The sequence below is a fragment of the Algimonas porphyrae genome (assembly GCF_041429795.1).
GTDB classification, from domain to species: Bacteria; Pseudomonadota; Alphaproteobacteria; order Caulobacterales; family Maricaulaceae; genus Litorimonas; species Litorimonas porphyrae.
This window is the reverse complement of the sequence record NZ_CP163424.1, coordinates 2,589,121-2,646,791: the sequence shown is the minus strand read 5'-3', so window position 1 is coordinate 2,646,791 and position 57,671 is coordinate 2,589,121. Positions and strand designations below refer to the sequence as shown.

The following is a 57,671-nucleotide window of genomic DNA, read 5'->3' as shown; positions in this document are numbered from 1 at the left end:
GAGATCAGCTGCAGCCCGCGACGCGCTAATGCTTGCGACTGACTGTCGCCATTGGTAACGGGCCGTTCCTTAGACAATGGGAGGGCCGCGTGGCCGAACCTCACACGAATGATTCCGGGGCTGTCAGCAGCGACGATGTCAGGAAAATCGCCCGTCTGGCGCGTCTGCATGTGGAAGATGCGCAGTGCGGCGGCATCGCCGATGATCTGAACGGCATTCTGTCCTGGATCGAACAGCTGAGCGAGGTCGATTGCGACGGGGTTGAGCCGATGACCTCCGCCGTCGCCATGAAAGCGCCGATGCGTGCGGACGAAGTCACGGCAGGTGGCATCCGTGATCAGGTCCTCGCCAACGCACCCAAGTCCGAAGACGGCTTTTTCGTCGTTCCGCGGTCCGTGGAGTAGATCATGTCGGACCTTACCAAACTCACGCTTGCGGGCGCGCTGGACGGCATGGCGTCCGGAGAGTTCTCGTCTGTCGAGCTGACGGATGCCCATATCGACGCTTGCGAAGCGGCCTCGGGTCTGAACGCTTTCATCACGCCGACCTTCGATCTGGCCCGCGATCAGGCGAAAGCGTCTGACGCTCGCCGGGCGTCCGGCACGGTCGGCAAACTGGAAGGTGCGCCGCTCGGCGTGAAGGACCTGTTCTGCACCGAAGGCGTCAGGACGACTGCAGCCTCGAAAATTCTTGGCGACTTCACCCCAACCTATGAAAGCACTGTCTCCGCCAATATGCAGGCGGACGGGATGGTGATGCTGGGCAAGCTGAACCTCGATCAGTTCGCCATGGGCTCGGCGAATGAGACCTCCTGTTTCGGACCGGTCATCAATCCATGGAGAAACGGAGAGGACCTCGTACCCGGCGGCTCATCCGGCGGCTCGGCGGCTGCCGTGGCCGCCGACCTCTGTCTCGGCGCGACGGCGACCGATACGGGCGGCTCCATCCGCCAGCCGGCAGGCTTTACGGGCACGGTCGGTATCAAGCCGACCTATGGCCGCTGCTCGCGTTATGGCATCGTCGCCTTTGCCAGCTCGCTGGATCAGGCCGGACCGATTGCCAAGACCGTCGAAGACGCGGCGATCCTGCTGGAGTCCATGGCAGGCTATGACCCCAAGGACAGCACCTCGATCAACGCGGATGTGCCGGACTGGCGTGCCTGCGTCGGGCAGTCCGTCAAAGGCCTGCGCGTCGGCGTACCGCGCGAATATACGATGGACGGTATTCCGAAGGAGATCGACGAGGTCTGGGCGCAGGGCGTGGAATGGATGCGCGACGCGGGCGCGGAGATCGTGGATGTTTCCCTGCCGCACACCAAATATGCGCTGCCCGTCTATTACGTCGTCGCACCGGCGGAGGCCTCCTCCAACCTCGCGCGTTACGATGGGATGCGCTACGGCCTGCGGGTCGAGGGTGAAGACCTCGCCGACACCTATGAGCGGACGCGCATGGAAGGTTTTGGCGATGAAGTCCGCCGCCGCATCATGATCGGCACTTATGTGCTGTCTGCTGGCTATTACGATGCCTATTATCTGCGCGCGCAGAAGGTCCGCACCAAGATCGCGGATGATTTCCGCCAGGCGTGGGAAAGCTGCGACGTGCTGCTGACCCCGACGGCGCCGAGTGCGGCTTTTCCTGTCGGTCGCAAAATCAACGATCCGATCCAGATGTATCTCAATGACGTGTTCACAGTGACCGCAAACCTGGCGGGCCTGCCAGGGATCAGCGTTCCAGCGGCGCTCGATGGCAACGGCTTGCCACTAGGCCTGCAGGTGATCGGTCGCGCGCTGGATGAAAGCACGGTATTCAAGGCAGCCGGGGCGCTGGAGCAGGCGGCTGGGTTTACTGCGAAGCCGGAGACGTGGTGGAAAAAGTAATGTGGGGACAATTTAGCTGGCCGGAATTTGTTCAAATTCTACCAAATTATCTAGTCGTTGGGATGACTGCCCTTCTTATTTATATGACAGTCTTTCAAATCAAAGCTGCACGTGGTGATGCTAACAGGCGTGCTGCATTTGATTATTTCATCAGAGAAACCAACAATGACGAATTCAGAGAACTACGCGAAAAAGTTTTTCGCGTAGTTAATTCAAACAAGAATTCAGGCGATATGCTGAAACAACTCCCAAATGATAATCCCGACATGGTTGCGGTTAGAAAGTATCTCAACCGACAGGAAGCTTTTGCGGCAGGAGTGTTAAATGGGGGCTTGTGCGAAGAATACTCAAAAAATCTAATTGGTTCCAGATTTGTGCAGGATTGGAAGTTCTTCGAGCCATATGTTTGTGAAGCTCGAAGTATATCTGGGAATGATAATACGTACGGATATTTCTGCGAGCTTGCTCGAAAATGGAGTAAGGAAGGAGTAAGTTGATGTTCATTGCCCCCCGCGTTGCAGACGAAAAAGACTGGCTCGAAGGCGAGACTGGCCCTTGGGAGCTGATCATCGGGCTGGAAGTCCATGCTCAGGTTGCATCGAACGCCAAGCTATTCTCCGGTGCGCCGACGGCGTTCGGGGCGGAGCCGAATACGCAGGTTTCGCTCGTGGATGCGGGCCTGCCGGGCATGCTGCCGGTCGTGAATGAATTTTGCGTGGAACAGGCCGTCCGCACCGGGCTGGGGCTGAATGCCAAGATCAACAAATTCTCCCGCTTCGACCGCAAGAACTATTTCTACGTCGACCTGCCGCAGGGCTACCAGATCAGCCAGTTCGAGCATCCGGTCGTCGGCGAGGGAGAGATCGAGATCACGCCCGAAGGCGGCGAGCCGGTCACGGTCGGGATCGAGCGGCTGCACCTCGAGCAGGATGCGGGGAAATCCATTCATGACCTGTCGCCTGACGAAACCTATGTGGACCTTAACCGTTCCGGCGTGGCGCTGATGGAAATCGTGTCCAAACCAGACATGCGCTCCGCCGCCGAAGCCTCGGCTTACGTCGATGCGCTGCGTCAGATCGTGCGGGCGCTCGGCACATGCGACGGCGACATGGAGAAGGGCAATCTGCGCGCCGATGTGAACGTGTCGGTCCGCAAGCCGGGCGGCGAACTCGGCACGCGCTGCGAGATCAAGAACGTCAACTCATTGCGGTTCATTCGTCAGGCGATCGGCTATGAAGCCCGACGCCACATCGAAATTCTCGAAGCGGGCGGCGAGATCGATCAGGAAACGCGTCTGTTCGACCCGAACAAGGGCGAGACGCGGACCATGCGCTCCAAGGAGGACGCGCACGACTACCGCTACTTCCCCGATCCGGACCTGCTGCCGCTGGAACTCAGCGATGATTTCATCGCACGGATCAAGGCCGATTTGCCCGAACTGCCGGCCGCGCGTAAAGCCCGCTTTATGGAGCAGTACGGCCTGCCGGATTACGACGCCGGCGTGCTGACAGCGGACAAAGCGACGGGCGACTATTTCGAGGCCTTGGCATCAGGCCGAGACGCCAAGATCGCGTCCAACTGGATGATGGGCGAACTGTTCGGGCGCTTGAATAATGATGAACTCGGTATCGACGATAGTCCTGTCTCTGCGGACACGTTGGGAGGTCTGATCGACCGGATCGCAGACAAGACCATTTCCGGCAAGATCGCCAAGGATGTGTTCGCCAAAATGTTTGCGGGCGAGGGCACGGCAGACGCGATTATCGAACGCGATGGCCTCAAACAGGTCACCGATATGGGCGCGATCGAAGCCATGGTCGACAAGGTTCTGGCCGACAACCCGGATCAGGCCGAAAAAGCCAAGGAAAACCCGAAACTACTCGGCTTCTTCGTCGGTCAGGTGATGAAGCAGAGCCAGGGCAAAGCCAACCCTCAAGCCGTCAACACATTACTGCGGGGCAAGTTGGGACTCTGAGGCTGCCTCAGGTGCTGCATTTCGTCGTCTTCTGTTAATCCTTGCATTCGACAGGTCTCGCCAACGTCTATTGGGGCGGGTATGTTACACCTTGAGATTGTTGTTGCGCTAACACTCTTCCTGCTGAGTTTGTTTGGGAGAACATAGCTGCGCGGACTGCATCCTGCGATCTGGACAGGCTGGGTCCCGTGACTCTGGCTGCTTTCGAGGATGCTGGGGACGTCCGGACGAAATAGAGCCAATGTCGCGACAGGTTCGAAGGCGATCTGTCACGGTAATGAAAGATACCGAAGAAATGGTCATGGCGATGTTTGCGACGCTGACGGCTTATCAGTCCCGTCCCTATGGAGAGTTGATAGCGTTGGATGTCCCTCGCTTATGGAGAGCGATATTCTGGATTGTGACAATCACAATGCGCGAGCCAGTCACATCTTCCAAGCGTTGGAGCGGGGGGCGTAGCGCTTGGCAGTCATTCCGTCGGGATATTCGAAGACGGCCTCGGCCTTATGCTGGATCCGACGATCGGTGTCATGGCGCTCGGGGGGGTTCGACGATCTGCCAAGCGGGCAACCGATGACCGCGATGATTCCGGGCCGCTTGCGGGACGATATCGACGATTATGCTGACACTTTGGTGCAGTCGCTATGCGACGGTGCGACTGAACCGCGTGATTTGCTCTACTGATTTTCCGCACATTGACGCCTAGATTTGCAATGTCATGTCGTCCGACTGGACCAAAAGGCCTGCATCCAAGGACTTGCGTGATGTTCTGTCGGCGGAATAGGCTGCCATATCGATCACGGGGTATGAGCGGGGCCAACAGGATGAGATTTCGCGAAGGCCCGGCCATCGGCGCCATGATCATCGGCGTCGGTCTCGCATTTCTGATGAACAGGGCGGACTTTCCGCTGTGGCAGTCGCTGGGTGCCGGCATTGCCGTGGGCTTGGCCGATTACTTTTTCATTGTCCTGATCCAGGAGCGGTTCAGAAAATGAACGGTCTGTTGATCTTTCGCATGGCGACGGCATGGGTGACGCTGGCGCTGGTTGTCTTCGTGCTCTGGATTTCGGGCGGAGCGGTGATTGGGCGCTTCATCGCGGTCGGAGTCCTGTTGTTCGGATTGCTGCAATGGTGGTTTCTGCGAAAGCTCAGCCATCAGATGGCGGCTGAAGCCGTTCTTGATCTGGAACCCGACAACGCAAGCCGCTAACGGGTCCTTATGACCCTGACCACTGACCCAAGTCCGACCGTCACCGAAGCGCTGAACAGCCGCATAACCGTCCGGAGATTTCTCGACACACCCGTGCCCGAGGATACGCTTAAGACGCTGCTGAGTACGGCATTGCGCAGCCCGTCCGGCGGCAATCTGCAACCCTGGAACATTCACGTCATGCGGGGCGATACGCTGGCCGCCTTTACCCGTCGGGCGACGGAACGCACCCTGTCGGGCCAGACGGAAGAGCCGACCTACCGGGCCTATCCGTCGCCCTTGTGGGAGCCGCAGCGCAGTTGGCGCTACAAGCTGGGGGAGGACATGTATGCGCTGCTGGATATTCCGCGCGAAGACAAGATGAGCCGCCTGCGCTGGCTCGCCGAAAATGCGCGTTTCTTCGGGGCCCCGGTCGGCCTGATCATCACAGGGGACAAACGTCTGGAAATGCCGCAGCACATGGATATCGGTATCCTGCTGCAATCCATCATGCTGCTGGCGCGCGAACAGGGGCTGCATACAGCGCCGCAGGGCTGGTGGCGGAACTGGACCTCGGTCAGCCAAGAATTACTCGATATTCCCGAAGAACAGCATGTGCTGGTTGGCATGGCGATCGGCTATGCGGACCCGGATGCGCCTGTCAATGCGCTCTATGCCGACCGCGCAGGCCTGTCCGATGTGGCAAAATTCTACGATTAAGCAGAAATTTCGATCTTTTTCGTGACTCAAACATGAACTGGCATACTTCGATTAGGCTTATGCAGTGTGAAGTATAAGTTCATAAACTTGCATTTATTCAATATCTATACTTCATTGTAACGCCTCTATAACGACTGGTAACAAGAATAAACCGCCCTTAACGCTGTTTCTGTTTACGGCTTGTTAGCTCCACTTTCGCAAAAGTTGTCTCATGGCGGGTATGCTGGGACACACTGGCGGCCCGTTACCGATCCGAAGGATTGGGTGAATGTGGTAATTAGTGGAGGGGCGCATGGCCTACACAATGATGGAAGTGAAAGAGGCCGCCGACGCCGTTGTCGATACGGCCAGTCAGGACGATCTGTTCAAGCTGGGTCTGATCTATTCGACCGATGTCGAGGATCGTGGTCCCGACTATGTCGAAGCGCATAAATGGTTCAGTCTGGCGGCAATGATGGGATCACTCCCGGCCAAAGCCTATCGTGATGAGATCAAGCTGGAAATGAGTGCCGAAGACCTGACGCTGGCACAAAAGGCCGCGCGCGGCTGGCTGGCAGAAAATCGCGAAAATCTGGCGGCGTAGTCGTCCTGCGAGGCCTGTCAGCGGCCTGGCGCAAGAGATAGTCCAGCGAGAAGGTTTCTTTCGTGAAGGACTTATGGTGTCAGCACCGTCGTGCCGCCGCCGCCATTGGCGCCGAACTGATAGCTGATATTGAAATCGACCGGAAGCGCATTGCGGACATTCTGCATGAACGTTCCGACTTCGGCGAGCGTCGTTGCGGGCACGAAGACGATATCTCCGCGGCGCAATTGCACCGTGTCATTATATTCGCGGATATTCAGCAGTCCGCCGCGTATATTAACCGTCCGCAGCATCATGCCGCCATTGGGAGCGCGCCTTAATATGGCAACTTCGCGCCCTTGCGCCGTCGATGTCATGCCGCCCGCCATCAGAATCGCTTCCAGAGCACCGACCCGGGCCGGTAATGTGTAGGTCCCGGGCTGGCCGACCTGACCCCCGACATAGATCTGTTCCGGCGCATAGGCGCGCGGCGTGACCGAAATGCGCGGGTCACGCAGCTGCTGACCCAGCTCGGCCATCAATGCGGTCTGAACCTCTCCAAATGTTCGCCCCGCCGCCATGACAGGCTGGCTCATGGGCATGACCACCCGACCGTCCGGGCCGACGGTTAATGTCCGGGACAGTTCCGGGGCGGAGCCGACGACAATGTCGAGCTGATCGCCTGGGACGAGCCTGTATTCGGGTTCCCAGTCGATCCAGTGGTGGAACTGACCAAGCGGCGTATGCGACACTTGATAGGCGGGATGCTTTTGTCCGCGCAGACGATGAAAGATGGATTTGTACTTTTGCGGTGCCTGGGGCGATTGATAATAGCGTCCATTAGGGGCGGGCTGATTATGCGTCGTCGGCTGCGGGGCATAGCGCGACTGGGCCGTGGCGTCTGTCGTACCGAGAGCGGTCAGTGCCAGAGCCACGAATCCTGCGGCTATGACAGCCATGACGGCCCGGTAGGGGCCTTTTCGTCCAGTCGCAATCCGCGCAGCCATGTGACATCCGTTCCTACGGTGATTTCGACCCTGTTTCTTAACAAGAATGGATAAGGAATTGTTAAGTCCCACACGCCATTAACCATGAACGCGCACCAGGATGGCTGCGCAGGATGAAGGCGTGTCGATGGCATTGTTCAGACGTGGCAAGGAAAAGAGCCGGACGCCGGATGCTGCGTCTGCCTATTCGCCTGCACCGGTTCGTGCGGCCGATCTGACCGTCGGCGACTACGCCAACGGCCTGCCCAATATCCGCATTGGCGAAATGATCGCATCTTTCTTCCGGCAAATGGTCTGGGTCTTTCCACTGGCGCTGATAGGCGCAGTCGGAGCCTTCCATCTGACCAAGGACATGAAGCGGACCTATACGGGCGAAGGCACTGTCATGGTCCAACTGGGTGATGAATATGTCTATCAGCCCGTTGCGGGGACCAACGCTCAGTCCAGCCTGATGCAGACGCCGGACACAATTACCTTAAACGAAGTCGCGCTGATGAAGAATGACCGGGTGATCGACGATGTCATCGCCCAGATCAAGGACTCACCGGGCGGCCTCCGGGCCTTTGCCCCAAAGATCGCCACGGATATGGCGCGCCATAGCGAAGGCACGACGGCCTATCGCCAGGAATATATGAAGCTCCGCCGTATGATGAACATGTCCTACCATGTTTCGACGCGGCCCAAGTCATCCGTTGTCGACATGTCTTTCAAGCATGAGGATCCGGATCTGGCCGTGTCCACGCTGAACCGGCTGATGGATAGCTACATGACCTATCGCCGCACGATTTTCGTGGACGGTACGGGCGACGTCATTGCGGAACGCCGGGCAGATACGGAACAGCGTCTACGTCAGGTCGATCGCGAAATCGCCGCCTTTCTTGACAAGAACCAGATTTCCGACTTCACATCGGAACAGGCTGGCGCGCGGACGCGAACCGAGGACCTGCGCGCGGCGCTGAATGGGCTGCGTGCGCAAATCGTCGAATTGGAGCGCTCCCTGGCCAGTGTCGAGGATCAGCTGCGGGCTACGCCGGATACGATTAATCTCTACATTGATGACCGGGCATCCAACCGAATCGCCCAGGCCGAACTCGAGCTGAAGCAGCTGCTTGCCAAATATCTGCCCAATTCCGACCCTGTCCGCCAGAAGCAGCTGGAAATCGATGAGTTGCGTAGCCTGACGGCAGGCCAGGGGGACCGTATTACGGGCGGTCGGCGCGTCGGGCCCAATCCGGTTTATCAGGCCCTGCTGACGCAGCGCAACACGGTGCAGGCGACAGCGAACAGTCTGCGCGAAAAAGAGATCACCATGCAGCAACAGCTGAACTCTGCCGATGGTAAGTTGCGGCGGATGGCCGGTATCGAACCGCGCCTGAATGCGCTGCTGCGTGAGCGCGAAACGCTGACGCTGCGCCTGACGACCTATCTGGGCAAGGAACAGGAAGCGCTGCTCAACCAGCAGCAGGCCGAAGCCGCTTCGGAAAACGTCAAAGTCATTTCCAAGTCGACCTTCCCGATCAAGGGCCGCAATATGAGCGCGCTCGGCTTTGTCGGTGCAACGGCGGCGTGGGTCTTTACCTTGCTGATGTTCGCCCTGTTCCGCGTCTTTGCCGATCCGCGCCTCTATGCCGTTCCGGCGACGACGACGCGCAATCCGCAAACCGGGCCTTACGCCTCACGCAATCTGGCCAATGAAGGGTTTTCCCCCATGAGTGCCAATTATCACAGTGCCGATTATCACAATGCTGGCTACGCCGTCCCGCAGTCAGGACATCCGACATCAGGGCAGCCGGAAGCCTGGCAACCGCCCGCGCAACCTTACGCGCCGGATCCGTATGCCTATGATGCGGGTCAACCGATGCCAGCTGCACCCTATCCGGCAAGCGCGCAGCTTTATGAAGGGCAGTTCCATCAGCCTGCACCGGTTCAGCAGGCTTATGTCGATCCGGCCTACGCCTATCCCGATCCGAACGCTTATGCGGGCCAAGACCCATATGCAGGCCAAGACACGTACACAGCTACGGACCCCTATGCCGCGCATGGTCCGGATGGCACTATTCCAGCGAACCCCTATCTGACGGGAACCCGGGGCTAGACCCCAAGGTTAAAGCGCTGACCTAGCGTGCATTCACGCCGTAGAAGCGCGGGCTCAGTCCGTCCCACCAGAAAATCTTCCCCACACCCTGGGCCAGACGACCCAGCTGTCCGATGGACGCGGTACGACCCAGAGCCTTCATGGCGATAAACGCGGTGCCGTGAATCAGCGTCTGGATGCTGCCGACAGCCATCCATTTGGCAATGTCCATCATCCCCGACAGGCCCCGATCCGCCGCTTCGCGCGCGGGCGTCTGGCCAAAGGCGAAATGTCGTCGCCACATATAGGCTAGGGTCGCGCGGTGCGGTGGAACATGCTCCAATGCTGTAGCTTCGGCGCACCAGCCCGCTCTCGCGCCCTGAGCCAGCAGCGCATTGAAGAACGCGTCATCCTCTCCGCCCACTTCATTGAGTGTCGGGTCGAAGACCGGTGAGGGCAGGGCCATATTTTGCAGATCGATCAGGCAACCGCCGGTCCCGTGTGTCTCGTCCAGCAAGCGCGTCGGACCGTCGAGATTGCGCGAGAAAAGCGGTGCCAGCCAAGGCTGCCAGCTATCTCGACCGTCTGGCAATACGGCCATGACGGGCGAGAATGTAATGGTTGTTCCAAGCTTTGCCTGGGCTGCCAGCAGCGGTTCGAGATAGGGCGCGACGACTTCCATATCGTCATCGATAAACAGAACGTAGCGGCTCATCACCTGCGCCATGCCTGCATTGCGTGCGTTCGATACGCCCGGCTCTGGTGCGACTGTATAATGGACGGGATGCTGCGTGGCGGCTCGGAAGGCCTCGACCGTCTCGCGGGCCGTTTCATTCACATCATTATCGGCGACGATGATCATCACATCGTCACGGCCATGCACATCCTGGTCGATACTCTGCAGCAGGCGCGACAGATCGTCTGGTCGTTTGAAGGTCGGGATGACGATCGAAATCTGGGTCATGGCTGAAGACGCTCCAATGCGCTTGCGACGGGCAGGACGTCGAGATCATGTGACGCGATATGATCGATGACGCGAGCAAGCTCGCCCGGCGTGCATCCATACTCGGACGGATCATTACGGACGTCATGTCCGAACAGAATCAGCCACTGATGATGGACTGCTGCATGCGTAATCTGTTCGCACACATGATTGATCGTCGAGGAATAGAGCCGCGCCGATGCCGCCAGATTGAGGTCAATCGACGCATCGCTGGGATCATGGATGCCGCGTGACAGGGCGAACTCGCGGCTGATCCGTTTTTTTACAGACGGCGTCACTTCGCCGTAAGGGTAGGCGAATGTCCGGGCTTTCGGCAGGTTCAGTCTGGCAAATCCAGCCTGATTTTTCCGGATGTCGTCCAGAAAGGCTGCCGGTCCAGCCTGCATGGCGTCCATATGCGAAAAGCTGTGATCGCCGATTTCGTGGCCGGCGTCATGGGCCGTTTTCAGGTCGGCTTCCGACATGTGCAAGCCAAGGTGGTTGGTCGTGTCGCACAGGCCGAGCGAGGCGTAGATGGTGGCGCGCCAGCCCTTGGCTTCGATCAGGGGCAGGGCATTTTCGACGACGGAGCGCGGGCAATCGTCGAAAGACAGGCTGATCACCCCCTTGGACAGAGACGGGGTGATCGTCTCGCACGCCATATGGCGGGCCATGCGACGGCGGACTTTCGCCACGAATTGCGATTGCGGCTGATAGATGTTGGCGTTCATTTCATGGCCTCGGCATAATGGGATGCACGCCACAATTTCAGCGCCAGAACGCGCAGCCGCGTCGGCAAAGCGTGCATCCTGACCAGGCTTCGGAGCGGCAGCCGGGCGAGCGCATGTCCGGGAACATGGCGTAAGCGGGTGACGATCTTGAACAAGGGTAGCGTCTCAGCGAGCGTCGGATGGGCTTGTACATATCGACGGTAGTTCGGTCCCGAACTGGCAAATCGCGAGAGCAATGTCTCCGTCGTTTCAAGACCCAGATGGACGGCGGGATTGTCGATATGGCGGAGCCGATGCGTGCTGGACACGCGGGCGGCCCATTCGCTGTCTTCCCAGCCCCAGCCCTGAAAGGCTGGATCGAAAGGCTGGGCTTCCAGAACAGACCGCCGGACACAGAGATTGGACGAGGCGACATGCTGGGCCCCGTTACGGGCGCGATGTTCGGCGCTGAGGCAATCCGAACTGTGCGACAGAACACGGTGCAGATCCGTATCTCTGTCATCGGCGTGGTCTTCGACATCGAAGCCGCCAAAGACGATGTCGCAATCATTGGCGTCGATCCGGTCGAGATAGCGGCTCAGGAAATCCGGATGGTCGATGCGCATATCGGCATCAAGAAAGAGAACCCAGTCAGCGCGCGCATTCTGCTGCAAGGCGTTGCGGGTGGCGGAGCGGCCGCGATTGGTCTCGGCTGAATGCAAATGGGTCGGCAGGCGCATCTGCGCGACCGTCGCGGCGACACGTTCGGTCAAGCTCGGATCGCCGGTCCCGTCATCCATGATGCGGATTTCGATCCGGCCAGTGTCGACGTCCTGCGTGTCGAGTGAGCGCAGAAGCGGGGACGGATCGTCGCGATAGAATGGAACCAGTATGGAGAGTTGCGGACTCATGATGCGGCCTCGACGGCGCGTCTGCGCGCAGCCAGCGTCTCCAGACCCTGTCTGACCAAGGTCCGGCAATCCGCAGCATTGATGATCCAGCAGGTCGCCAGATAGGCCGCTCCACCTGTGCCAGCTTTGATGATCAGGGTCACCAGACCTGGTTCGTAACGCTGCAGCGGCAGAAGTTGCACACAGATCGCCATAACGGCGCAGGCCAGCGCGATCTGCGCGGCGGCCTTGATGGGCAGGGGCAGCGGATAATGCCGCCGGGCGGCGATGACGGTCAGGATCAGAGCCGCGCCATAGCCTGCCAGTGTCGCCGCGACGGCGCCCATTAGGCCGAAACGCGGAATGAGCAGGAAATTCAGGCCGATATTCAGCAGGACAGGCGGGATCATAAGCCAGACGATGTCCTGCGTGCGTCCGGAAAACATGAAGGCGCGCTGGACATAGTAGGTCACGATCCCGTTCATCAGACCGGCAAAGGCGATTAGAGGCATGACCTGAACGGCTTCGGTGCGCACGCTTTCGCCCAGGATGAAGCCAGCGTCATTGGAAACGAGTGCAATGCCGACAGCCGCCGGCATGACGATCCAGAGCAGGCTGGCCCCGTAACTGCGCATCACATCGCGCGAGGCCTCCGTGCCGACCTTTTCGAAGGCGGCGATAGCCGTTGGCGTCATCGCCATGGAGACCCAGACAAATAGGATTTCCAGCGACCGGTTGGCCAGATTGTAGCCCGCATTATACTGCCCGGCGGAAGCTTCGCCCATCAGGGCTGCGATGATATAGACGTCCGAGGAATTGAGCGTGTAGCCCAGCAGCAGGCTAAGGCAGAGCGGCAGCCCGTAGGCTGCGTAACGCCTGGCGCGACCGGCTTCGATGCGACCGCCCGACTGACGGGACAGCATGCGTGGCAAATCGACCATCAGCCCGACCAGCAGACCGATGATGATACCAAGAAACGGTCCGCTTTCACGCAGGGGCGTCAGCATGACCAGCGCGATGCCGATTGTGAAGGATAGCAGGGTCTGGCCCGAATAGGTCAGGCTGTAGCGAATGATCCGGTGTGAGGCCCGATGCGCCTCCATGCCGAGATTGAACACGGCCTGCAGTCCGGCTGATCCCAGCGCGAAGGCCAGAACGGTCTGCATCTCACGCGACAGCGGCAGCAGATAGACGATCGCCAGGAACATAAATGTCAGAAATAATCCGAGCCCTGCGCCCAGTGCATAAAGCGTGTGCAGATGCGACGCCTCGTCATTGTCGCGTTCGGCCCGGGCCTGAAAGCGCGCCATCGCGGCTTCGAGCCAAGTAAAGGCCCCCATATGCGCGAATTGCAGCGTGATCATCGCCAGCGCATAGCGCCCGAATTCCTCGGCGCTCAGCAGGCGCGTCAGGACAACGATCAGCCCAAAGCTGACCAGCACATTGGCCAGATTGACGGGCAAATAAGCGAGGAGCGTCCGTCCCAGCGTATTCCGGTTCGATGTCAACGGATTGCCTCGCGGTCGCCCAGCATGACGGGCAGGGTCTTGGCCATGATAACCAGATCCCAGATGACGTTGGAGCGTTCGATATATTCCACGTCGAGCTGGACGCGACGCTGTACATCGTCCCCATTATGGAGGGGGCCGCGCGACCCATTGATCTGCGCCCAGCCGGTCATGCCGGGCTTGACCTTGTGACGATGGGCATATTCCTCGACCAGTTCGATCGAACTGCGGCCTTCCGTTTTCATCCCGACAGCGTGCGGGCGTGGTCCGACCAGACTCATATCGCCGCGAATGACATTGATCAGCTGCGGAAGCTCGTCGATGGAGGTCTTGCGGATGAAACGACCGATCTTGGTGATCCGCGGATCGTCCGCTTCGGTTTGACGTTCGGCTTTCACATCGCACATGTCCGTCCGCATGGTGCGGAACTTCAGCACATTGAAAACCCGGTTATTGAAGCCGTGTCGCGGCTGACGGAACAGGACCGGACCGGGGCTATCCATCCGGATCAGCAAAGCGATAATCGCCAGCGGAATAGCCAGAAGGGCAAGCGCGACCGAACCGATGGCAATATCCATCGCCCGTTTAAGCGCCGTGTGGCTGCCGGATTTCGGGTTGCCGGTAATGTCGTTGACGGAGATTTCCGCGATTTCTGACAGACGCTGTTTGACATGATCAAGATTTTCGAACGCGTCGGCCACATAGGCGATGCGGTTGGGCAGCAGTCGAACCTTCTCCACAAAGTCGCGCTTACGTGCCGCCGCCGCGCTCGGTAGCGTCACGACGATGCGATTCACGTAAGGAAGGCCCTCCCATTGCAGCAGGTCACCAATCTTGCCCACGACGGGAACGCCGTGAATTTCGAGCGGAGCCCGGGTCAGCCTTTCATCGAAAATGGCGACGATATTCAATTCACGCGTCTTGGCATTTTCTTCGATGATCCGCCGCGCACTATGTGTCGCGCCCAGCATGACGACCGTCGGGGCCAAACGTCCGGATGCGTGCAGTTTGCGCAGATAGGTCGCATATAGCGTATGCAGTCCGAGCAGCAGGACGAGCCCGCCCAGACCCGCCATCGCCAGCGCGTCCGGCAGGAATGTTTCGGGACGCAAAATCAGTGCTGTTGACAGCCAGACGCCAAGCGCAGCCAGGCCGGCCATCAGCACGGTCTTCAAATGCTCACCGAGCGTTTCGGTCGGACGGAACCGGTAAGCCTTGGCAAAGAACATCATGAAAATGAAAATGCCCGAGCCCAGGGCGGAAATGACGATCGGCGCCAGAATGGTCTGACCGTTATTGCCGACATAATGCTGCCAGATGCCCAGAGCGATCACGCTTGTGATCGCGGCAATGTCGAAACATTTCATACCGAAACGCAGCGCATTGAGATTGCGCTGATGCGTTGGAACAGTCAGATCATCAATGCTCTGACGTTTGCGCCGCCGGTCCACGACCGGGACTGTCGAGCCATCGCCCGGGCGCGCGACGCGTCGCTCATATTCGCTTCGCGGACGTGCCACGGCGTGCGGTCCGGCCTCTGTCTGTACCGGGCTTGTATCAGCCAGTTCGAGCTTATTCGCCATTTTTCCCACCAGTTTGTTGCGGGTCCGATACAGGATGATGAAAAACATCCCGTAAACGCGACCGGCTGAAAGCAGCCTTTGTCGACGAAACAGGCCGGAAAAACGTGCCGATATCCTCCAATGCCCGCGAAACAGGGTTAAGGGTCGGTCAACATGTAATTGCCGGGGGCAGATTGCCGACAAAAGCTTGCGGGGTCAGACAAGCATCGCTAGACGCGCCGACGGAGACGTGGCCGAGTGGTCGAAGGCGCTCCCCTGCTAAGGGAGTATGGGTCAAAAGCCCATCGAGGGTTCGAATCCCTTCGTCTCCGCCACTTTCTTGTGTGCAGATTGCCGCTGACCCGCTTCACGGGTTCGGCGTTCGCAATGAATTGCGAAATCTCCTGCGATTTCCATCGTGATGTTACAGACCTCTCAGAGCCAGTCTGTCGCCTGCCGCAATGCCGATCGCCTACGCAGACCGGCTTCGGGACGTCGTGCGCCTCTCATCGTTCTAGGCTCATGCGGGAGAGCGCCGAAAATGGACCAATAATGCATAGCGGGTTGATACTAAAGTGGGTGACCATGGCTTTGAGCGTGTGCGTCATCCCTTCCGGATTCCTTTCTCATGCGCGCGAGAACGGGTCATTGCCTGACAGATCGCTTGTTACAGCGGCGGCACAGCAAGCTCCTGACATCAGAGCGCAATGTCGGCGTCCACCTAAAGCGGTTGCAATCTCGCAGCGAGCTTGATTATTGAGATGGGAGAGCTTCGATTGCGGGGCTGGGGAGAGGCGCGATGGCAACCACGAATTTTGATCCCTCGAACGAAGTGGGCACGGTGCTCACCGCATTTGCAGCCAGTTTTCTCAGTCGTATCGGACAGGAAGGCGAAGGGCACGACAGCGCGTGGAGCGACCTGCGCAATCCCGATGTGGAGGAGGGTAACTCCATTCTCGACTCGGAGATCCTTCTGACATTCCTTCTGCCGGAGGAAGAGCTGGAAACCGTCCGGATGGAGTCGTCGGCCTCCGAAAAAGGTGGGCCGAACATACTCTATAGCTCGTTCCGGAATGTCGCAGATTATAATCTGCCCAAATGGAATCGTCTGCTGCAGAAAGCCTTTTTCGAATATTTCGCACGCAATTCCGATGAAGATGGCGAGCCGCTCTATTCGTCCAACTCCTATCTGACGGAAGTCGAGGACGGCTTTCTCGAGGGCAAGAAGATCGAAACCGTCGACGGTTATTCCTTCTCGCTATCGGCCAGTATCAGGATCAAGATCATAGCCGTGCGGATGGTCAAGGAGTTTGAGGGCGATATCGAGCAGAAGGACTGGCAGACAGTATCCGATCTCGCCACCCGCCGCATCACGGGGGCTTTGAAAGGGCTGACGGACAGTTTCTGCGTCGCCGCCTGGCCCGCCCAGGACTGGCAAGACGGGCTTGATGAAGACGCCACTTCCGGAACGGGATGGAAGTGGCCGAAGACACGCGAGATCCGTGCCTTGGAAGAGGAAGTGAAGTCGCTGGGCTATACGTTCAAATCCGGCAAGGCTTTTGAAATCGGGTGGAGTTGGGGGCCGGTCGACAAGGATCGTTTCATTGATACGCAGAAATCTTCGGGTCGCTATTATGGCCTCGCAGAGACTTATCGCTCGACGGATATGGAGCTTCTGGCAGAGCCTTCACCCTATCTCTATTTCACTATCAACGCCCTTGACGGCATCTCGGATCTTTCGCTGGAAAAGGTCGAGAGTGGCGGTTTGCTCGACCGGGAACAGTTGCAGCTGGCCTCGACATTGAAGAGTCTGGCCAATCTGACCGCAAATTACTGGATGCTGATCGGTAAGACCCCGACACCGGATGATGAAATCCACCCGGGAGAATGGATGATTGAGACCATGCCATGGAAAACGTCGGACGGGCAGGCCAGTCTATACTGGAATGTACATCTTGCGCGTCTGATCCTGTCCTCCAATCCGCTCACGACAGCGCAGTATGAACGGTTCTTTTCTCTTAGCCAGCGAATGGCGGAGGCGGCGCGGATTTCGACCCCGCCCTATCCGCTAAAGACGGATCCTGTGGTCCCAGCTATTCATGCGCCAGGCCTTAAGATGTCGCTCATGGCTAAGAAGCGCGGAATTGACGAAGACTGCGTCAAGGTTTTCGAGTGGACGACGGCTGACTTTGCACCGCAACTTCTCAAAATGGTCGGACAGATCTCATCGGCTGTGAACGATTCCACATTGAAGCAGAAAACCCATCGCCTGATGAGTACGATCTGGGCGCATCTGGACTCCCGTACGTCAGGTATTCAGGGACAGGGCTGGGACAAGTTCTGGGCGGCGTGGGGTGGAAAATACGCTTTCTTCCCCACCCCAGAGGAGAAGAAAGCTGCGTTGAACACTTATGGCTTCGAGCACCCGCTGGACGGTCAGATCGTCAATTCATGGTATATTACGGAACGCGTGGCCGAAGCGCTGGTCGTTTCCGCGTCAGCCTGGCGTAAACGACCATCGCCATCGCCGCAGCTTCGTGCCATTGCGGAAGCCATGATACAGGAAATCCAGTGGTCTTTGACGATGTCGAGTGCGCCGGATGACTTTATCCAGGAAAAGCGCATATTGCTTGAAAGCTGCCGGACCCGCATTGTCGACCAACCGGGTCTTGCATTGTCGAAGCTCATGGACCTTCAGGCCGAACTCGGAGAGAGAGACATCTGATGAATTCAGCAGTCATTGCAGGTATTTCCCATAAGGGCGGTACAGGGCGCAGCGTTACGCTGGCTAACCTGGCCTTTCATTTGCACCGGAATCATTTCGCCAATGTCTGCATTGTGGATCTGGACCTCGCCTCGCCGACCATGGGTGCGATTTTCAAGGTCGAGGAGCTTCGCAAAGGTATCGAAACGCCGGCAACACGGGGTAATCCGAAAAGCACGCATGATATTCTGCTCCAGAGACCTGCCAGCATCGATCAGGCTTTCTTCGATCTTCGCAGCAAGATCGACAAGGGTGTGTCACCCTATATCAACAAGGCCAAGAAGTTCAGCATTATTCCGGGGCGGGCCGGGACCGGGGACTGGAAAGACAAGCATGAACACCTGATGTCGCGTCTGACGACGTTTCTCAGAAAACTGCGCGCCTCGAATTACGACTTCATACTGCTGGATGTGCGCTCCGGCATTTCGGATGTCTTCGAAGCGCTCGACGATGAGGCCACAGCTCTGATCGACATGTTCCTCGTGCACACACGCTGGACCCCGCAACATCTCAGCGGCTTGCAGGCTTTGCTGGAGAGCAACATCTTTACCAATCTCGGCGGCGCCAAGGAACGCGTCGGGATTGTCCGCACGGCCTATATTTCTCCGACGTCTGCAACGGCCAAGCGAGTTGACGGAGCCTTGCAGGATCAGCTGCACGATATCAGCTGGTCAGGCGGTACTCTGCGCAATGAGAATAATGCCTTTATCGGGACAATTCCGATGGCGGAGAGGTTGCAGTGGGAAGAGGCGATCCTTCCTCCGCCGAGCGAAACCGATACCCATGCGGATACCTATCACGCGTTTGAAGAGCTGGCCTCCAAACTCGCCAGCCGTCTTCGGGGCTGAGCCATGGGCAAGTCGAAATCACGCAAGCTGTCTTTCGAGGCACTCCACCTCTATCCGGTCAAGGGTGCGTTGGAGACCGACATCGCGACCTATATGCGCACGCTCAAGCGCTGGCTGCCGGCGGTGAAAGCGGCCTATCCGAAACATGACGTCGTAATGAAGGTTTTCGTCGACGATTACACATATTCCGACAAGCCGCTTCCAGAGCGCGACGAAATCGAAGCCGCGCTGTTGAGCGCATTTCAACAGCACGACATTCCGCTGGATTATATCGCCTATGAAAGCGATTGCGCACGGTCTTGTTATCATTTGAAGTCGCTGATTGTCGAAGAGCCCAACCCCGGGGCGGGCTCCTTCAACGGGGAAGGCCATGTCGATGGCGATTCGATCCAATGGCGTTATTCTCCGCAGGCCGAGTTTGTCGGCATGGATTTCGATCACTTCTCGCGCGAATCCCGCAACAATGTGGGGATCGGCTTGCAGTTGTCCCGCAACAGTGTCGGCAAGGACGTCTCATGGAGTTGCCCTGCCGCCGCCGCCTGGTGGCAGCTTGTCCGGCTCGGCGGTCTTGTCGATTTCCCGGAAAAGGATGAAGAGGCCGATCAGTCGGATGAAAGCCTCCACGGTGCGCCAGCAGGAACGTGGAAGAACCCGGAATCCGACAAGACGTTCGTCTGCGACCAGACCCTGTCGCTTCTGCCAGTGTCCTACATATCCGTTGAACATGCGGTCCGCACGATCCTGAACTTCATACCTGAAACCGGGCCACTGCTGCGCAAGAAACTGCGAAAACCTGCCGATCAGGACAATCTCAACGCCATCGCCTACATCTTCAATGGTTGATGATGCGGTGAAATTTCGTCGGTTCGGCAATGACATGGCGATTATCGCTGTGCGCGCGCAAGGGTTACCCTACGCCTCGCCCGAGAGCTACTCGCAGTTTCTGAAGAGCGCTAAAGCGATCCCCAACCGTACAGGTCTGGTGCCGGGGTCGTTTGCCTGGCGGGGGAGAAACCGGCCCAGCGCGCTCAATTGCAAATTGGCTTTCGCGACGAGCGATAGCGACTACACGGATTTCGGCACCAAGTTGCTCGACGGTCAGGACGGTGTCATTGTCTCGCGCATATTCGGGGCCGCAAGACGTCGCACGCTTCTATGGCGGCGCAGAGTGGAGGCGCGCTCGGTTCAGCTTCTGTTCGCCTCCCCGCAGGATAAACATCTGGAGTGGGATCATTACACATCGCGCATGATCACGGAGATCGACAAGTTCGATCAGGTTTCGGAGGATTTCAATCCGGTCGGCCAGCTCCGGCTGTTTCAGGAAATCAGCCGTTACTACAAACAATCGGATGTTGATCGGGAAAGCGCGTCCGAACTGATCGACTTCGAGAACCTGTTTGAAGACATCGAATATGCCGGAAACGTGCCGCTCGAGCGACAGCGTACGGCGGCAACCATTTCTGATCGCAGTGCGTGGATATTCTGTATTGTCCGGGGAAGTCGGAAGCAGCGTACATCCGCTGACAATTTCTTCGATGACTGGCGCTTCAGGCCTGTCATCCTGTCGGAAGTCCTCGGCAATGAGGACGAAGTCTCCAGCGATACGTTCATCGATCTCGCTTTCGTCTCTGAGCGTATCAATTCAGCCTTGGACGAAAACAGCCTTCTGCGTTTCACACGATCGCTGGAACATTTCGCCGTTCATCTGAAACTGCTGCAGCATGCGCGAAATTTCGTCAGCGATTGGTGGGGGCCGCTCTTGCAATCGCCAAGCTGGATACAGAAGGAGAATGCGTCCGGGAACTTTCTCAGGGCCTGGCAGCATTTCTGTCTTGAAATCGAACCGCTCTGGGCGCTGGGTCGCAACGACAAGCAGATCGATCCGGCAGTGATAATGGCGCTGGATAAGGCGACGGGATTGACGACTTCATGGCAGGACGCCAATCGCCGACTGGGCAACCTTCTGCAGCTTTCCACGCAAGTCATTGGCGACGGCGATCCCAGTATCCATCTCGACGCAAGCTATGGAGCATTGGGCTAGCGCGTGCAGTGACTGCACCGATGCTGGCGGGGGCCTATTATGAGTTTCACGGATATGGGAAAATGGATCTGGGATAACATCATATCCGATGGCGCCTTCGTCTATTTCGCGCTCAATCTTTTCATCACCTATGTGTTCGTTCGCGCGATTGTCAAAAATAACGACAAAAAGAACTGGGAAAAGTTTCGTCATAACTACGCGCATAATCTTTTCGAGCGGTCGGAGGAGTTGCTGGAAATATTCCGCGATCATATGCAGGCCTTCAAACCTTACCGGGCGGAGTCCGAAGACCGGGCGATGAATCGGGATCGTCGACATTACAATCTGGATGCCGGGACGACGCTACGAAAGTTCGGTCTGTTCGTGACCCATAAGCGCAACGAAATCAGGCAGTCGATGGAACTGGGGTTTGTCGGGATCAATGGCGAGCTGTCGCAGACCATTACCGGCTTCCAGGAATGTCTGGAAGACCTGCATGATCTGATAAATTTCATCCTGCAATATGACAATGCCACAGGCGCAGAGACGCTTACCGACAAGGAAGTCGAAAAGCTGACCTATCTTCTAAGCAAGTATGTCGCTGCTGATGGAACAGCCGTGCACTGGAAGATGCGTAACAATATTACCCGACAGATCGAGACTGTGACGGGCCCGTTCACGGAACTCCGTATTCATATCACAAACTTCTCAGCCAGCGTCGGTTATGCCGAGCGCGCGCCCGTGAAACCGATAGAGGACAATGACAGGGATACGGCAGGCAAGGCGATCGGCTTCATCGAAGACGGGGCCGATCCGGACCTCGCAACAGGTGATAAGATATCTGACAAGTTCCGGAACCGGATCAATCAGATTTCCCGCGTCAAATTCGGACGATCCAAACGGAAACGATTTACCTATCGTCGCACTTTATCTGGACGGAATGGCCCTGAGTATTTTTCGGAAAACACGCGCGACCGTTTCTGGGAATTCACAATTTCGGCTTTCGATGTCGATACGCGACTGCAGCGCATTTTCGCCTCTTACCACCGCCAGCTTGTCGCCTGATAAGAACCATGGATCCCCTGATCGCCGTGCTTGACTGCGCTGTCGACATGGTCAGAGATAGACGCTGATAATGTGCTGAACGCAGCGGCGAGGGGAAGTTATGAGGTCTTGGCGATGGCTGCTGACGGGGTCGTACGCGGCTCTGTATCTCTGCGCTTGTGGAGGGGATGGAAGCTCAACATCGGTCGCGCCGCCTGTCGCCTCTCCGCCGCTGACGCCCACAGTTCAGCCCCTGTCATTTTCTGATCAGACAGCGGCCAGCGGTCTGGCTCATGCGGCTGAATTCGACGCCGCCTATATGGGAATGCCCAGCCTGTTTGCGGGCGGTGCGGCTGTCGGTGACGTGGATGCGGACGGTGATCTCGATCTGTTCATCGTCCGCGGCGATACGGCACCCAACCTGCTGATGCTCAATGATGGCAGCGGCCGTTTCACGCGCAGCACGGCCAATCCGGGACTTGATAGTCCAGGCGGAGGGGCGAATGTGAAACTGTCAGGTCCAGTCTTTGCGGACATGGATGGTGACGGCGATCTGGACCTGTTTGTCGGCGGTCTAAATGGCGAAGGTTCCCGCCTGTTCGCCGGAGACGGTGTCGGAGGCTTTACCGATGTCACGGCGGGCAGCGGCTTTGATAGCATGACTTCGGACAATACGATTTCATCCAGTTTTGGCGATTATGACGGGGACGGCGACCTCGATCTGGCCATGGCGCATTGGGGAACCGCGCGACTGGCGTCGGCCCCGGGCGAAACCGAAACGCTTTGGCGAAATGATAGCGCAGGCGGTGTGATCCGGTTCACGGCGGTCAGCGCGGCTGCGGGGATCAGCGCCGAGCTCGGCCTGAATGTTGACGGGAAAATCGGACGCGACCGGGATTACAGCTTCGCACCCAATTTCGCCGATATTGACGATGACGGTGATCTCGACCTGCTGATCGTCGCGGATTTCAACAGCTCACGCGTGTTCCGAAATAATGGCGACGGGACGTTCACAAATATGACCGATCCGACGCAGATAACAGATACGAACGGCATGGGCACTGATATTGGCGATTTCGACAATGATGGTCGCCCTGACTGGTTTGTATCGTCGATCAACAGCAACCGCCTCTATCGCAATATGAGCGGTTCTCTGATCGATACGCCGTCTGCGGGCGTGGATACGGGGTCATGGGGTTGGGGCTCCTGCTTTGCCGACTTCGATCTGGACGGTCATCTCGACATCTATCAGACCAATGGCTGGATCAGCGATACCGGCGCCTCGCCGCAAGAGCCCTATACGGCGGACCGCTCGCGCCTTTGGATGAATGACGGTTCACAAATCTTTTCGGATGCCGCCAGCGCATCCAATATCGTCGATACGGTTCAAGGACGGGCCGTCATCTGTGCCGATTTCGATGATGATCTCGACACGGACATTCTTCTACTGGTCAATGGCAGTCCAGACGGTGCCATCTATTGGGACAATCAGATCACTTCGCGCCGCGCCATTTCTGTGCGGCTGAACGGACCACCATCGAACCGAACCGGTATCGGCGCGCGCCTGACCATCGAGACGGCGGGCACGACGCAGACGCGCTGGGTCCGGGCTGGAACGACCTTCACGGCACAGACAGCGCCGACTCATGTGATCGGTATGGGGGATGACGCTCAGATCGGTCGCCTGATCGTCGACTGGCCGGATGGACGACAATCCGTCATCACCAGTGCCAGTGCAGGCGCACGGATCGTTGTCGATCATCCGGGCTAAGACTTTGGGCGGAAGCGCTCGGACAGGTCGTCAGGACCCTGACGAATGCTCTGCGAAACGCCTTCCTATCGGCGATGGACCTTCAAAGGGGTGTCCGGCACATTTTTAGTCGTCCGGTCTGACGTCAGGCTTGGAAGAAGCTGTTCAGTGTCAGGCGAGCTTCGGACGGAGTGTCGGAAAAGGGCAGGTCTTCGGGGATCATGCCGGAGTGCAACAATTGAGAGCGGTAGAGGATGGCGCGGTTTATTTTGGCCGAGACATGTCCGATCATTTCGAACCGGTCATCGGAGCCTCGCATATAGCCCGCCTTGGGCTGACCCTCCGCCTGCAAGGCGGTACGGTAGGTCTCGAAATTGCTCTGGTCCAGCACGTCAAGGCCTGTTGCGCGGTGTTTGTAAAAGGCGGTCCCGCCTGTCGTTTCGTCCGATAGATAATGCAGCAGCGCGATCCTGCCTGGATCAGTTGTATCGACATGAGGCAGACGCTGGATCGGGTTCAGTGCGTCATCGGGCGTCGTCACCATGGAGAAGCTGCACTGGACCAGCTTCACGCCGGACGTGATGCCAAATTCCTTGGCGAAGATGCCGGACAGTAGCGGCCCGACAGGGTTGATGTAGCGAGGATCGGCTGGCGCCTGGACGCCGGGATAGTGGGGACCTAGCCGCCGATAGTTTGAATGGGACGCCATCCGGTGGAGCTGATCCATTTCCGGATGGAAATCATCGATGATGACAACCGGCTGGCCTGTGCTGCCAAAAGTCTGGACGGAATATCGCGCGGGGTCAGCCATTATCGTCTGACATAGATGGACCAGCCCCAGGCAGGCAAGCGGCGTGTCTCGGCCCCGATCGTAATGCTCTCATTCGTGCGGAATGTCGTATAGTCGCCATGCGGCAGGGCATCGCTAAAGGCAAAGCTCTGCGGCGTATCTGACAGGTTGGCGACGACCAGAACGGCCTCGCCTGCATCGTTGCGGCGGATGAAGCTGAAGACCTTCTGCGCGTTGGAGTTTTCGACCTTGGTCGTCGTCGCGCCCCAAGCCCCATTATGCAAGACCGGATTGTCCGTCTTGAGTTGCACCAGATCACGGAACAGCGCGTTAACGGCGGCGTCACAGTCCCAGACGATCGGATCCTTTTCGAAAAATTCGAGCCGGTTCGGGTTGAGGCATTCCTGGCCCGAATAGATCAGGGGAATTCCTTCGCCTGTGAATTGCAGCACGATGGCGACTTCATAGGCCTCGCCATAGATTTCCTGCGGCAGGCCGTCCCAGCTATTCTGGTCGTGATTGTCCGTATAGGTCATACGCATGGCGTCACGCGGCCAAGCGGACTCATTGGCGCTGTAATAGCCGTAGAGGGCACCCGTATCGGCCTCGCCTTTGGCGATGCGCTGCATGCCTTCCTTCCACTCCCAAGCATAGGTTGCGTCGAATGCGCGCGCGTGCAGATCACGGGTCTGCCATTCCGCCAGCATGAAGACGGGCTTGATCGCGTCCAGCCGGGCGCGAACGCCCTCCCAGAAATCGAGCGGAACATAGCCCGCCACATCCGCGCGGTATCCGTCTATGCCGAACTCCTCGACCCAGTAGGTCATGGCGTCGGACATGTGCTGGCGCACGCCGGGCTGGCTGAAGTCGAGGTCGATAATGTCCGACCAGTCCCACCAGGGCGTCGGACGGAAGTCGCCTTTCCAGTCTTTCTCGTACCAGTCGGGATTGGACGTCGCGAGCGGGTGGTCCCAGGCCGTGTGGTTGGCGACCCAGTCGAGAATGACCTTGAAGCCCTGTGCATGGGCGGCATCGACGAAGCGCTTGAAATCATCCTTTGTGCCGAACTCCGGATTGACGCCGAAATAGTCCTTCACCGAATAGTATGACCCCATCGTCCCCTTGCGGTTCAACTCACCAATCGGGTGGATCGGCATCAGCCACAGAATATCGACGCCGAGTTCCTTCAATCGCGGAAGGTCTTCACGCACAGCGTCGAACGTTCCGGCGTCGGAATATTGGCGGACATTGACCTCATAGATGACGGCATCGCGCGACCAGTCGGGATGGTCGAGTTTGACATATGGGGACGGGGTGAGACCGTCGGTCATGGGGGCGACGGACGGGACTGTTGTACAGGCCGCAAGAACGAGACTGGAGGCCATTGCCGCAAATAAATGTTTCATTCTATCTCCCATGTCCCCGGCATTTACTGCCGGAGCCTTTGAATCCCTTGTCCAAACTTGACTGGAGCCCCGGCAATAAATGCCGCAGGCAGGCTGCGCGTCTAGCGCCGCTCACCGCCGTCAATATTTTCACCTTCAAGCAGAAACTTCAGCGGGACATGAACGCGGCTTCGCCAGGACCGTTCGCTGTGATCCTGGCCGTCATATTTACGGGTCGTCCAGTTCTCGCTACGAACATAGCCTGCCGCTTCGACGGCTGCGTCCATCCGGTCCTGATAGGCTTCATAGTTCCAGTCGAGCGTATTGGTGCCGAAGTCGAAATAGAGGCGATGCGTGTCCGGGTCCGGCAGGCGCTCAGAGAAATAATCGACCAGCATCCCGTCCGCGATCGGCCAGTGCGTCGAGACCATGCCCGCTGCGCCGAACGTGTCGGGATATTCGCTGATCGCATAGAGCGAGATGAGCCCGCCCATGGACGAGCCCATAATGGTCGTATTGTCCCGGTCCGGCAGAGTACGATAGCGGGCATCGATGGCAGGTTTTACGGCGTCGACCAGATGGCGCAGATAGGCATCTCCGGTCAACGTCTTCCGATCAAAGCCCGGAAAGTGTTTCGCAATCGCGTCCGCATGAGTATCGGCCGCTTTTTCCGGAAAATAATCCAGCAGTCTGACGCGCGGAATATTTTCGACCGCGACGACAATCACTTCGATGCTCAGCGCGCTCAGCGCTTCGTCGACGCCCCAGTCCCATCCGATATAGGATGTCTCGGGATCGAAAACATTCTGGCCGTCATGCATGTAAAGCACCGGGTAGCGGCGATCAGAGTTGTCTGCGTAGCTGGACGGCAGCCAGACATGAACGTCGCGTTGCGCAATGCCGTCTGCCGGAATGTCGATCTGTTCGACGGTCCCCGTAACGGCCTTGATCGCGCCAGCAACGGAGTCGGCATCGACCGAGTATTCTATCTGCGTATCGGGGGGCGGTGCGTTCTGTGCGCAGGCGGTCCCGGACACGGCGCAGGCCAGGATCAGTGACGGCCAGAGCCTGTTGGTGTGTCGCATCATGGGGTCCTTCATCACATGGGGTCATCAGCTGTCGCTGCATTATCTGTCGCCAGCAGAAACAGAAGCGGGGCGTGTATACGGTCGCGAAAGTCCTTGGCCTTATGCGCGGCACCTTTGTAGACCGTGGCCTCGAAGCTTTCTCCTTCGACATAGCCCAGGTCAAGCGCCTTGAGGCGCAGCCTGCGAAACCCCCGCGCATATTGGGCCTCAAGCCCCTTCGTGCCACGATCAATATAGAGCCTGTGCGTGTCCGGGGTCTGCAACTGCCCGGTCAGCCACGTCACGACATCACCGTCTGCCAGAGAGAGGTGAGGCGACATTGCGGCAACCGCGCCGAACAGATCGGGATAGCGGGTCATGGCCTCCATGACCGTGAGGCCGCTGACGCTGGCCCCGAGCAAATATGTGTCGTCTGGCCCCGACAGCGTCGGAAAATGTGTGTCGATGAAGGGCTTCACCTCTTCGGTCAGGAAGCGCATATGTTCATCGCTCAGGAAAGTCAGCGCCAGGCGTAGAGCATGTTTCTGCATCGGCGCCTGCGGCACATATTCATCATAGCGCCGTGACCCGCCAGAGGGGATCGCCACGACAATAGGCTCGCGTATCCGGCCCTCATCCAGAAGGCGTGTCAGCGTTTCATCGACCTGCCATTCCGTGCGGCTGGGTCTGGCGAGATTGTCGATGAACATGTGCTCGCCATCGAGCATGTAAATGACCGGATAGCGCTTGGCGACCTGACCATAGGATGGCGGCAGCCAGATATAGAGCGGTCGGTCCCGGACATGTTCGGACGCGAAGGTTGGTTTCATGATCAACTGTCCGGACACGCCCGGAAGGGCCGAGAGATCGTGAAAGACGGGCGCAGTCGCGTCAGCGCTGTCCGCGCTACTTATTTGGGCGGAGGCTGTCTGATCGCGACCAACCCAGAATGTGACGCTGGTCACGAGCGCCAGTATCAATAGGAAACTTGCGTGCCCTCTGATCATTCAGGGATCGCCCGGAACCGGATGGCGGCACCGCCGGATCGTCCGAGCGACAGGGTCATCGGATCCCCTGACGTAACGTTGCGCGTTTCGATCACCAGATCATAGGGATTGTCTTCATAATCCGCATCCGGGCCGTCGCGGTAGATTTGCGCCTCATAGAGGCCCGCGCCGAGAAAGCTCAGATCGACCGAAAGCTCGCGGGCCTCCGCGTCCGTCACGGCGCCCAGATACCAGTCAGCGCTGTTCCGATCCTGACGGGCAATCACGGCAAATTCGCCGACAGCGCCGTCCAGTGCGATGCTTTCTTCCCAGTCGGTCGGGACATCCTTGATGAACTGGAAGGCGTCGGGCCGTCTGGCATATTCTTCGGGACTATCCACAACCATCTGGATCGGTGAATAGAGGGTCACGTAGAGGGCGAGCTCCTTGGCTAGCGTATGGTCGATGCGTGAAAGCGGGCTGTTGCGCGGGAAATCTTCGCGGACTGGGGCTTTCTCATTCGGTCGCAGGTCGAAGGCTCCTGCCGTATAATCCATCGGACCCGACAGCATGCGCGTAAAGATCAGGTTCGGCACATGGTCTGGGCCATTGGGCGGCACCCCCCAAGCGTTAAATTCCTGTCCGCGCGCGCCTTCGCGAGTGACCCAGTTTGGATAGGTCCGGCGCAGACCCGTATCCTTGACGGGCTCATGCGGGTTCATGGCGATCTGGTGTTCATGCGCGCGTTTCACAACGTGGAGATGATGATCCACCTGCGGCTGACTGTCATGATACTCGTAGCGCGGAACACCGTTTTCATCGATGAACTTCAGATTGCCGTCATCGGCGACATAGCCGGATTTGATGACGCGGACGCCGCTGGCCTCATAAAGATCGAGCGCGTCTTCCAGCTGGTTTTCGTAATTGGTGATATTACCGGATGTTTCGTGATGGCCGATCAGTCGCGTGCCGACCTGTTCAGCATAGGCGGCCACGTCCGCAATGTCGAAATCGTCATAGGTTTCGGTGAAGGAGAAAACGTCGCCATTATTGAACCAGTCATCGTCCCAGCCAATGTTCCAGCCTTCGACTAGAACGCCGACAAAGTCGTTTTCCGCGGCAAAGTCCAGATAGGCTTTGGTGCGTTCGGTCGTGGCGGCGTGAAGCCCTTCCACATCGCCTTGCTTCTGGCCCCATGTGCCGTTGCGGATATGCTGATCCCACCAGATGCCCGCATACTTGCCGGGTTCGAAATAGGACACATCGCCGAGCGCATTCGGCTCGTTCAGATTGAGGATCAGATCGGAATTCAGCAGATCTACCGCTTCGTCGCCGATCTGGACCGTGCGCCAAGGGGTCTTGAAGGGCGTGGTGACGACGGCTTTGCGCCCATCGCTGCGCGGTGCCAGACTGGCTTCCAGCACGCCTTCGCGTTCCTGCTCCAGGCTCATGCCGGAATAATTGACCAGCGCGGCTTCGTGAATTGCCATGTGAACCGACCCTTTGCGTAGGGTGACGGGCGTGTGAACCATTTGAATATCGTCCACAGGCGTGTTGCGGTAGAGATATTCGTAGCGATTATACATGCGCGACGGAATCCACCAGCTTTCGGTCTCGCGTCCGACATTGAATTCCGTCAGCTCGTCCATGACGGAGAGCGTCTCGGGCAGACCGGATTGTTCGGGCACTTCGTAACGAAAAGCGACGCCGTCATTAAAGGCGCGGACCCGCATGACAACGCGCATGCGAGGCTCGCCGCGTTCCAGGACGACTTCCAGCATCTGGTGGTGGTCGCGTACGACCCGGCGTTCGCCCCAGGGCTGTTCCCAGCTTTCGTCAACTGCAGCGGTCACGGCGAGATCGAGGATCGACATATCGTCATCGAAGCCGAACCCTTCCGCGAAGCGCAAACCGAGACGCGACTGACCGACAATCTCCTCACCGTCAAAGCGTATCGTGTAGCGCGGAATGCCGCCATCTGCGCGCAGGGTGAAGACAATGCGCCCGTCCGGACTGGCGACCTCGACGGTCTCCGTCGTCGCCCGATTATCCACGGATGGCGGCGAGGTGTCGGCGACCTCGGTCTGCGGCGCGGCGTTTGGCTGCGATGTCTGGGATGCCGGGCTACAGGCCAGAAGACCGATCGCCGTTCCCATCAGGACAGTTGCGCGCATGGACATGATGTCTTCCCCGGGTCATAGTGTTTTCATTCTTTTACAGGAATTTGCACTGTTGGGAAGATAAAAGCTAGAAAGCTACGGAAATAGAACGATTTTTAGTGCAATAATTTGCATTTTGTTCGCATTCGAGGGTGGAAGAATGTCCGGTACGATGCCTTTGTCAAAGATCGTGATCGTCGGCGGCGGGTCCGCCGGCTGGATGACGGCCGCTGCCCTGTCGAATGCGGTCGGATCATCGATCAGGATCGACCTGATCGAGTCCGAGGCGATCGGCACAGTCGGCGTGGGTGAGGCGACCATTCCGCCGATCCGGACCTTCAACCAGCGCCTGGGCATCGACGAGGCGACCTTCATTCGCGAAACGCACGGATCCTATAAGCTCGGCATCGAATTCGTGAACTGGCTTCGCAAGGGGCACAGCTACTTCCATCCCTTTGGACAGTATGGGGCGGAGTTCGACTGGGTGCCCTTCTATCAGTACTGGATGCGCGAACATCTTGCGGGCCATGATGTCGGCGAGATTTCGGATTATTGCATGGCGTGGGCTGCGGCCCGGAACGGCAAGTTCGAACCGCCCATGCGCGATGGACGCAATATCCGCTCACGCCATGATTACGCCTATCATTTCGATGCCATCGCCTATGCGCAGTTCCTGCGGGGCTATGCCGAAGCGCGCGGCGTGACCCGGCATGAAGGGCGCGTCGACAGCGTTGTTCAGGACCCGGAAACGGGCTTTATCACCTCGGTCGCGACAGGGGATGGGCGCCAGTTTTCCGGCGATCTCTTCATCGACTGTTCCGGCTTTCGCGGTCTGCTGATCGAAGGGATATTGGCGACCGGGTATGAGGACTGGTCGCACTGGCTGCCCATGGACCGTGCCGTCGCCGTCCCCTGCGAACCGTCCGGGCCGACCCTGTCTTATACGCGCTCGACGGCGCATCGTGCCGGATGGCAATGGCGCATCCCGCTCGAACATCGCACGGGCAATGGTCATGTCTACAGTTCGGCCTATGAAAGCGCCGAAGACGCCACCCGGACCCTGCTCGACACGCTCGATGGCAAGCCGCTGGCGGACCCTAAACATCTGCGTTTTGTGACGGGCATGCGCAAACAGGTCTGGTCGAAGAATTGCGTCGCTATCGGGCTGTCTGCAGGCTTCATGGAGCCGCTGGAAAGCACGTCGCTGCACCTGATCCAGTACGGAATCATGCGCCTGCTTGCCATGCTGCCCGATGCCGGAATGAGCCCACTGCTGGCCCGTGAATATAATGCGCTGACGCGCGCTGAATATGAACGTGTCAGGGATTTTCTGATCCTGCATTACCACGCGACGGAACGCGATGATTCCGATTTCTGGACCTATGTCCGGACCATGCCAATCCCGGACAGCCTGTCCTACAAGATCGCGCATTTTCGTCGGCACGGCCTGATCGTCTCAGACGAACGCGAGCTGTTCAACAATCCGAGCTGGATCGCCGTCTATCTGGGGCAGGGGATCTGGCCGGACCGGGCGCCTGTCCTATCCGAATTACGGGACACGATACCGGTGGCGGAGCGGCTGCGGCAGGTCCGGTCCGCTATCGACGAAGCCGCCGCCGCCATGCCGACCCATGACGACTATCTGCAGCGCGTTCGGGGAAGCTAACCCGTCAGCTGGCGGATATAGTCCGCGTGACTGGGGAGCGGATCGGTCGTCTTGGCGATCAGCTGGCGCACATCGGACAGGAACTGTGCGAGCTGCGCGTCGCTCAGCTGATCGACATGGCGGTGCCAGCTTTCCGGGCGCACGCCCTGACCCAACATGACCTGGACCCAGCTGCTTTCCCGGAACAGATCGTCCGGATCGCGGAACAGGTGGCCAGATGTCCGGAACAGCTCCATCTTGTGGGCCAGACTGTCGGGAACGGCCATCGTCGCGCAGTGACGCCAGAACGCCGTATCGCCACGCTGCGTGCAGCAATAATGCAGGATCAGGAAATCACGGATCAGGTCATATTCCCGGGTCACGACGCGGTTATATTCGGCGACATTGGCGTCCGAAAAACCCTGATCCGGAAACAGTTCGATCAGGCGCGACACATTGCTCTGAATGATGTGGATCGACGTCGATTCCAGCGGCTCGAGAAAGCCCGAGGCAAGACCCAGGCTGACCACGTTCTTGTGCCACAGGTGTTCACGGCGGCCGGTTCTGAACCGCAGCGTGCGTGGTTCTGCCGTCGGCGCCGCGTCGAGATTGTCGAGTAGAATGGCCGTGGCTTCGTCTTCGCTCATGAAATTGGAGGCAAAAACATGACCATTACCCGTCCGATGCTGCAGCGGGATCCGCCATTGCCAGCCAGCCCCGTGCGCGGTCGCTTTCGTATAGGGTAGAAGCGGGTCCGTGCGTTCGCACGGCACGGTCACGGCGCGGTCCATGGGGAGCCAGTGACTCCAATCTTGCCAGCCGACATCAAGTGCGTCGCCGATCAGAAGGCCGCGAAAGCCCGTGCAGTCTATGAATAGATCGCCGTCGACTCGTTCGCCCGACTCCAATGTCAGCGCGGCGACGTGTCCCGTTTCGCCGTCCAGGGCGATGTCGATGACCTTGCCTTCCGTCCGGGTGACGCCCCACGGTTCGCACAGCTTTCGCAAAAACAGCGCATAGGCTGTAGCATCGAAATGATAGGCATAGGCCAGCCCGGTCATGGCGGTCCGGCCGACACGGTCGACCTGACCCATCCGGTGCGTATAGGCTGCGCGGTGGTGCAGCGAATAGTCCCACAGCGATGATCCGGTCTCAGTGTTTGCGTGCCGTCGCCAGAAATGATGAAATGGGATGCCCTGCAGATTGATGCCAGCATCACCGAATGTGTGCAGATAGCTGTCGCCGCGGCGACCCCAATTGTTGAATTCGATCCCGAGCTTGAAGGAGCCGTTGGTGGCGCGCACGAACGCCGCTTCGTCAATCCCGAGAATGCCGTTCAGACGGCGGATCTGCGGAATAGTCGCCTCGCCAACGCCGACCGTGCCAATCGCATCGGATTCGATCAGGCGAATGTCGATCGCCTTGCCCAGCGTCTTGGACAGGGCCGCCGCTGCAATCCACCCGGCTGTGCCGCCGCCGACGATGACAACGGATGTGACCGGAGTGTGGGAGCGGTTTGTCATAATCCCTGCCTAGCGAAATGCGGGCGCGCTGTCACAGCGTCATGACGGCACGAAAAAGCCCGCCGGAGCGATCCGGCGGGCTCAGTTACTGAATATTCAGGCCGCCTAGAACTTCTTGGCGACCGTGATGTTGAATGTCCGGCCATAATCCTCGTGACGGGACACGAATGTGTCCGTTCCGAGACCACCGCCGTCCAGATCATTCTCTGTCCGGAATGGTTCGTCCGTGAGGTTGTACCCTTCCAGATTGATAGAAAAGCCTTCTAGCGCGCCTTCCTGGAACTCGTAGCCGATCTGTGCGTCGACAATGAATTCCGACAGGGCCTGCTGACCGTTCAGCGAGCCATCGAACTCCTGGATTTCAGCCAGGAAGCCGGAGCGGTAACGCGTATTCACGCGTGCCCGCCAGCCGGACTGCTCGTAGTAAACTTCGCCCGAGAAGGTTTCCTTGGAATAGCCGGGGATCGGGATTTCCTGTCCCTGGAATTCCAGCTCATTATCCGTGTAGGTGTAGGCGGCGTTGATGCCGAAGCCTTGCAGCGGGGCAAAGATGTCATCGAGCGGCAGGCGTAGTGCGGCTTCGAAGCCTTGCAGCGTCGCCGATTCCACATTCACAGGTCCGCTGACCCCGATCAGGGAGGTCCCGGCTGTCGTTGCTGCGGTGCCAGACAGGAACGGTGCGACGGCGGCGCCGCCATCGATCAGTTCGAAGTCATTGACGACATAATCGGCAACATCCTTGGTGAAGAGCGCGAAGGTAATCGCTCCCGCTTCAGAGAAGTACTTTTCGACCGCGACGTCGAATGCCGTCGATTCGAATGGGCGCAGGAACGGGTTACCGCCACTGAAGGTGAAGCAGGTCTGATTCTGGCTCGGATTGAAGAATTGCGGCACGACCGCGTCAATCACGCCGTCGCCATTCGTGTCCGGACAGGCCGTATTGTTCTGAGCCAGCGCCGCGCCAGATCGCAGCTGATCCATACGCGGACGTGTGACGGACCGGGCTGCGCCGAGACGCAGGAACGTCTGATCGGAAAATTCCAGCGAGAAGTTCGCGCTCGGCAGGAAGTCACTATAGCTGTCGGACAGGGCACCTGCCGCCGTCGAAGAGGTTTGCTCCACATCGACATTCTGCACACCGATATTACCCCGAAGCGGCATGGCACCGAGATCGGTTTCGATTTCCATCAGCGCGTAGGCTGTCGTGATCGATTCCTGCACCGTCCACTGAACACCCGCTGCCGGATCAACGAAGTAGGTGCCGTCGGTCAGCAGGCTGGACGGGTCATACGCGACGATTGGCAGGTTCAGAGAACCCGTATCCGTCGCGCCAACCACGTTCGGTAGTGGCGCTTCGCCATTGGTGAAGCGGCCCGTTACCCGCAGGAAGGCCTCGTTGGAATCGAAGTTTTTCTCGCGGTCTGTGACCAGGACACCGGCTACGATACCGTCAATAAAGCCGAATTTGCGATCAAGGTCATACTCGGCCTCGAGGCGGAGCTGGTTCAGCTCATCATCGATCTGTGGCTCCTTGATAAAGCCGGCCTGGCCCCAGCCGCCCGGATCCGTCAGGACGATCGAGTTCGGATTGGAATAGTCGATTTCGCTGTTGATTGTGTACTCGCCCGAGCTTGGCGTCGTGTAAGCCAGCGCGCCGCGAATGCCCGGATCATTGTTACGGGGCCCGAACAGGGCCTGGAAGGCCGTGCCCGCATAGCTTTCATAATCGATATCGTTCTTGTCGACGCGCGATGTCGCCACATCGGTCGTGAAGCGAAGACGCTCGGACAGGCTGACAGACAGGTTGGCACCGAGAGAGTAGATTTCGGCCGTCGCGCCTTCCGTATCGGTCCGCAGGATCGCGCCGACTGGATCATAGACGGCGGTGTCGACGAATGTGCCGCTGCCGGTGGACCCGACCAGGCTTGCGCCTGACCAGCCGGCAATGGGCGTTTCGACGCCGCGGAAGATGCCGGAGTCGGAGAAGTCTGAGTAGAAACCATCGACGACGAGCGCGAAAGTTTCATCGGGTTCGAATTCCAGCGTGCCGGCGACGGATGTGCGCTCGAAGTTGCGGGACACGACACCGGAGCGTGGGTTGTCTGCAGCATAATATGTGCCGTCGGCCAACTGAGCGGTCTGGAACTGGTTCGTCTTCAGTTCGCGTGAAATATACTGGGTCGGGTTGGACTGATCGGTGATACCGATGGCCCAGCCCAGCGTACCAGCAGCGTTCTGATCGATATAGGAGCCAAACAGACGGTAGCCATCATCGGCGAAATCGGGGTTGAGCTGCCCATTATCGTTGAGCACATATTTGCCCGAAACATTAACCTGGCGACTGGTGTAGTCGAGCGGGCGAACCGTGCGCAGATCGACGGCACCGGCAACACCTGTCGTCGCCAGACGCGCATCGGGCGTCTTATAGACCACACCTTGGGCGATCAGTTCGGATGGGAAGACGTCGAACTCGATCCCGCGATTGTTACCCGCAGAGACGACTTCGCGGCCATTAAGCAGCGCGATGGAGAAATCCGGGCCGAGACCACGAATGGAGATCTGCTGCGCCCGTCCGCGAACGCGCTGTGCGGTAACGCCAGGCAGGCGAGCGAGTGAGTCGGCGATTGAGACGTCAGGCAGCTTACCAATGTCTTCCGCCGTGATGGCTTCGACGATGGATGAGCTGTTGCGCTTGAGGCTGAGGCTTTCCTCGATTGAAGATTTGATGCCTGTGGAGACAACGACGTCTTCTTCATCATCGAGAATGTCAGTATCTTGAGCGAATGCAGGAGAGGCTGACATCAGCATGGCCAGTGAAGCCACGCCCAGCAGGAGCTTGTGCTCCAGTGTAGACGACTTGGTCATGATTTTCCCTTCGTGTGCGCGGCTTGAAATGCCGCGCGATCTTTGTTGACCGGACCCGCTGCACGCACCCGGCACCGACCCTTATGAACAAACCTACACAAATTTGCATAGATTGTGCAAATAATTTTCTTGCCTGCCGCTAAATTCCCTGTTCGACTGTGACTTTATGGCCACGATTGCGGCAAATGAAGCTTAAACAGAGACAAAATAGAGGCGCAAGCCCACATAAGGGCGTAATTATTGTTGCAAAAATTTGCAGTAATCCTTGCGTGACACTGTTTTTCAGGTTTAATGGGGTCGAAGCGATATTTCAGGGGAGGCCGCCTCGCAATCCGGGCGGAAAACGATCGACATGGCAATTTCACTGTTTCCCGGGGTCCGTTTGCCGCGCATTCTGAGCCGTCTCACTCTTATGAGCGTGTCCTGCGCGGTGATCGTCGCCTGTCAGTCCATGGCCGGCCCCGCCAATGTCCAGTCCGCCACTGGCCTGTCCATGACGGATAAGGCCGCAACAGCGCCTGCCGGCACGATCACAGCCGAGATGCTGCGGAGTGCTGAGCGTCTGCCGGTGGACGAGATCGTCTATTTCATGCTGCCCGACCGATTCGAAAACGGCGATCCGACGAATGACCGGGGCGGTGTAAACGGCACGCGCCTCGACCACGGGTTCGATCCGACGGCCAAGGGCTTTTATCAGGGCGGCGACCTGAAGGGCCTGACGAGCCGACTCGACTATATTCAGGGCTTAGGAGTGACAGCCATCTGGCTTGGGCCGATTTTCAAGAACAAGCCGGTCCAAGGCGGCCCCGGACAGGAAAGCTCCGGCTATCACGGCTACTGGATCACGGATTTCACCAAGCCTGATCCGCATCTGGGCACGGAAGCGGATCTGAAAGCCTTCGTCGATGCTGCCCATGCGCGCGGCCTGAAGGTCTATATGGACATCATCACCAACCACACAGCGGACGTGATCGCCTACCGTGAATGTCACGACCCGGACTATGCGGGTCCGGACAAGGTGACGGATGGCTGCAAATATCGCTCGATCGCCGATTATCCCTTCACGACCGATGGCGGTCCCGATGGCCCAGCCATCAATGACGGCTTCCTCGGCGATGCCACACATGTCCAGACGCCCGAGAATTTCGCTCGGCTGGTCAATCCCAATTATGCCTATACGCCCTACATTCCGGCTGGTGAGGAGGCCGTCAAACATCCGGCCTGGCTCAATGATCTGCAATATTACTCCAACCGGGGCGAGACAACCTGGTCAGGCGAAAGCTCGCTCTGGGGTGATTTTTCAGGGCTGGACGATCTGCTGACCAGCCACCCGGTCGTGGTCGACGGCATGATCGACATTTTCCAGGACTGGATCACGGACTATGGAATTGACGGGTTCCGCATCGATACGACCCGCCATGTCAATCCGGAGTTCTGGCTCGACTTCCTGCCCGCCATGAACGAACATGCCGCCTCGCTCGGTAATCCTTGGTTCTATCAGTTCGGCGAGGTCTATGACCCCGATCCGGGCGCGCTGGCCCGGTTCACACGCGTGGACGGGTTCGATCAGGTGTTGGACTTCGGGTTCCAGTCGGCCGTGTTTGCCGTCGTGTCTGGTCAGGAACCGACAGCGCGGCTGAACAAGATGCTGCGCCTGGACGATGTCTATGGAAAGACGACTTGGAACGGCATGACCCAGCCGACCTTCCTCGGCAATCACGATATGGGTCGCTTCTCGGGGATGCTGAAGCAGACGATTCCGGGCATCAGCCAGGATGAGTTGCTGGCGCGCACCAAGCTGGGTCACGGCCTGATGATGTTCATGCGCGGCGTTCCGGTGATCTATTCGGGCGACGAGCAGGGCTTCGTCTCTGACGGCAATGACCAACTCGCCCGCGAACCGCTTTTTCCTAGCCAGACGGCTGTCTACAATGACAATGATCTGATTGGCACGGACGCGACGACGGCGGACAGCAATTTCGATCAGGCTCATCCGCTCTATCGCTATATTGCGGAGATGGCAGCCATTCGGCAGGCCCATGCCGCCTTCCGGCGCGGCGCGATGGAGACCCGTCTGTTCGAAGTCGGCACGAATACGGATAGCAGCGCCGGAATGAATGTCCGCCAGTTCGACGCGCAGACGGGAACGGCGTTCGCCTTTTCCCGCTTCGACCCCGTCACGGGGCAGGAATATCTGGTCGTCATCAATACGGGCGGCACAGAGCGGTTGATCAATGTCCGGGTCGAACCGGACACGACGGCGTTTACAGCGCTCAGCGGCGATTGCCCCACTACGACATCGACAATGGCTACGGCCAGCGTCCGGGTTCCGGCTTTCAGCCTGACCGTCTGTCAGGGCAATGGCCGGGCGGAGCGACACGTTCGATGAGCTTGCCGCCGGAAGGAGTTCTGGTCCAGGAAGCGGCTGTGACTGACATGACGACATCACGGACGACACAGGATGCTTCGCCTTGGTGGAAGGGCGCGACCATCTATCAGATCTATCCGCGTAGTTTTCAGGATACGACGGGCGACGGCATCGGTGACCTGCCGGGCATCACCCGGCGTCTGGACTATGTTGCATCGCTGGGTGTGCAGGCGATCTGGATTTCGCCATTTTTCACCTCGCCCATGGCCGATTATGGATATGATGTCGCGGATTTCTGCGGCGTCGATCCGATATTCGGGACGTTGGGCGATTTCGACGCGCTGGTTTCCAAAGCGCATGCGCTGGGTCTGAAAGTCACCATCGATCAGGTTTACAGCCACACATCCGATCAGCATCCCTGGTTCGAGGAGAGCCGCCGGTCCCGCGACAATGAAAAGGCGGACTGGTATGTCTGGGCCGATGCGCGCCCTGATGGCACACCGCCCAATAACTGGCAGTCCGTTTTCGGAATGGGGGCGTGGGAATGGGATGCGCGGCGGGGGCAGTATTACCTGCACAATTTCCTGCGCGAACAGCCCGATCTGAATCTGCACAATCGCGATGTTCAGGACGCCATCTTGTCCGCAACGCGATTCTGGCTTGATCGCGGTGTCGACGGCTTCAGGCTCGACGCGCTGAATTTCGGGATGCACAATCGGGATCTGACGGATAACCCCATTGAAACGGACCCGAAGCGACCCCCGACTCGGCCGTTCGATTTTCAGCGTCACACACATAGTATGAGCCAGCCCGAAATCGTGCCTTTCATCGAGCGGATCCGCAGCACGATCGATCGCTATGGTGGCCGACATTTCACGGTTGCGGAAGTGGGTGGCCCGCGTCCGCTGCTCGAGATGAAAGCGTTCACGCAAGGTTCGGCGCGGCTGAATTCCGCTTACGCCTTCGATTTCCTCTATGCGGATCAACTGACTGCCGATCTTGTTCGCAAGACGCAGCGTGAATGGCCCGGAACGGAGGGCGAGGGCTGGCCGAGCTGGGCGTTCGAAAATCATGACGCGCCGCGCGCCGTGTCGCGCTGGCGCGGCTCATGCAGCGCGGACCGTTACGCAAAGCTGCTGGCTCTGCTGTTGCTCGCTCTGCGCGGCAATGCTTTCATTTATAACGGCGGAGAACTGGGTCTGACGCAGGGCGATATCGCCTTCGAGGATCTTAAAGACCCCGAAGCGATCACCAACTGGCCGGAAACGCTCGGTCGCGATGGTGCACGCACGCCAATGCCGTGGGACGCATCGCGCAATGATCATGCTGGCTTTTCCGAAGGCAAGCCCTGGCTACCGGTCCAGGACGACCACCGACAGGCCTGCGTCGCCCATCAGGTGCGCGATCCTGAAAGCGTTCTGAACACCTACCGCGCAGCGATTGCGCTGAGAAATAGCTGCCGCGTCCTGCGGGAAGGGGCGATCCGGTTCGACGGAGAGGGGGAGCTGCTGGTGTTCGATCGCTTGCTGGATGGACGGCGTCGGCGCTGCGTGTTCAATCTGGGTGCGACGTCTCTGCCTTATGACGGTGAGACCGCTGCGGAGCTCTGCGTCGGAGACCGCCCTGAAAACGGTATGGTGTCAGCCTATTCGGCCTTCGTTTCGCCGCTGAGCAGCTAGGGGCTAGGCCAGAGCGCCGCAGCTCTCGCGCTGAATCAGTTCGGTCGGCAGGCGTTCGGACCGCAAATCGCCGGGTTCATCGGCATTGAGCAGTTTCATGACCAGCAACCGTCCGGCCAGCGTCAGATCCTGTCCAATCGTCGTCAGCGGCGGTTCGATATAGCGGGCCAGCTGAATATCATCATAGCCGACGACCGAGACGTCCTGCGGCACGGACCGGCCCTGTTCACGCAAGGCCCGGATCACACCGATGGCGATGAGGTCTGACGCGCAGACCACGGCATCGAAGGCCGTCCCGCGCGAGATCAGTGCATGAGTTGAATTGGCCGCGCTTTCGATTTCGAAATGGGCCGGAAAGACCAAATCCGGATCAGGGCTGATCCCGAACCGTTCAAGGGCGCGGCGGTAGCCCTGATAGCGCTGATTAATTTCGGGTGCGTCCGTATCACCGAAAAAAGCGATGCGGGTCCGACCGAGGCGCGCCAGATGGGCCGCAGCCATTTCGCCGCCTCTGAGATTGTCCGATCCGACCGACGCGTAGGACTGGTCCGGCAACTGACCGCCCCAAACGATGAATTTCATAGGGTGGCCGACAAGACGATTTAGCCGTTCATGCAGGAAGCTCTGTCCGAGAAAGATGATGCCCGAGGCCCGCGAATTGTCGAGCAGGCGCGACAGGTCGTCATAGTTTTGCGGATCGGCATGCGAGACGACATAGTCGCAGCGCAGACTTCTGGCGGCTTCGCCGATCCCGCCCAGCAGGCCCTGAAAGAACGGGTCCAGCATCCACCCATTGCGGCCCTGCGGTTTCGGAATGATCACGGACAGGCGATTGGCAACATTCGCGCCGCTGCCGAGCTGGCTGCGGATATTATAGCCCTGACGGCGGGCCAGATCCCAGATACGGCGCTTGGTCTTGTCACTGACGGCGGGATTGTCCGACAGGGCGCGGGAGACGGTCGCGATCGACACGCCGGCTTCCTGGGCAATATCTTCCAGCCGGACTTTCTTGGCCATGACTGTCAGCTTCCTAATCGAGTGGTTTTTCGTAAGGCACGAAGATCAGCAACAGGGCACCGAGCATCATCACACTGCCAGCGACGACCAGCGTCAGAATCGTCTCGCCACCCAGGAATGTGGTGAGCACGGTTCCCATGATCGTGCCAACGACTAATTGCGGGATTACAATGAAATAGTTGAAGATGCCCATATATGTGCCCATCCGGTTGGCAGGCAGGGCATCGGCCAGCAATGCATAGGGCAGGGTTAGCACACAGGCCCAGACGATGCCGATGCCGATGGCCGAGACCCAGAACAGGCTTGGCGGGAACAGCCAGATCGAAATGAAGGCCAGACCGCCCGTTATCAATGACGCCCCATAGAAAGGCTTGAGACCGATCGCTTTCGTGCCGAGCGGGATCAGCAGCGAGAAGCCCCATGCTACCAGACTGTAGATCGCAAAGATATTGTTTACCGCCAGCGACCCTGCGCCGAAGGCTTCGGAGGTGGGGTCGGTCGTGCCAAAATGGTGGCTGGTAACGGCGGAGTTGAGATAGACCCAAAGCGTGAAGAAGGCGAACCAGCTGGTGAACTGGACGAGCGCCAGACGTTTCATCAACGTCGGCATAGTCGCCAGATCGTCCATCAGGGATCCAACCATGCCGGGCCAACGGCTGGCCCGCAGTCGCAGCGCGTTGAAGACAAGCAGGAGGCCAAGCCCCAGGACAAGCGCGGCAAAAACGCTGAGCTGCCGTTCCGCCGCGCCGGATAGCACAAGCGCCAGCAGTCCAACGCCAATCGCGATCGCGACAAGGCCACGCATTTGAAACCAGTTCGGCGCCGGCACAGGGCGGTCAGCCTGCCGCGCCGCGCCGAGTGCGCTCGTGTCTGCCGCTTCGAAAGCGTGCAGCGTGTCGGGATCATATTCCTTCGATGTCAGGACAGTGTAGAGGACGCTGGCGAACAGGATGGCCGCGCCAGCCAGAAAGGCGATCTTGACAGAGTCCGGAACGATATTGGCGTCCGCCGTGTTTGCGGCGCCGAGAAAATTCGTTGCCCATTCCGGCAGCTTGGAGCCAACATAACCACCCGCGCCGATAAAGAAGCCCTGAATGGCGTAGCCGAGCGTGCGCTGTTTCGTGTTCAGATTGTCGCCGACAAACGCCCGGAATGGTTCCATGGAAATGTTGAGCGACGCGTCCAGTATCCAGAGCGAGCTGGCCGCGATCCAGAGCGCCGGACTGTTCGGCATGAAGAGGAGGGCGAAGCTCGCCAGCAATGCACCGAGCAGAAAGTAAGGACGCCGTCGCCCGAACCGGTTCCAGGTCCGGTCCGACAGATAGCCGACGATCGGCTGCACGATCAGGCCCGTCACCGGACCGGCCAGCCAGAACAAGGCGAGCTTGTCCGCGTCCGATCCCAACGTCGAGAATATGCGCGACGCATTGGCATTCTGCAGGGCAAAGCCGATCTGTAGTCCGAAAAAGCCGACCGCCATATTGATGATCGACAGAATGGGCAGGTTGGGCTTCAATCCTGCTGCGCCCGGCGTGACAGTGCCGTCATAGGCTGGCGTCGTCATAGTGATCCCCCTTTGACCGCGCCCCGCTTGTGGACGCAATTCTTTGCGAAGATCATGCAATTATTTTCATCAACCCGCAAGCGCCGATCACGATATACCGGGCTTAATCAGGCGCAATAGATAAGGTGCGGCGGCTAGCTCACAAGGCCGAGCGCGTCCTTGGCCATCCGGGTGACCGTTAGATAGTCGAGCTTACCCGTCCCCAGAACGGGCAGGCTGTCGACCGACAGGATTTTCTTCGGCACGGCGATTTCGGGAACGCCATGTGTCTGCGCCCAGCGCAGAAGGTCCTGCCGTTTGGCATCCGGATAGTCGGTGACGAGGATGATCTGTTCGCCCTTGCGCGGGTCGGGCACGATCGCCGCAGCGTGCATATGATCTGGCCAGACGGCGGAGGCGCAATTCTCGACCACGGTGAGGGAGACCATTTCCCCGCCAATCTTGGCAAAGCGCTTGATCCGTCCGCGAATGACGAAATAACCTTCCTCATCGACTGACACCACGTCGCCTGTATCATGCCAGCCATCGTCGAGGGGCGTCACCTGACCGGGGTTGTCCGGCTTGATATAGCCTTTCATGATGTTCGGCCCGCGCACCCAGAGGCGTCCGCCTTCCTGTAGGCCTTCCACGGGCTCCAGCCGCGTTTCGATGCCTGGCAGCATCTTGCCGATCGTGCCGTTGCGGATATCGCCGGGCTGATTGGCCGCCAGCACGGGCGCGCATTCCGTGACGCCGTAGCCTTCCAGCACTTCGAAGGAAAAGCGGTCTTCCGCGGTCTTGCGCGTTTCTTCGCGCACACGTTCGGCCCCGCAAACGGCGATGCGGAGTGAATTGAGTCCGCCATCATTACTCGCGCGCATATATTGCTGCAAAAACGTGTCGGTCGCGAACAGGATCGTCGCGCGGGTCTTGAAAATCCGTTTGGCCACCGTCTTGGTCTGCAAGGGCGAAGGATGGAGCACCACCTTGTAACCGCTAAACAGCGGCCACAGCGTCCCCGCCGTCAGCCCGTAGCAATGGAAGGTCGGCAGGGGGTTGAAAAAGACGTCCGTCTCTTCGAGCTCGACATGCTGTTCGATCTGCTCGACATTTGACAGGATATTGGCGTGGGTGAGCGCGACGCCCTTCGGATTGCCTTCCGTTCCTGATGTGAACAGTACGATGGCGGTTTCGTCGGGCGAAGCTGCGGGCAGAAAGAACTTTGGAAAGACCGGGCCGAGAACGGCGCGCACTTTGCCGGACAGGCCGATCTCTTCGCGCATATCCTCAAGATAGAGAATATCCGCAAACTCGGAGAGTTCTGAGACCAGCGACGACAGTCCGGCGAGTTCGACGAACTTGTGGGCCGTGACGATGGTCTTGAGCGGAGCCGTTTCGGCGGCGGCTCTGAGGTTTTGAATGCCTGCCGTAAAATTCAGCATGGCCGGCGTTCGCCCTGCAGCGTGCAGTGACAGTAGGGCGATGACCGCCCCGGCCCCGGTTGGGAGCAGGACGCCGACCGTTTCACCGTTCTGGGTCTTGTTGCGCAGGGGTGAGGACAGGGCGAATGCGGCCCGGCGCAACTCTGCATAAGTCAGGTTTCGCCCATCGCCGTCGACCAGGATCGCGGTTTTCGGCCCATTCGTTCGGCACGCTTCGAGAAAGGCATCCATCAGGCTGCGACGCGTCCGGCGATGGCGTTTCCGGGATAATGCGTCGGATTTGATCACTGAAGCCGTCAAATGCCAACCCTCCTTCTGCCTTTCGGATCAGCCCGGCATGACGGAATGAAGACGAATTTGCAACAATCCCGGCGTCTCTTCGTTAGACAAGCCCGAACTGTCTCGCCGGAAGACCCTACATCATGATGCCGAATTTCGACTTTGATCGCCAGAAAACGCGCGATGCTTTTCGTCTGGGATTGCAATCGGCCTTCGCCGCCGTGATCTGTTTTCTGGCGCTCGAAGTGATCGGATCCGACGAGAAATTTCTAGGCGTCCTGTCCGCCGTCCTGATTGTCCAGCCCAGCGTCGGCAAGACGGTGACGGCAGGATGGGAGCGGTTTCTGTCGACCCTGCTCGGCAGTGCTATCGGCCTGCTCTGCCTGTTCCTGCTGCCCAACGCCTATAGTGTCATCATTGCGCTGGCGGTGGTGATGTTCGTCATGAACGTGATTGCGGGCTTCCGGCCAGACTGGCGTTACGGCGTCGTCGCTGCCGTGGCCTTGGCACTGGCAGACACGAGCGGGGATTTCGAGGTCGCCCAGACCCGCGCGATTGCCATTGGTGTCGGCATCGTGATCGGCATTCTGGTCAGCCTGATCGTCTGGCCCGAAAGTGCGGCCAAACGTGCCAAGCGTTATCGGCGTCAGGCGCTCAATGCCGCAGCGGACCGCTACAAATGGGCGCTGCAGGACGAACGGGACGATGACGAGGCGGACGACGCGCGGCAACGGTTTCACACCGCCCTGACGGCGGGGCGTGATGTCGCCAATGCTGCAAAGGGACGTGAGCAGGACATTCTGAAGGACACGTTCGAATCCGTCGACGAGCTTTATCATTCGATCGTACTGATCCACCGCGTGGACAGTCCGCTATCCCGGTTCGATGATTCCATCATCTCACGGAAATCGCTGATCGAATCCGGTCAGACGGCGATCTGCTCGCTCTTGGATGCGGGCGATGATTTCGACACGGCGATGACGGCGTTCAAGGAAGCGATCGATAAGGTCGAAGAAAGTCTGGTCGACCGTGATATGTCGGATGACGGGTCGGCAGGCGCGGCCTCGGTCGTCTTCGCACTCAATGAAATGGTGTCGTCCATCGAACGGGCGCAGGACATCGCGGCAGAGCCAGACGACACCCGCCTTAAGACACCGTCTGCGGTGCGTGAACTCATGCCTTAACGAGCAAGCTAAGGCCGGAAATATGTGACGCGCAGACGGGCGCGACATTTTAATACCCGCTTCTGCGCTGCCAGATAATCGTGACAGTCTCGGTGCTCAGCCGACAACGCATTATCTCACAAAATTGATCCCCGATTGGGGTTAGCCTTACTAATGTCAGACTTGTTCGCCGCGGGCACGAGGAGGCGCATTGGCCATGGATCGCAGCGGTGTTAGAGGCGGTCGGCATCCTTGGCGAAGTCCCATCCCCTAGATCTGTCAGAGGCGGGTCAATCTGCGTTCTCCGTCGCGGCCTTCGGTGCGCGGTCGTAGATAGCCGCTTGGACGTGAATCCGGCCATTGGATGCCGGTCCGGAAAAATGTCGGTAAGGTTACAAATTTCCTCTCAAAACCTCTGAAAAGCGGCTGAAAAACGTCTGCATCTAAAGGGCTTTTTCAGACTTTTCTGCCATGGCGATCCGATGGGTGTCCCACACTATAATCACGGCTTCGCAGAGCTTTGCGATACTGTGAAACAGGGAGTCTGGAGCCGGATCGGTCTCGGGGCCGCGACCTGTTTCGTGGTTGGGTTGACCGTCGCATGGTCTGTCGCGACACCGATATTCGTTCTCTGGTGCCTCGGTTCGGCTTGGGAAGTTCTGACTTTCCAGCGCTTCAAGAAGAACATGCGAAGCGCAACGGCCCATTGGCACATGCTAGTATCGGTCTTTGTCAATATGTGCGTCACCATGTTGCCCGTTCTAGCTTGTATGCTGCAGCGCGATATGGGCCTGACCCTCGTGACCGGCCTCTATGCGACAGGCACATTGATCTTCCTGTCGATCATTTTCGGACGTTATAAGGCCTTGCTGATCGCAGCGACGCTACCCTGCGTGCTGGCGATCATGGCGATCACGGGGCTGATGGTCGTGGATTACGTTGTCGAGGGGCGGCTATATATGGCGGTTTCGATGATGGCGATCGTCCCAGTCTTCATCCTGACAGGTCTGATGCCGCATCTGTCCCTGCGTCAGCGCGATCGGCAGTTGGAGGCGCTGGTCATCGAAGCCGATACGCAGCGCGTTATCGCGGAGGCGGAACGTCGCGACGCGCAGAAGGCGAAAGCCGAGGCCGATGCGGCCAATCTCGCAAAGACGGAATTTCTGGCCAGTATGAGCCACGAACTCAGAACACCCATGAACGGCATTATTGGAATGGCCGATCTGATGCTGCAATCCGGTCTGACGGAGGATCAGAAACGCTTCGGCCATATCATTCAGTCGTCGGGCGAAAACCTGCTGGTCATCATCAATGATATTCTGGATTTCTCGAAGCTTGAAGCGCGCGAAATGACACTGCATCCCGAAGCCTTCGATTTGCGATCTACGGTCGATATGGTGGCGACGCTGATTTCCGGTCGCGAGGACAGGCCCCATGTCAATGTGAAGGTCCATGTCGATCCGGACCTGCCGCCCCTGTTTGTTGGCGACGCCGTCCGGATCGGTCAGATCCTGACAAATCTGGCTGGCAATGCGATGAAGTTCACCAAAAAGGGCGATGTCGTGATCGCAGTGCAGCGCGCGCGGCGCAAAGGCGACACAGGGCCGTGCGATGGGCAGACGGCCGATCTGCTTTTCACAGTACGCGATACGGGTATTGGCATCGAACCGGATCAGATCAGCCGAATGTTCGAGAAATTCTCGCAGGCCAGTTCCGGCACGACGCGGACTTATGGCGGAACCGGTCTGGGTCTGGCTATCTGCAAGGAACTGGTCGAGCTGATGGGCGGTAAAATCGGCGCCGCCAGCCAGCCGGGTGTCGGCTCGACGTTCGGCTTCACCGTCAGGCTACCGGTCGCCGCGCAGAGCGAAACGGCGGCTCAGCAGAATAGGAACGAAGCGGCCTAGGCCGATCAGCTCACAACGCCGAGCTCTCGCCCGACCTTCGTGAAGGCGGCAATCGCGCGGTCGATCTGTTCAGGCGTGTGGGCGGCACTCATCTGCGTCCTGATCCGGGCCAGACCTTTCGGCACGACCGGGAAGAAAAAGCCGATTACATAAATGCCTTCATCCAGCAATCTGGTGCTCATTTCCTGCGCCAGCTTCGCGTCATGCAGCATGACCGGAATGATGGGATGTTCGCCCGGCAACAGGTCGAACCCAGCCTTCGACATGCCGTCGCGAAAGCGTTTCGCATTCTCGAACAGACGGGTGCGAAGCTCGTTGCCATTCTGCGCCAGTTCAATGGCCTTGAGCGAGGCTCCGACCAGATTGGGCGCGAGGCTGTTGGAGAACAGATAGGGCCGCGATCGCTGACGCAGCATATCGACCACCTCCTGGCGTGCGCAGGTAAAGCCGCCCATCGCCCCGCCCAGCGCCTTGCCAAGCGTGCCGGTGAGGATATCGACCCCGCCCTGCACACCGCAGTGACTGGCCGTGCCGCGGCCCTGTTCGCCCATGAACCCGGTCGAATGGCAATCATCGACCATCAGTAGTGCGTCATACTGTTTCTTGAGCGCAACCACGCCTTCCAGATTGCATATCGTGCCGTCCATGGAGAAGACGCCGTCCGTCGCGATCATGATGTGCCTGGCCCCGTCCTCGCGCGCCTGTTGGAGCTTGGCCTCCAAGTCGGCCATGTCGTTATTGGCGTAACGATAGCGCTTGGCCTTGCAGAGGCGGATGCCGTCAATGATCGAGGCATGATTGAGACTGTCCGACACGATCGCGTCTTCAGGGCCGAGCAGTGGCTCGAACACACCACCATTGGCATCGAAACAGGCGGCATAGAGAATCGTGTCGTCATAACCGAGCCAGGCGGCAAGGGCTTGTTCCAGCTCGCGGTGCTGGTCCTGCGTGCCACAGATGAAGCGTACGCTGGCCATGCCGAAGCCGTGATGGACCAGCGCCCGTTCGCTTGCCGCGATCAGATCCTGGCTATCGGCCAGGCCGAGATAATTATTGGCGCAGAAGTTCAGGACGTCGCCATCCTTCAGGCTTATCTCCGCGCCCTGTTCGCTTGTGATGATGCGTTCGCGCTTATACAGCCCGTCAGCCTCGATCTGTTCGAGTTCCTGGGCAATCTGTTTGAAGAATGTGTCCGACATGGGCCTCATCTCGAAAAATGGATGTGCGCGCTCTTTGACGTGCAGCGGGGCATCTGTCCACTGACCGGGCAGGTCAAATGGTCTAGATCATTTCGCCCGGCTATGATAAGGACTGCGCATGCTTGACCTGCTCAGAAATATTCTGCTGCTCATCCTGATGTTTTTCATCTCGCTGCTGCTCGGCCTTTAGCCACAGCAAACGGAGCACGACTGCAACAGACCGACGGGCGCACTGCGTCCGTTTTTCTTTGTGCGCTCAACACGATAGCTAGCTCTCCCGCCGCGTCAGAAAAGCCAGACGTTCGAACAGATGCACATCCTGTTCGTTCTTGAGCAGTGCGCCGTGCAGCGGCGGAATCAGTTTGGACTTGTCGGTTTCGCGCAAGGTCTCCGGATCAATATCTTCGACCAGTAACAGCTTCAGCCAATCCAGCAGCTCTGATGTGGACGGCTTCTTTTTCAGTCCCGGCATGGCCCGGACTTCGAAAAACCGCTTGAGCGCCGCCGACAGCAGGCGCGGTTTCAGGTCGGGAAAGTGGACGGCGACGATGTCGGCCATCGTCTCTTCGTCCGGGAACTGGATATAGTGGAAAAAGCAGCGGCGCAGAAACGCGTCCGGCAGGTCCTTCTCATTGTTCGAGGTGATGACGATGATCGGGCGCTGGCTGGCGCTGATGGTTTCGCCCGTCTCGTAGACATGGAAGCTCATCTTATCGAGCTCGTGCAGAAGATCGTTCGGAAACTCGATGTCGGCCTTGTCGATCTCGTCGATCAGCAGGATCGGGCGCTGCGCGCTCTCGAACGCCTCCCAGATCTTGCCGCGCTTTATGTAGTTGGAGATGTCATGGACGCGGTCATCGCCCAGCTGGCTATCGCGAAGCCGGGCCACGGCGTCATACTCATACAGGCCCTGCTGCGCTTTGGTCGTGGACTTGATGTTCCATTCCAGCAGCGGAGCGTTCAGTCCCTTGGCGATCTCGTGGGCCAGCACGGTTTTGCCCGTGCCGGGTTCACCCTTGATCAGCAGGGGGCGTTCCAGCGTGATGGCGGCGTTGACGGCCATCATCAGGTCCTGCGTGGCCACATAATCCTTCGTGCCTTCGAATCGCATGGCCGAATCCTTCAGTCTGAACGTGCATGATGTTGTGCGTCTCTTCGCATTGATACGGTCGAATGCAAGGCCAAGAGGGCCGCAGACTTAAAGTTTTTGAATTTCGGATGGAAATTCACAGTCATTTGTGATCCTGCCTCTTGTGATTGCAGGACGTCCGAAATAACGCGCAGCTACCGGGTGATTCCGGGCCGCTCTCGAGAGGGAGGAGCGGATGGATCGATAGAGGCAAAGCCCACCGGTCCGTGTCTTATGAGTTCGTTTGTTCGGGGAACGACTATGGCTAAACCACAATCCACGTCCAAGAAGTCTGTTATCGTGCCGGCAAATTATGTGCCGGGTGACGACGAAAAGTTCATGAACGACCGTATGCGAGAATATTTTCGCCGCCGTCTTTTGAACTGGAAGGAAGAGATCTCGGCACAGACCCGGGATACTGTTGAATATCTGCAAGGCGAGCGGGTAAACCATCCCGATCCGACAGATGTCGCAACCTATAATGCCGACCGCCAGCTGGAGCTAAGGACAAAGGATCGTCTACGCAAGCTGGTCCGCAAGATCGACAAGGCGCTGGTTCGTATCGAAGACGGCTCATACGGCTATTGCGAAGAAACCGGCGACCCGATCAGCCCGCGTCGTCTGGATGCCCGTCCGATTGCAACCTTGTCGCTCGAAGCGCAGGAAATGCATGAGCGCGGGGAACGGATGCGGGCCGGCTGACCGACCCGCGCTGCGCGTGAACGCGTTCCGGCGGGCTCAGCCCGCCGTCGCGATATAGGTGTCCACACGCTCTTCCATAATGTCCAGCGGCACAGGACCGCTTGCCAGAATGACGTCGTGGAATTCGCGAATGTCGAAGACGTCGCCCATCTCGACCTTGGCCCGTTCCCGTAACTCCACGATCTTGATTTTGCCGATCAGATAGGCCGTCGCCTGGCCCGGCATGACGATGTAGCGTTCGATCGCCTTGATTGAGTCACCCTCGGGATTGGGCGTATTTTCGAGGAGATAGGCGATCGCGTCTTCGCGGCTCCAGCGCTTGCTGTGCAGCCCCGTATCCACGACCAGACGGGCAGCCCTCCAGAGTTCCATCGCCAGGCGACCAAAGTCTGAATAGGGGTCTTCGTAAAAGCCCATCTCCTTGGGCAGGAACTCCGAATAGAGCCCCCATCCTTCCGTATAGGCAGTGTACCGACCGAATTTGCGGAAGTCCGGAATGCCGTCCAGTTCCTGCGCTAGCGCGATCTGCATATGATGGCCCGGGCTGCCTTCATGATAGGCGAGGGCTTCCATCTGGTAGATCGGCATCTGGTTCATATCGTAAAGGTTGGCGTAGTAATAGCCAGGCCGAGAGCCGTCCGCCGCCGGGCGGGAATAGAAGGCCTTGCCGGCACTGCGTTCGCGAAACGCCTCGACGGCTCTGACTTCGAGCGCCGCTTCGGGCAGGGTCATGATCACATCCTCAAGCCGGTCCTCCATCCGGTCGATGATCGCCGTCGCTTCCTGCAGATAGCGTTCCCGTCCTTCATCCGTATTGGGATAATAGAACTGCGGGTCCGTCCGCATGAATTCAAAGAAGGCCTGCAGGTCGCCGTCGAAGTTCACGGCCTGCATGATGTCGCGCATTTCGGCGTGAATCCGGTCGACTTCTCTCAGGCCGATATTGTGGATTTCGTCAGCGCTCAGATCCGTCGTCGTCATCTCGCGCAGCTTGTGCGCGTAATAGGCCGCCCCGTCCGGCAGTTTCCAGGCCCCGTCATCGGTTCCGGCGTCTGCTTGCTGGCGCAGCAATTCCGCGCGCAGGCGTTCATAGGCCGGACCGACATTGTCGGTCATCGCCATAATAGCCTCGGTGAACAGGGTTTCCCGGGTCTCATCGGGCAAGTTCAGCGCATCGACCTTGGTCTTGAAATGCGCCAGCATCAGATTGAGGTCGCCGCCGTCCTCGAACGGGGCCCCGGACAGCACATTGCCGATATTGCGGAGCGTGTGAGTGTAGACGAATTTCGGCGGGTAGACGCCCTGGTCGAATGCGGCGGCAGACCGTTCTCTCAGCGTATCGAGCTTGCCGGGTATCGCATTCAGACGGGCCACATAGTTCCGCGCGCCCACCTCATTATCAATCTTGTGCTGGTTCAGCAGGAAGGTCGGGATGCTGGCATGGGCACCGCGCATCTGGGTGAACAGATAGGTATGATCGCGCCACGGCATGGCCGCGAGGCGGTCTTCCGCACTCTTGACGTAAAGGCGGTAGGAGAGTGCAGTCTCCGGGTCTAGCGCATCGACGTCGATCTCGTCTCGCAGATAGTCGAGATCGGACTGGGCGCGATCGATCCGGTTCAGCCAGGCTTCACGGCTTTCATCATTCCATTCATCCTGCCGTTCTGAACGGCCAAGCTGTGCGAGATATTCAGGCCGGGCCAGGGCTTCTTCTTCGAAGCGTTGATCGAACCATGCGTTGAGACGCTCGGATTCGGTCTGCGCGGCGGTGGCCGGCGCGGTCGTGTCTGCGCTTGTAGGCGTTGCCGAAGCTGGCGCAGGCCTTTCCGCAGAGGGCACGGCGTCGGAACAGGCCGCGACGAGCAGCAAGGCGGCGAGCGGGGCGAGATAATGGGATTTGAAGCGGGTCATGATGGCTCCTTCGTGTCTGCGATATATTGGTCGATATTGGATTCCAGAATGTCGAGCGGGACTGACCCGTTAAGCAGGACGGCATCGTGGAATTCCCGGATGTCGAAATCGTCGCCCAGTTCGGCTTCAGCCTTGCGGCGCAGCTCCATGACTTTCAGCTTTCCGATCAGATAGGCTGTCGCCTGGCCGGGCCAGACGATGTAGCGGTCGATTTCAGCGCGCACATCGCCTTCCGGGTTGGGAATGTTCTCCAGATAATATTGAACGGCCTGCTCACGAGTCCATTGTTTCGAATGAATACCGGTATCCACGACTAGCCGTGCGGCGCGGAAAATCTCCATGCCGAGCTGCCCGAACTCCTTATAGGGATCCGTATAGAGACCGAGTTCGCGGGGAATTTCCTCAGCATAGAGCGCCCAGCCTTCGATAAAGGCGGTGTGCCCTCCCAAGGTGCGGAATTTGGGCAACCCCTCCAGCTCCTGCGCAATCGCGATCTGCATGTGATGACCAGGAATGCCTTCATGATAGGCGAGCGCCTGTTGCAGGAATTTCGGCTGATCGGCCATATCCTTCAGATTGATGTAATAGGTGCCCGGGCGTGAGCCATCGAGGGCAGGCGCGTCGTAAAAGGCGCCGAAGGCCGTGGCTTCCCGGAAGGGCTCGACCCGTTTGACGATCATGTCGGCCTTGGGCTTGGTCAGAAACAATCCGTCGGATTGCGCTTTCATGTCATCGATGATCGCTGTGGCGTCGGCGATATAGGCGGCCCGTCCTTCCGCATCGTTGGAATAGGTGAATCGCGGATCGGTGCGCAGGAAAGTGTAGAAGTCCTGCAGGCTGCCTTCGAACCCGACCCGGTCCATGATTTCCTGCATCCTGGCCTGAATGCGCGCCACTTCGCCCAGCCCGATCTCATGGATTTCGGAGGCCGTCAGATCTGTAGTCGTGTAATGTTTCAGCCGGGTCGCATAGTAGGCCTCTGCATCCGGCAATTTCCACGCGCCGTCCTCATCCGTCGTGGCGTCTGATTGTTCGGAAAACATGTCGAGCAGGGACAGATAGGCCGGTTGAACGGAAGACAGCAGGGCTGCGCTGGCCTCCTCGATCAGGCTGTCGCGCAGGGCAGGCGTCAGATCGGCGTCAGCCGTCTTGGCCTTGAAGTCCTTGAGCAAGGGGCTGTCGTCGCCTTCGGTAAACGGTGCGCCCGTAATGATGTTGCGGGACGGGCCGGCGATCTTGTCATAGACGAAGCGCGGCAGGAGTACCCCTTCCGCCGCCTGTGCGCGGGCCCGCTCTTCAGCCTGTCCAAGAAAGTCATCGAACGCGTTGAGGCGGGAAATATAGGCCCTGGCATCGGCTTCCGACTCGATCTTGTGGAAGTTGATCATGAAGCTGGGCAGGCTCGAATGCGGCCCGCTCATATGCTGGAAGACATAATCATTGCCCGAGACGGCATGGGTGGCGAGCCAGTCTTCCTGCTGCACTTCGAACAGCTGGAAAGACAGGCGCGTCTGCGGGTCGAGCCGGTCAATGTCGAAATCACGGCGCATTTCCGTAAGCCAGCTGCGCCGGATGGCGGCGTCTTCGTCAATGGCCAGTTGGCTGATGTCGTCGAGCTGATCCTGTCCGTCCTTGTCACCCAGATAGGTGCGGTTCATCGGTGAGCGTGCCAGAGCTTCGGTATAGCGGTCGGTAAACCAAGCGTTCAGGCGTTCACTTTCCTGCTCCACCAATTCGGCCCGGGACAGGTCCGTTCCGCCTCCGGGACTGCAGGACGGCAAAATTGCCGCTCCCAGCATCAGACTGGCCAGAAGGGTCATTGACAAAGTTTTCATCGGCGAAACTATCCAGGAAATGAGAGGTCGTGGCGCACAGGGTCGGAAACTCTCGCGACAATGTCAATTTAAACGCTAAAGTCAGTTCGATGTCCGATGTGATTCCCACCCGCTCTTCGGCCCATTCCGCCCAGCCGTCCATCGTCTGGTTATGGGTGCTGGCCGCCTTGCTCGCCGTCATGGCGGCGGGCGCGACGATCTGGCTGGGCCTGTCCTGGTCACAGCTTTTACCGGCTGTTCGAGTGCTGGGGGTCGGGCTTGTCGCAATCGGGGCGATGCTGATTGCCGCGCTATTCATCGTGATGCGGCTGGGCGGCGGCAATGATCGCAGGTCCGAGCGTCGCGACGGTCTTTACAGTCAGGCCTTCTTCGAAACCACGCGCCCGCAATTGATCACAAAGGGCGGCAAGCCGGCGCTGGCCAACCGGGCCTATCTGGCCATGGCCAAACAGCTCGATGTCGATGTGTTGGGGGATCTGCCACCCGCTGTCGACCGATTATTCTCGACGCTGGACAAGGATGGGTCCGCCGCCATTTTCCGGCTCTACCATCTGGAGGCCGACACGATGCGGGCGGAGGAAGAACTGGATGTCCTGTTGCCCAATGGCAGTCGCGGTCGCTACCGTCTCTGTGTGGCCAGGCTGGGGGAGGCGGCGGCGACGGCTGATGATGCGCTGCTGTGGCAGGTGGATGCGGTGACGACGCGTCCGGACCGGACGGCGTCTCTGGCGCAGGCGCCCATCGGTCTGTTTTCGGTCACACGTGACGGGCGCGTGCTGTCGATCAACAAGACGATGGAACGCTGGCTGGGTGGACCCGAAGCGCTGACACCTGCTCATATGAGCGAGTTCATCGATGATCCGGATGTGTTGCTGGGTGCGGATGCGGCCAATGGAAAGACGGTTCGCGCCGATACGCGTCTGATTACGCGCAAGGGCGTCGTAACGCCGACCGTGATGATTGCGCGCTGGTCGGCGACGGATGCAGGAGAACTGGTCGCTACGGTGGCCCTGCACGGTCACACATCTCGCCCGAAGGTGGACGATCGCGGACACGCATCGGCGACGGCTCAGACCGCGGCACAGACCGCCTCACAAGGATCGACCGCTTTCGAATTGGTGCCGTTTGGCGTTCTCAATATCGATGGGGCGACGATCGAAACGGCTATCGTCTCATATGCCAATAGCGCGTTCCAGACATTATCGGGTCGTACCGACCCTGTGGGGCGTCCCTTCGCCGACCTGTTCGAAGGACAGTCCCTGTCGGCGAAACTCTCAGGTCGATCGCATGCGGATATGGCGGGGCTGGGGGCGATCGATATTACGCTGAGCGGTCCGCGTGCCGTTCCGGTCGCGCTCTATGTCGTACCAGATCCGGTCGTGCCGGAACGGCTCTGGGCCTATCTGATCGATATCAGTGCGCGCAAATCGCTTGAAGATCAGATTCGCCAGAGCCAGAAAATGCAGGCCGTCGGTCAGTTGACGGCGGGTGTCGCCCACGATTTCAACAATTTGCTGACGGCGATCCGGCTGAATACGGATGAGTTGCTACAGCGCCATCCGGTCGGCGATCCATCCTACCCGGAACTGCAGAACATCAATGCGACCGGCGCCCGGGCTGCCGCGCTCGTCAAGAAGCTTCTGGCCTTCTCCCGCCAGCAGACGCGCCGGGCCGAGCGCATCGATGTCTCGGAAGCGCTGTCCGACATGTATCTGACCCTGAAGCAAACGCTGGGAGGGCAGGCGCAATTGGAGTTGACCCATGCGCGGGATTTGCCGCCTGTCATGGTCGACCGTTCGCAGTTTGACAATGTGGTCATGAACCTCTGCGTCAATGCCAGGGACGCGATGGAGGCGCAGGGCGGCGGGACGATCACCATCGCCTCAGAACGGATCGACCGCCGGTCCGTGACGGATCGCGGCCTGCAATCGGCGCTTCTGGAGTTCCCCTCGGACGACATCGTCCTGATCCGCGTATCCGATACGGGAACCGGCATGTCCGATGCGGTCAAGGCGAAGATATTCGAACCCTTCTTCACAACCAAGGATCAGGGCAAGGGAACAGGGCTGGGCCTCGCCACTGTTTACGGCGTGATCCAGCAATCGGGCGGCCATCTGGCTGTCGATAGTGAGCTCGGCAGGGGCACGACCTTCCAGATCTATCTTCCGGCGGCGAGCCAGACGGCGGATACGGACCAGGCCCCGGCTCAAGCCGCTGCGCCGCCGGAGCGCAAGCCCGCAGATCTGGCGGGGCAAGGGAACATTCTGTTCGTCGAGGACGAATCCGCTGTGCGGGTCATCGCAGCGAAAAGTCTGCGCAAACGCGGCTATCACGTTATCGAAGCAGAGGACGGCGAAGAGGCGCTCGAAATTCTGGAGGACGCGACGGAAGCCTTCGATCTTCTCCTGTCCGACGTGGTGATGCCCGGGCTCGATGGACCCGGTCTGCTGAAACAGGGGAGAGCCCTGCTGGGAGATGCGCGGATCGTCTTCATCTCGGGATATGCGGCGGAGAAGTTCTCCGACCTTCTGGCCGAAGAACCCGATGTGACCTTCCTGCCCAAGCCGTTCACGCTGGCCGAACTGGCGGAGAAGGTGAAATCGGAAATCGGCGACGCGCAGTAAGTCCTGCTTATCAGGTCGCATTTATGGTGTTGATTTATCAATGATTTCACTCGTAGCGCGCGGTCTGAGGCGCATGAAATGGCTTTCAGCTATGACGCTTTATCCAAGGCACAAGATAAGCTATAGCCCTGACCGGAATTTGACATAACGGCACAACATGTTGTGCCGTATGACTCATAGTCTGTTCTTTTTTTGTTCTTTTTGCTTGCGGCGTGAGAACAAACATGAAACATAGTGGTCAGGCGGCAGTCCGATAAGAGCCGCGATTATCATGGGGAACCGAAGGGCTCCGGTTCCCGCGATTGGAGCGTTTCCATGGCGAGAAATACGACCCCCCTCAAAGTTGTCGAAAAGGCAACGGACAAGAACAGATCGGCGGCGCTGGATGCCGCCCTGTCTCAGATCGACCGGTCCTTCGGCAAGGGCTCGGTGATGAAGCTGGGCGATAAGACATCCATGGATGTGGAGAGCATTTCCACCGGTTCGCTGGGTCTGGATATTGCGCTCGGCATTGGCGGCCTGCCCAAGGGCCGGATCATCGAAATCTACGGACCGGAAAGCTCCGGTAAGACGACGCTGACCCTGCATGCGATTGCCGAATGCCAGAAGGCGGGCGGTGTCGCGGCCTTCATCGACGCCGAACATGCGCTTGATCCGGTCTATGCCGCCAAGCTCGGTGTGGACGTCAACGAACTGCTGATCGCGCAGCCCGATACGGGCGAACAGTCGCTCGAAATCGCTGATACGCTGGTCCGGTCCGGTGCGGTCGATATCCTTGTCGTCGATTCGGTTGCGGCCCTGACGCCGCGCGCCGAACTGGAAGGCGATATGGGCGACTCGTTGCCGGGTCTTCAGGCGCGTCTGATGAGCCAGGCTCTGCGCAAGCTGACGGGATCGATTTCCAAGTCCGGCTGTATGGTGATCTTCATCAACCAGATCCGTCACAAGATCGGCGTGATGTACGGATCGCC

43 protein-coding genes and 1 tRNA gene (1 of these 44 running past the window's edge) are annotated in these 57,671 nt (G+C 58.8%); 24 read left to right on the top strand and 20 right to left on the bottom strand.

What is annotated here, in order from left to right; genetic code table 11:
• Window positions 1-89: 89 nt before the first annotated feature.
• The 8 genes from gatC to AB6B39_RS12830 all read left to right on the top strand — a co-directional run bounded on the left by gatC (window position 90) and on the right by AB6B39_RS12830 (window position 6,344).
• Window positions 90-404 carry an Asp-tRNA(Asn)/Glu-tRNA(Gln) amidotransferase subunit GatC gene (gene gatC / locus AB6B39_RS12865; RefSeq protein ID WP_284373722.1) on the top strand — a complete coding sequence of 105 codons (315 nt, stop codon included), beginning with the start codon at window positions 90-92 and terminating at the stop codon, window positions 402-404.
• A gap of 3 nt (window positions 405-407) precedes the next feature.
• Complete coding sequence (gene gatA / locus AB6B39_RS12860) at window positions 408-1,877, top strand: Asp-tRNA(Asn)/Glu-tRNA(Gln) amidotransferase subunit GatA (protein ID WP_284373720.1); 1,470 nt, start codon at window positions 408-410, stop codon at window positions 1,875-1,877.
• Window positions 1,865-2,374 (top strand): DUF4760 domain-containing protein, encoded by a 510-nt coding sequence (locus tag AB6B39_RS12855; RefSeq protein WP_284373718.1) that lies wholly within the window; start codon window positions 1,865-1,867, stop codon window positions 2,372-2,374. Before gatA ends, AB6B39_RS12855 begins: the two co-directional genes overlap by 13 nt.
• Entirely contained in the window at window positions 2,374-3,852 is a 1,479-nt protein-coding gene (gene gatB, locus AB6B39_RS12850; protein WP_284373716.1) for an Asp-tRNA(Asn)/Glu-tRNA(Gln) amidotransferase subunit GatB, read from the top strand. The genes AB6B39_RS12855 and gatB overlap by 1 nt, the downstream gene beginning before the upstream one ends.
• A gap of 824 nt (window positions 3,853-4,676) precedes the next feature.
• Window positions 4,677-4,847 (top strand): hypothetical protein, encoded by a 171-nt coding sequence (locus AB6B39_RS12845; protein ID WP_284373714.1) that lies wholly within the window; start codon window positions 4,677-4,679, stop codon window positions 4,845-4,847.
• A complete protein-coding gene (locus AB6B39_RS12840; RefSeq protein WP_284373712.1) occupies window positions 4,844-5,062 on the top strand; it encodes a hypothetical protein in 219 nt (72 codons plus the stop codon). Before AB6B39_RS12845 ends, AB6B39_RS12840 begins: the two co-directional genes overlap by 4 nt.
• Window positions 5,063-5,071: 9 nt before the next feature.
• Complete coding sequence (locus AB6B39_RS12835) at window positions 5,072-5,761, top strand: nitroreductase (RefSeq protein ID WP_284373710.1); 690 nt, start codon at window positions 5,072-5,074, stop codon at window positions 5,759-5,761.
• 292 nt (window positions 5,762-6,053) lie between these two features.
• Window positions 6,054-6,344 (top strand): hypothetical protein, encoded by a 291-nt coding sequence (locus AB6B39_RS12830; protein WP_284373707.1) that lies wholly within the window; start codon window positions 6,054-6,056, stop codon window positions 6,342-6,344.
• A gap of 71 nt (window positions 6,345-6,415) precedes the next feature.
• Here the strand turns inward: AB6B39_RS12830 and AB6B39_RS12825 are convergent, their stop codons facing one another.
• Window positions 6,416-7,330, bottom strand: a complete 915-nt coding sequence (locus AB6B39_RS12825) for a polysaccharide biosynthesis/export family protein (RefSeq protein ID WP_284373705.1) — start codon at window positions 7,328-7,330, stop codon at window positions 6,416-6,418.
• A gap of 100 nt (window positions 7,331-7,430) precedes the next feature.
• On the opposite strand from AB6B39_RS12825, the gene AB6B39_RS12820 reads away from it, so the two are divergent.
• Window positions 7,431-9,425, top strand: a complete 1,995-nt coding sequence (locus AB6B39_RS12820; protein ID WP_371398610.1) for a GumC family protein — start codon at window positions 7,431-7,433, stop codon at window positions 9,423-9,425.
• Window positions 9,426-9,447: 22 nt separating this feature from the next.
• Here the strand turns inward: AB6B39_RS12820 and AB6B39_RS12815 are convergent, their stop codons facing one another.
• From AB6B39_RS12815 to AB6B39_RS12795, 5 genes are read right to left on the bottom strand one after another with little or no spacing between them, the layout of a single operon-like run.
• Window positions 9,448-10,368, bottom strand: coding sequence for a glycosyltransferase family 2 protein (locus AB6B39_RS12815; RefSeq protein WP_284373701.1), 921 nt, complete (start codon window positions 10,366-10,368; stop codon window positions 9,448-9,450).
• Window positions 10,365-11,117 (bottom strand): polysaccharide deacetylase family protein, encoded by a 753-nt coding sequence (locus tag AB6B39_RS12810; RefSeq protein ID WP_284373699.1) that lies wholly within the window; start codon window positions 11,115-11,117, stop codon window positions 10,365-10,367. Before AB6B39_RS12810 ends, AB6B39_RS12815 begins: the two co-directional genes overlap by 4 nt.
• Entirely contained in the window at window positions 11,114-12,007 is an 894-nt protein-coding gene (locus AB6B39_RS12805) for a glycosyltransferase family 2 protein (protein WP_284373697.1), read from the bottom strand. The genes AB6B39_RS12810 and AB6B39_RS12805 overlap by 4 nt, the downstream gene beginning before the upstream one ends.
• Complete coding sequence (locus AB6B39_RS12800) at window positions 12,004-13,494, bottom strand: lipopolysaccharide biosynthesis protein (protein WP_284373695.1); 1,491 nt, start codon at window positions 13,492-13,494, stop codon at window positions 12,004-12,006. The genes AB6B39_RS12805 and AB6B39_RS12800 overlap by 4 nt, the downstream gene beginning before the upstream one ends.
• Window positions 13,491-15,077 (bottom strand): exopolysaccharide biosynthesis polyprenyl glycosylphosphotransferase, encoded by a 1,587-nt coding sequence (locus AB6B39_RS12795; protein WP_284373693.1) that lies wholly within the window; start codon window positions 15,075-15,077, stop codon window positions 13,491-13,493. The genes AB6B39_RS12800 and AB6B39_RS12795 overlap by 4 nt, the downstream gene beginning before the upstream one ends.
• A 223-nt stretch (window positions 15,078-15,300) precedes the next feature.
• Here AB6B39_RS12795 and AB6B39_RS12790 point away from each other — a divergent pair.
• From AB6B39_RS12790 to AB6B39_RS12760, 7 genes are all read left to right on the top strand, one after another.
• Window positions 15,301-15,391: transfer RNA gene (locus tag AB6B39_RS12790), tRNA-Ser, on the top strand.
• Window positions 15,392-15,855: 464 nt separating this feature from the next.
• On the top strand, window positions 15,856-17,781 hold the full coding sequence (locus AB6B39_RS12785) for a hypothetical protein (RefSeq protein WP_284373691.1): 1,926 nt from the start codon (window positions 15,856-15,858) through the stop codon (window positions 17,779-17,781).
• The gene (locus tag AB6B39_RS12780; RefSeq protein WP_284373689.1) at window positions 17,781-18,668 is read left to right on the top strand and encodes a P-loop NTPase; all 888 of its coding nucleotides are present in this window, start codon (window positions 17,781-17,783) and stop codon (window positions 18,666-18,668) included. Before AB6B39_RS12785 ends, AB6B39_RS12780 begins: the two co-directional genes overlap by 1 nt.
• 3 nt (window positions 18,669-18,671) lie before the next feature.
• Entirely contained in the window at window positions 18,672-19,511 is an 840-nt protein-coding gene (locus tag AB6B39_RS12775) for a hypothetical protein (protein ID WP_284373687.1), read from the top strand.
• Entirely contained in the window at window positions 19,504-20,709 is a 1,206-nt protein-coding gene (locus AB6B39_RS12770; RefSeq protein WP_371398609.1) for a hypothetical protein, read from the top strand. Before AB6B39_RS12775 ends, AB6B39_RS12770 begins: the two co-directional genes overlap by 8 nt.
• 39 nt (window positions 20,710-20,748) lie before the next feature.
• Entirely contained in the window at window positions 20,749-21,753 is a 1,005-nt protein-coding gene (locus AB6B39_RS12765) for a hypothetical protein (RefSeq protein WP_284373683.1), read from the top strand.
• A gap of 100 nt (window positions 21,754-21,853) precedes the next feature.
• The gene (locus AB6B39_RS12760) at window positions 21,854-23,503 is read left to right on the top strand and encodes a CRTAC1 family protein (RefSeq protein ID WP_284373680.1); all 1,650 of its coding nucleotides are present in this window, start codon (window positions 21,854-21,856) and stop codon (window positions 23,501-23,503) included.
• Window positions 23,504-23,627: 124 nt separating this feature from the next.
• On the opposite strand, the gene AB6B39_RS12755 is transcribed toward AB6B39_RS12760, so the two are convergent.
• The 5 genes from AB6B39_RS12755 to AB6B39_RS12735 all read right to left on the bottom strand — a co-directional run bounded on the left by AB6B39_RS12755 (window position 23,628) and on the right by AB6B39_RS12735 (window position 29,884).
• Window positions 23,628-24,293, bottom strand: a complete 666-nt coding sequence (locus tag AB6B39_RS12755; protein ID WP_284373678.1) for a DUF6445 family protein — start codon at window positions 24,291-24,293, stop codon at window positions 23,628-23,630.
• On the bottom strand, window positions 24,293-25,678 hold the full coding sequence (locus tag AB6B39_RS12750) for an alpha-amylase family glycosyl hydrolase (RefSeq protein WP_284373676.1): 1,386 nt from the start codon (window positions 25,676-25,678) through the stop codon (window positions 24,293-24,295). The genes AB6B39_RS12755 and AB6B39_RS12750 overlap by 1 nt, the downstream gene beginning before the upstream one ends.
• A gap of 101 nt (window positions 25,679-25,779) precedes the next feature.
• Complete coding sequence (locus AB6B39_RS12745) at window positions 25,780-26,745, bottom strand: alpha/beta hydrolase (protein ID WP_284373674.1); 966 nt, start codon at window positions 26,743-26,745, stop codon at window positions 25,780-25,782.
• An 11-nt stretch (window positions 26,746-26,756) separates the two neighbouring features.
• Window positions 26,757-27,554, bottom strand: a complete 798-nt coding sequence (locus AB6B39_RS12740; protein ID WP_284373672.1) for an alpha/beta hydrolase — start codon at window positions 27,552-27,554, stop codon at window positions 26,757-26,759.
• 173 nt (window positions 27,555-27,727) lie between these two features.
• A complete protein-coding gene (locus AB6B39_RS12735) occupies window positions 27,728-29,884 on the bottom strand; it encodes a glycoside hydrolase family 97 protein (protein ID WP_284373670.1) in 2,157 nt (718 codons plus the stop codon).
• A gap of 145 nt (window positions 29,885-30,029) precedes the next feature.
• Between AB6B39_RS12735 and AB6B39_RS12730 the strand changes: the two genes are divergently transcribed.
• Window positions 30,030-31,535, top strand: coding sequence for a tryptophan halogenase family protein (locus tag AB6B39_RS12730; RefSeq protein ID WP_284373668.1), 1,506 nt, complete (start codon window positions 30,030-30,032; stop codon window positions 31,533-31,535).
• Here AB6B39_RS12730 and AB6B39_RS12725 read toward each other — a convergent pair.
• Window positions 31,532-33,037, bottom strand: a complete 1,506-nt coding sequence (locus AB6B39_RS12725) for a tryptophan halogenase family protein (RefSeq protein ID WP_284373666.1) — start codon at window positions 33,035-33,037, stop codon at window positions 31,532-31,534. The genes AB6B39_RS12730 and AB6B39_RS12725 overlap by 4 nt on opposite strands.
• A gap of 105 nt (window positions 33,038-33,142) precedes the next feature.
• The gene (locus AB6B39_RS12720) at window positions 33,143-35,902 is read right to left on the bottom strand and encodes a TonB-dependent receptor (RefSeq protein ID WP_284373664.1); all 2,760 of its coding nucleotides are present in this window, start codon (window positions 35,900-35,902) and stop codon (window positions 33,143-33,145) included.
• A gap of 352 nt (window positions 35,903-36,254) precedes the next feature.
• Here AB6B39_RS12720 and AB6B39_RS12715 point away from each other — a divergent pair, with 352 nt between their 5' ends.
• On the top strand, window positions 36,255-38,291 hold the full coding sequence (locus AB6B39_RS12715; protein WP_284373662.1) for an alpha-amylase family glycosyl hydrolase: 2,037 nt from the start codon (window positions 36,255-36,257) through the stop codon (window positions 38,289-38,291).
• Between the two features lie 47 nt (window positions 38,292-38,338).
• The gene (locus AB6B39_RS12710) at window positions 38,339-39,949 is read left to right on the top strand and encodes an alpha-amylase family glycosyl hydrolase (protein ID WP_348520203.1); all 1,611 of its coding nucleotides are present in this window, start codon (window positions 38,339-38,341) and stop codon (window positions 39,947-39,949) included.
• Between the two features lie 3 nt (window positions 39,950-39,952).
• On the opposite strand, the gene AB6B39_RS12705 is transcribed toward AB6B39_RS12710, so the two are convergent.
• The 3 genes from AB6B39_RS12705 to AB6B39_RS12695 form a co-directional block, all read right to left on the bottom strand.
• The gene (locus AB6B39_RS12705) at window positions 39,953-40,966 is read right to left on the bottom strand and encodes a LacI family DNA-binding transcriptional regulator (RefSeq protein WP_284373657.1); all 1,014 of its coding nucleotides are present in this window, start codon (window positions 40,964-40,966) and stop codon (window positions 39,953-39,955) included.
• A 13-nt stretch (window positions 40,967-40,979) separates the two neighbouring features.
• Window positions 40,980-42,530 (bottom strand): MFS transporter, encoded by a 1,551-nt coding sequence (locus tag AB6B39_RS12700; RefSeq protein ID WP_284373655.1) that lies wholly within the window; start codon window positions 42,528-42,530, stop codon window positions 40,980-40,982.
• Between the two features lie 134 nt (window positions 42,531-42,664).
• Window positions 42,665-44,251, bottom strand: coding sequence for an AMP-binding protein (locus AB6B39_RS12695; protein WP_284373652.1), 1,587 nt, complete (start codon window positions 44,249-44,251; stop codon window positions 42,665-42,667).
• A gap of 122 nt (window positions 44,252-44,373) precedes the next feature.
• Here AB6B39_RS12695 and AB6B39_RS12690 point away from each other — a divergent pair, with 122 nt between their 5' ends.
• Both AB6B39_RS12690 and AB6B39_RS12685 read left to right on the top strand, forming a co-directional pair.
• Entirely contained in the window at window positions 44,374-45,414 is a 1,041-nt protein-coding gene (locus AB6B39_RS12690) for an FUSC family protein (protein WP_284373650.1), read from the top strand.
• A 461-nt stretch (window positions 45,415-45,875) separates the two neighbouring features.
• Window positions 45,876-47,300: an ATP-binding protein gene (locus tag AB6B39_RS12685; protein ID WP_284373648.1), complete on the top strand. Its 1,425-nt coding sequence runs from the start codon at window positions 45,876-45,878 to the stop codon at window positions 47,298-47,300.
• Between the two features lie 5 nt (window positions 47,301-47,305).
• Here AB6B39_RS12685 and AB6B39_RS12680 read toward each other — a convergent pair whose 3' ends face one another.
• Both AB6B39_RS12680 and AB6B39_RS12675 read right to left on the bottom strand, forming a co-directional pair.
• Window positions 47,306-48,499, bottom strand: a complete 1,194-nt coding sequence (locus AB6B39_RS12680; RefSeq protein WP_284373647.1) for a glycine C-acetyltransferase — start codon at window positions 48,497-48,499, stop codon at window positions 47,306-47,308.
• 268 nt (window positions 48,500-48,767) lie between these two features.
• Window positions 48,768-49,610, bottom strand: coding sequence for an AAA family ATPase (locus AB6B39_RS12675; protein ID WP_284373645.1), 843 nt, complete (start codon window positions 49,608-49,610; stop codon window positions 48,768-48,770).
• Window positions 49,611-49,889: 279 nt separating this feature from the next.
• Between AB6B39_RS12675 and dksA the strand changes: the two genes are divergently transcribed.
• A complete protein-coding gene (dksA, locus tag AB6B39_RS12670; protein WP_284373643.1) occupies window positions 49,890-50,330 on the top strand; it encodes an RNA polymerase-binding protein DksA in 441 nt (146 codons plus the stop codon).
• Window positions 50,331-50,366: 36 nt separating this feature from the next.
• On the opposite strand, the gene AB6B39_RS12665 is transcribed toward dksA, so the two are convergent.
• Both AB6B39_RS12665 and AB6B39_RS12660 read right to left on the bottom strand, forming a co-directional pair.
• Window positions 50,367-52,241 (bottom strand): DUF885 domain-containing protein, encoded by a 1,875-nt coding sequence (locus tag AB6B39_RS12665; protein WP_284373641.1) that lies wholly within the window; start codon window positions 52,239-52,241, stop codon window positions 50,367-50,369.
• Window positions 52,238-54,076 carry a DUF885 domain-containing protein gene (locus AB6B39_RS12660; RefSeq protein WP_284373639.1) on the bottom strand — a complete coding sequence of 613 codons (1,839 nt, stop codon included), beginning with the start codon at window positions 54,074-54,076 and terminating at the stop codon, window positions 52,238-52,240. Before AB6B39_RS12660 ends, AB6B39_RS12665 begins: the two co-directional genes overlap by 4 nt.
• A gap of 89 nt (window positions 54,077-54,165) precedes the next feature.
• Between AB6B39_RS12660 and AB6B39_RS12655 the strand changes: the two genes are divergently transcribed.
• Complete coding sequence (locus AB6B39_RS12655; protein ID WP_371398608.1) at window positions 54,166-56,700, top strand: ATP-binding protein; 2,535 nt, start codon at window positions 54,166-54,168, stop codon at window positions 56,698-56,700.
• Between the two features lie 315 nt (window positions 56,701-57,015).
• On the top strand, window positions 57,016-57,671 hold the 5' portion of the coding sequence (recA, locus tag AB6B39_RS12650) for a recombinase RecA (protein ID WP_284373635.1). Its footprint extends 451 nt past the window's final position; 656 of the gene's 1,107 nt are visible here — the first part of the coding sequence; the start codon lies at window positions 57,016-57,018; the stop codon falls past the right edge of the window.

Coding starts and splice junctions, on each gene's coding strand:
- AB6B39_RS12730 (WP_284373668.1), top strand. CDS start 30,030: ATGTCCGGTACGATGCCTTTGTCAAAGATCGTGATCGTCGGCGGCGGG.
- AB6B39_RS12795 (WP_284373693.1), bottom strand. CDS start 15,077: ATGGCGAATAAGCTCGAACTGGCTGATACAAGCCCGGTACAGACAGAG.
- AB6B39_RS12680 (WP_284373647.1), bottom strand. CDS start 48,499: ATGTCGGACACATTCTTCAAACAGATTGCCCAGGAACTCGAACAGATC.
- AB6B39_RS12715 (WP_284373662.1), top strand. CDS start 36,255: ATGGCAATTTCACTGTTTCCCGGGGTCCGTTTGCCGCGCATTCTGAGC.
- AB6B39_RS12825 (WP_284373705.1), bottom strand. CDS start 7,330: ATGGCTGCGCGGATTGCGACTGGACGAAAAGGCCCCTACCGGGCCGTC.
- AB6B39_RS12745 (WP_284373674.1), bottom strand. CDS start 26,745: ATGATGCGACACACCAACAGGCTCTGGCCGTCACTGATCCTGGCCTGC.
- AB6B39_RS12830 (WP_284373707.1), top strand. CDS start 6,054: ATGGCCTACACAATGATGGAAGTGAAAGAGGCCGCCGACGCCGTTGTC.
- AB6B39_RS12720 (WP_284373664.1), bottom strand. CDS start 35,902: ATGACCAAGTCGTCTACACTGGAGCACAAGCTCCTGCTGGGCGTGGCT.
- AB6B39_RS12700 (WP_284373655.1), bottom strand. CDS start 42,530: ATGACGACGCCAGCCTATGACGGCACTGTCACGCCGGGCGCAGCAGGA.
- AB6B39_RS12805 (WP_284373697.1), bottom strand. CDS start 12,007: ATGAGTCCGCAACTCTCCATACTGGTTCCATTCTATCGCGACGATCCG.
- AB6B39_RS12845 (WP_284373714.1), top strand. CDS start 4,677: ATGAGATTTCGCGAAGGCCCGGCCATCGGCGCCATGATCATCGGCGTC.
- AB6B39_RS12785 (WP_284373691.1), top strand. CDS start 15,856: ATGGCAACCACGAATTTTGATCCCTCGAACGAAGTGGGCACGGTGCTC.
- dksA (WP_284373643.1), top strand. CDS start 49,890: ATGGCTAAACCACAATCCACGTCCAAGAAGTCTGTTATCGTGCCGGCA.
- AB6B39_RS12810 (WP_284373699.1), bottom strand. CDS start 11,117: ATGAACGCCAACATCTATCAGCCGCAATCGCAATTCGTGGCGAAAGTC.
- AB6B39_RS12690 (WP_284373650.1), top strand. CDS start 44,374: ATGATGCCGAATTTCGACTTTGATCGCCAGAAAACGCGCGATGCTTTT.
- AB6B39_RS12660 (WP_284373639.1), bottom strand. CDS start 54,076: ATGAAAACTTTGTCAATGACCCTTCTGGCCAGTCTGATGCTGGGAGCG.
- AB6B39_RS12840 (WP_284373712.1), top strand. CDS start 4,844: ATGAACGGTCTGTTGATCTTTCGCATGGCGACGGCATGGGTGACGCTG.
- AB6B39_RS12665 (WP_284373641.1), bottom strand. CDS start 52,241: ATGACCCGCTTCAAATCCCATTATCTCGCCCCGCTCGCCGCCTTGCTG.
- AB6B39_RS12820 (WP_371398610.1), top strand. CDS start 7,431: ATGGCTGCGCAGGATGAAGGCGTGTCGATGGCATTGTTCAGACGTGGC.
- AB6B39_RS12780 (WP_284373689.1), top strand. CDS start 17,781: ATGAATTCAGCAGTCATTGCAGGTATTTCCCATAAGGGCGGTACAGGG.
- AB6B39_RS12705 (WP_284373657.1), bottom strand. CDS start 40,966: ATGGCCAAGAAAGTCCGGCTGGAAGATATTGCCCAGGAAGCCGGCGTG.
- AB6B39_RS12770 (WP_371398609.1), top strand. CDS start 19,504: ATGGTTGATGATGCGGTGAAATTTCGTCGGTTCGGCAATGACATGGCG.
- AB6B39_RS12710 (WP_348520203.1), top strand. CDS start 38,339: ATGACGACATCACGGACGACACAGGATGCTTCGCCTTGGTGGAAGGGC.
- gatB (WP_284373716.1), top strand. CDS start 2,374: ATGTTCATTGCCCCCCGCGTTGCAGACGAAAAAGACTGGCTCGAAGGC.
- AB6B39_RS12750 (WP_284373676.1), bottom strand. CDS start 25,678: ATGAAACATTTATTTGCGGCAATGGCCTCCAGTCTCGTTCTTGCGGCC.
- AB6B39_RS12675 (WP_284373645.1), bottom strand. CDS start 49,610: ATGCGATTCGAAGGCACGAAGGATTATGTGGCCACGCAGGACCTGATG.
- AB6B39_RS12740 (WP_284373672.1), bottom strand. CDS start 27,554: ATGAAACCAACCTTCGCGTCCGAACATGTCCGGGACCGACCGCTCTAT.
- AB6B39_RS12775 (WP_284373687.1), top strand. CDS start 18,672: ATGGGCAAGTCGAAATCACGCAAGCTGTCTTTCGAGGCACTCCACCTC.
- AB6B39_RS12655 (WP_371398608.1), top strand. CDS start 54,166: ATGTCCGATGTGATTCCCACCCGCTCTTCGGCCCATTCCGCCCAGCCG.
- gatA (WP_284373720.1), top strand. CDS start 408: ATGTCGGACCTTACCAAACTCACGCTTGCGGGCGCGCTGGACGGCATG.
- AB6B39_RS12755 (WP_284373678.1), bottom strand. CDS start 24,293: ATGGCTGACCCCGCGCGATATTCCGTCCAGACTTTTGGCAGCACAGGC.
- AB6B39_RS12765 (WP_284373683.1), top strand. CDS start 20,749: ATGAGTTTCACGGATATGGGAAAATGGATCTGGGATAACATCATATCC.
- AB6B39_RS12835 (WP_284373710.1), top strand. CDS start 5,072: ATGACCCTGACCACTGACCCAAGTCCGACCGTCACCGAAGCGCTGAAC.
- AB6B39_RS12735 (WP_284373670.1), bottom strand. CDS start 29,884: ATGCGCGCAACTGTCCTGATGGGAACGGCGATCGGTCTTCTGGCCTGT.
- AB6B39_RS12685 (WP_284373648.1), top strand. CDS start 45,876: ATGGGTGTCCCACACTATAATCACGGCTTCGCAGAGCTTTGCGATACT.
- AB6B39_RS12760 (WP_284373680.1), top strand. CDS start 21,854: ATGAGGTCTTGGCGATGGCTGCTGACGGGGTCGTACGCGGCTCTGTAT.
- AB6B39_RS12725 (WP_284373666.1), bottom strand. CDS start 33,037: ATGACAAACCGCTCCCACACTCCGGTCACATCCGTTGTCATCGTCGGC.
- AB6B39_RS12815 (WP_284373701.1), bottom strand. CDS start 10,368: ATGACCCAGATTTCGATCGTCATCCCGACCTTCAAACGACCAGACGAT.